Below are 57,071 nucleotides of genomic sequence, written 5' to 3'. Positions count from 1 at the left end.
AGCGGCTGGCCGAACATCGCCTCGACTTCCTGCTTGAGCGTCGGGTCGAGCGGCCCGCCGCCGGTGTACAGGTAGCGCAGCCTGGGTGACGGCGCCAGCGGCACGCCGCTGGCGCGCACATGCGCGAGGATGCGGCTGAACATGGTCGGCACGCCCTGCAGCAGCGTGATTGCCCCTTGCCGGATCGCCGCGGTGACGTCCGCCGCGTTGAAGCGCGCGCTCAGGTAAAGGCTGGCGCCGGCCTGGAAGGTCGAAACCAGCAGCGTGCCCAGCCCGAAGACATGCGACATCGGCATGACAGCGTAGGCGCAGTCATCCGGCTGCATGCGGCGCGATGCCACCGTGACGCGGGCAAAGTGCAGCAGGCCGCGGTGCGTCACCATCACGCCCTTGGGCTGCCCGGTGGTGCCGGAGGTATAGATCAGTGCAGCGACCTCGCGTGCCAGGGCTTCCGGCTCGCGTTCGCTGGCACTGTCGGCGGCGCTGGCCATCAGCGGGCCGAGGCCGGCCGGCGCGATTTCACGGGCACGGTAGCGCACGCCGTGCCGCAGCGCGTCGGGCGATGCGGCGTGGGTAAACAGCATCAGGCGCGGCTGGCAGTGCGAGCGGATCACCTCGAGCTCGCGCTCCGACAGGCGCGCGTTGACCACCACCGGCCATGCGCCCAGTTCAGACAAGGCGAACACCAGCGTGATCACGGCGAGGCAGTTCTCGGCCACGACCAGCACCCGGTCGCCGGTGCCGACCCCCTGCGCCTGCAGCCAGGTCTGGGCGTCCCCGATGCCCTGCCACAGCTGCCCGAAGTTCACGATGCGGCCATCTTCGAAGACGGCTGCGCGGTCAGGGGCCTCGGTGGCCCAGTGGCGGGGGATGTCGCTGATCCGTTGGAAAGTAGCTCGGTCCGGGGGCATCGCGCGGAAAGTCCTTGTGCGGGGTAGAAAGCCGTCCGGCAGGCCGGACGACGCCAGTGTATGTGCGCGGCTGGTGCGCTGCAATCGCGGATCGGCAAAGGCCGCTTTCGAGCTTGCCGAAAGCGCGCGTATCAGGCCAGCTGCTGTTCCAGCCACTGCGGCACGAACGCCGCGGCGCGCATGGCAGCTGGCGGCCGCCGGGCACCGGACCGCGCCAGCGCATGCAGCGACAGGCCGAACCAGTCGTAGAACGCGGCTTCGAGGTCGCTCCCCGGCGACCAGCCGATGCGGCGCTTCAGTGTCTCGGTGCCGGGGTTGTCATGCAACACCTCGAACAAGGCCCGCATCAGCCGCTGCGTGCGGCACAGCTCGGTCAGCGCTGCGCCTTCCGAGAACAGCGTGCGCCGGACCTGCGTGGGCGAGGCGCGCAGCAGGTCGGCGATAAAGGCCGCGCTCCATGTGTGCTGCGGCTGCATGAACACGCGCTGCGACAGGCGGTGGTGCAGCGACGCACCGGGCGCGCCGCCCGGCCGCAGCCGCATTTCGAGGCTGCAGCAGGCCGGCTGCATCGCGCCGCCGTCGAGGTACAGGTCGACCGTTTCGAACGGCGCCACCACCAGGGGCTGGCCGGGTACGACCACGCGCTCGAAGCCGCGGCGCCGCACCAGGGTCTTGCCTTGCGTCGCGGCGATCACCAGCGGGAACGCCGGCAGCAGCCGCGACACATGCGTATGCGAGAAAGGCTGGAGTTCGATGCGCATGGTCTTCCGGCAGGCTCCGCGGTATCGACTTACACCACGCCTTTGGAGCGCAGCGCGTCCACCTGCTCCGCGTCGAGCTTCAGGTAGTCGCGCAGCACTTCCTCGGTGTGCTGGCCCAGCGCCGGCGGGGCATAGCGCAGCGTGGGCGGGGTCTCCGACAGGCGCAGCGGGCTGGCGGCGGTCACTACCCGGTTGACGCTCTGGCCGGCGGGCGGCTGCGCGCCCGGATAGCGCGACTGTTCGATGCGCAGGCCGCGTGACTGCACATGCGGATCGCCATACGCCTGGGCGATATTGTTGATCGGGCCGCACGGCACCGAATTGGCTTCGAGCAGCGCGACCCATTCGGCGGTGGTGCGCGTGCGCGTCAGTTCCATCATCATCGCGATCAGCACCTTGCGATTGTTGACACGGCCGGTGTTGGTGGCATAGCGCTCGTCGCGTGCCCAGTCCACGCCCGCGGCCTCGCAGAAGCGCGCGAACTGGCCATCGTTGCCGATTGCCAGCAGCATGTTGCCGTCGGCGGTGGGGAAGTCCTGGTAGGGCACCACGCTAGGGTGGATATTGCCCTGGCGGCGGGGCACGTCCTCGGCATTGAGGAAGCCCGCGCCCTGGTTGGCCAGCACCGCCATCGCCACGTCCAGCAGCGCGATGTCGATATGCTGGCCGCGGCCGGTATAGTGGCGTGCTTCCAGCGCGCTCAGGATCGCGGTGGTCGCGTACATGCCGGTAAACAGATCGATCACCGCGACGCCCACCTTCATCGGGCCGCCGCCGGGTTCGCTGTCGGCATGGCCGGTGATGCTCATCAGGCCGCTCATGGCCTGGATCAGCAGGTCATAGCCGGGGCGGGCGGCATACGGGCCGGTATGGCCGAAGCCCGTCACCGAGCAATAGACCAGGCGCGGATTGATCGCGCTCAGGCTCGCGTAGTCCAGCCCATAGCGCTTGAGGCCGCCGGTCTTGAAGTTCTCCACCACGACATCGCTGTGGCGGGCCAGTTCGCGGATCAGCGCCTGGCCTTCGGGCTTCGACATGTCCACGGTAACGGAGCGCTTGTTGCGGTTGGCCGCGGTGAAATAGCTGGCCTGCCGCGTGGGCACGCCATCCTCGCCTGACAGGAACGGAGGGCCCCAGTGGCGGGTATCGTCGCCTTCGCCGGGCTTTTCGATCTTGATGACGTCGGCGCCCATGTCCGCCAGGTTCTGGGTGGACCACGGCCCGGCCAGCACGCGCGACAGGTCGAGCACGCGCAGGTGGCTCAGCGCGCCCGTGCGCGGCGAAGGGGGCGGCAGGTCGGGAAGGGAATTGGCGGCGGAATCGGTCATGGATTTCGTGGCGGTTGCTTCTTGGCTGCCCGTCCCGCGGGACAGGCAGCATGGGGGCATCTCGGCGGCTCGGCCCTCAGGCGCCGCGCGCCTCGCGGATCATGTTGCGGGCGATGATGACCTGCTGGATCTGCGTGGTGCCTTCATACAGGCGGAACAGGCGCACGTCGCGATAGAAGCGTTCGATGCCGAACTCGGAAATATAGCCGGAACCGCCGAGAATCTGAACCGCGCGGTCGGCCACGCGGCCCACCATCTCGGTGGCGAACATCTTGCAGCAAGAGGCTTCGGTGGAAACGTTCCTGCCCTCGTCGCGGCGGCGCGCGGCGTCGATCACCATGCATTCGGCGGCGTAGAGTTCGGCCTGGCTGTCGGCCAGCATGGCCTGGATCAGCTGGAACTCGCAGATCGGCTGGCCGAACTGCTGGCGCTCCAGCGCGTAGTTGAGCGCGTCGCGCAGCACGCGTTTGGCCACGCCAACGCTGACCGCCGAGATGTGGAGCCGGCCCTTGTCCAGCACCTTCATCGCGGTCTTGAAGCCCTGGCCTTCCTTCAGGCCGATCAGGTTGGCCGCCGGCACGCGCACGTTCTCGAAGATCACGTCGCAGGTATGCGCGCCTTTCTGGCCCATCTTGAGGTCGCGCTTGCCGAAGCTGATGCCCGGCGTCTTTGCGTCGACGATGAAGGCCGAGACCCCGGCCGATCCCTTGATGTCCGGATTGGTCCGGGCCATCAACGTAAACATTCCGGCCTGCGGCGCGTTGGTGATAAAGCGCTTGGTGCCGTTGACCACGTAGTGGTCGCCGTCCCTGATGGCGGTGGTGCGCAGCGAGCCCGCATCCGAGCCGGCATCCGGCTCGGTCAGCGCGAACGAGGCCAGGATCTCGCCGGTGGCAAGGCGCGGCAGCCACGCCTGCTGCTGCTCGGGCGTGCCGTCCATCAGGATGCCCTGTGAGCCGATGCCGACGGTGGTGCCCAGCAGCGAGCGGAACGCCGGCGAGGTCTGGCACAGCTCCATGACCACGCGGGCTTCTTCCTCCATGGTCAGTTCCAGGCCGCCGAAGCGCTCGGGGATGGTCATGCCGAACAGGCCCATCTCGCGCATGTCCTGCACGATGTCCTGCGGGATCTCATCGGTTTCGGCAACCAGTGCCTCGGCGGGCACCAGGCGCTCGCGCACGAAGCGCCGCACGCTGTCGAGCAGGGCTTCCAGGGTGTCGCTGTCGCGGATCATTTCGAGTTTTCCTCAGTATTTGCCACCGTCGGTCTGCCACCGTCGTTCCCGCGCAGGCGGGAACCCAGTGACGTTGCAAGACACTGGATCCCGGCCCGCGCAGGGATGGCGGTTCGACGACGGTGCAGGTGACGATCAGCAGCGCTCGAACACCGCGGCGATCCCCTGGCCGCCGCCGATGCACATGGTTTCCAGGCCATAGCGGCCGCCACGGCGCTGCAGTTCGTTCAGCAGTGTCGCCAGGATGCGCACGCCGGTGGCGCCGATCGGGTGGCCCAGCGAGATGCCCGAGCCGTTGACGTTGAGCTTCTGCTCGATCGCGTCCTGGTCCTTCCATTCCCAGCCCTTCAGCACGGCCAGCACCTGGCAGGCAAAGGCTTCGTTCAGCTCCACCAGGTCCATCTGGTCCAGCGTCAGGTTCAGGCGCTTGAGCAGCTTCTTCACCGCCGGCACCGGGCCGATGCCCATGTGCGAAGGCTCGCAGCCCGCCGCGGCCCAGCCCACCAGCGTTGCCATCGGGGTCAGGCCAAGCTCTGCCAGCTTGTCTTCGGCCACGATCAGGCAGGCGGCCGAGGCATCGTTCTGCTGGCTGGCGTTGCCGGCGGTGACGGTGCCGTTGGGCATCAGCGCGCGCAGCTTGCCCAGGCTCTCCATCGAGGTGCCGGGACGGAAGCCCTCGTCACGCGCGAAGGTGACCGGGTCGCCCTTGCGCTGCGGCACCTGCACCGGCACGATCTCGGCGTCGAAGCGGCCGGATTCCCACGCCGCCGCGGCGCGTTCGTGGCTGCGCACCGAGAAGGCATCGGCCTGCTCGCGCGTAATGCCGTAGTCGCGCGCCAGGTTCTCGGCGGTCTCGATCATCCCGGAGATCTTGCCGAAGCGCTCGACCGGCTGCGAACGCTCGCGGCCGCGGTCGAGGCGGTCGTAGAACTTCACGTTGCCCGAGCGCGAGCCCCAGCGCATGTCGGTGGTGTAGTACTCGATATTGCTCATGCTCTCGACGCCGCCGGCGATGACCACGTCGGCCGCACCGCTCTGCACCATCATCGAGGCCGTGACGATGGCCTGCAGGCCGCCGCCGCAGCGGCGGTCGAGCTGCATGCCCGGCACTTCGACCGGCAATCCGGCCTGCAGCGCGGCCCAGCGGCCCACGCAGGGCACTTCGCTGTTGGCGTAGGACTGCGCAAAGACCACGTCATCGATGCGGGCGGGATCGATACCGCTGCGTTCGACCACGGCGCGCACGGTGGTGGCGGCCAGTTCCTCGACGGACACGGGGCGCAGGCTGCCGCCGAAGGTGCCGACGGGAGTACGGAGGGGGGTGACGATTGCGGCTCGGCGCATGGAAGTCTCCTTGGAAATTCTGTCAGGTAGCGAAGCAGGCGCCCGGTCAGGCCGTGCCCGCGGTGGCAACAAAAACCGCGCCGCACTGGCGCAGCAGGGCGTGGGCCTGGCGCTCCAGGTCCTCGCGGTGTTCGGGGGCGGCGATGTCCAGCATGCGGCGCACGCGCTGCGACAGGGTCTGGCCGCGCAGGTCGGCGACGCCGTGTTCGGTGACGATCAGGCCGGCATCCGAGCGCGGCGTACTGACCGGGCCGGACAACTGCGCCACGATGCGGCTCGCGCCCTTGGCGGTCGCGGGCAGGGCGACGATGGGCAGGCCACCGCGGCTGCGCGCGGCGCCGCGCAGGAAATCCACCGCGCCGCCAACCGCGCCGACATAGACGCCCGCCGCCACTTCGGCATTCACCTGCCCGGTCAGGTCGACCTCGATCGCCGAATTGATCGCCGTGAGCTTGTCGATGCTGGCCAGCACCTCGGGGTGATGCGTGTAGCTGGTCTCGCGCAGCTGCAGCGTTGGATTGCGGTGGGCCCAGCGCCGCAGGCGCTCGCTGCCCATCAGGATGCCGCCGATGCCGATGCCGGTATCGATGCTCTTGCGCGCGTTGGTCAGCACGCCGGCCTCGGCCAGCGCGGCAATGCCGTCACCGACCGCGCCGCTGTGCAGGCCCAGGTCGCGGCGGTCGTGCAGCGCGGCCACCACGGCCTCCGGCAGGTTGCCGATGCCCATCTGCAGCGTGGCGCCATCCTCGACCCGGCCGGCGATATGGCGGGCGATCGCCTGTTCCGCCGGGCCGGGGGCGCCGCGGTCCAGGCTGATCGGCGCATGCACGGCATCGACCAGCAGGTCGATCTGGTCGGCGGTGAGGTGGCGGCTGCCATAGGTCCATGGCACCTCCGGGTTCACCTCGGCGATGATCACGCGGGCCCGGTCGAGCGCCGCGGGAATGTACTCATGCACCAGGCCCATGCTGTAGCGGCCTTCCTCGTCGGGCGGCGACACCTGCACCAGCACCACGTCGGCGCGCAGCGCTCCCTGGCGGATCAGGCCGGGCAGGTGCGAGTAGTGGCTGGGCACGATGTCCAGCACGCCAGCCTTGGCGAGCTGGCGGTGCGGGCCGCTGGCGGCATAGCCGAAGAAATCGATCACGTCGGCCTGCGCCGGCTGCAGCGTGTCGGACTGGCCGATGCCGACAAACACGCTCAGCCGCCCGCCGCGGGCGAGCGCATGGCGATGCTCGACCAGCGCGCGCGTCAGCGTCAGCGGTTCGGCGGTGGCCTGGCCCCACCAGATATGGTCGCCGGGTTGCAGCAGTGCCTGCAGCGCCGAGGCCAGTTCGTTGTTATCCACGGTTGCGGGATGCATGGGATGGCGCGGGATCAGGCGATCTCGGCCCAGCCGTGGCTGAGCACTACCTTGTCGCGTTCGGCGACGCGGGCGCGCACCTGGAAGTGGCTGGGATTGTCCGGCGTGCGCCAGATCTCGGTGACCAGCGTTTCACCGGGGAACACCGGCGCGGTGAAGCGGATATCCAGCGCGCGCAGGCGTGCCGGATCGCGGTCCGCGCACTGGCGCACCAGTGCATGCGCGACCAGCCCGTAGCTGGCGAGGCCGTGCAGGATCGGACGCTCGAAGCCCGCCGCCTTCGCGACGGCCGGGTCGGCATGCAGCGGGTTGAAGTCGCCCATCAGGCGATACAGCAGCGCGGCTTCGGGGCGGATTGCCTGTGTGTCGGTGAAGTCCGGCGCGCGGTCTTCGGGGGTCGGGCGCAGCGCGGGCAACGGATCGTCGCTGGGCTGGCCGCCGTCGCGCTGGCTGTAGCCGCCGTCGCCGCGCAGGAAACTGACCTGCTGCACCGTCGCCAGCAGCTCGCCGTCCGCCGTTTCGAGGCGGCGTTCGGTCACCATGATCGCGCCCTTGCCTTCACCCTTGTCGGTCAGGTGCGTGATGCGGTTATGGCCGACAATGTCGGCGCTGGCCGGCAGCGGACGGGTGCAGGCGCATGCGCTGCTCGCCGTGCAGGAGCCTGACCCAGTCGATGCCGGTATCGGCCTCGCGCGCCCAGAAGCCGGGATAGCCCAGCACCACCGCCTGCGAGGGCAACGTGCGCAGCCCGCCCGCGGCACCCTCGAACACGAAGGGCAGGGCGGCCGCGTCCAGCGGATCATTGCCCAGCCCCAGGCTGAGTGCGTACAGCATGGTGTCGCGCTCGGTATAGCGTTGGCGTACGGGGGCGAACGGTCGCTGCTTGAGGTGCTGGTAGCTCACTGCCATGTGCGGGTTCCTAGGTCTTCATCAGGAGATAGCCGTGAGGATGTGGCCAAAGTGGGTTTTGCGCTATTTGACAATGCCAATGGCCGGCTTTGGCGATTGCGAAAACGGCACCTCCAGGGCTCCGGATGCCGGCCTTAAGCGCCGTGGAAGGCGCGCTTTCGCAATGGCTGATTGCCCGGGGTGGCGATCGCAGCGACTATTGCGGCCAAGACAGCCTCGGTCGCCATGGGCCACCCCGTGGGACCGAAGCGCCGCAAACTCCGTCAGCCCAAGCCAACGACGCGCCATGATCGAACAGACCCAATCGAACAACTACCAAGAAATCCGCGATGCCGTGCGCGCGCTTTGCGCCGAATTCCCGGATGAGTACTTCCGCAAAGTCGACGAGCAGCGCGCCTACCCGGAGGCCTTCGTCAACGCACTGACCGCGGCAGGCTGGCTGGCCGCGCTGATCCCGCAGGAATACGGCGGTTCCGGCCTGGGCCTGACCGAAGCCTCGGTGATCATGGAGGAGATCAACCGCAGCGGCGGCAACTCCGGCGCCTGCCACGGCCAGATGTACAACATGGGCACGCTGCTGCGCCACGGCTCCCAGGCACAGAAGGAAAAGTACCTGCCGAAGATCGCCTCGGGCGAGTGGCGCCTGCAGTCGATGGGCGTGACCGAACCCACCACCGGCACCGACACCACCAAGATCAAGACCTCGGCGGTCAAGAAGGACGGCCGCTACGTGGTCAACGGCCAGAAGGTGTGGATCAGCCGCGTGCAGCACAGCGACTTCATGATCCTGCTGGCGCGCACCACCGCGCTGGCCGACGTGAAGAAGAAGAGCGAAGGCATGTCCATCTTCATGGTGGACCTGCACGAAGCGCAGAAGAAGGGCCTGACCGTGCGGCCGATCCCGAACATGGTCAACCACGAGACCAACGAGCTGTTCTTCGAAGACCTGGAAATCCCCGAGGAAAACCTGATCGGCGAAGAAGGCAAGGGCTTCAAGTACATCCTCGACGGCCTCAACGCCGAGCGCACGCTGATCGCCGCCGAATGCATCGGCGACGGCTACTGGTTCATGGACCGCGTCACCAAGTACGTCAGCGAGCGCGAGGTCTTCGGCCGCCCGATCGGCCAGAACCAGGGCGTGCAGTTCCCGATCGCCGAGTCCTTCATCGAGCTGGAAGCCGCCAACCTGATGCGCTGGAAGGCCTGCGAGCTGTTCGACAAGCACGAGCCGATGGGCGCGCAGGCCAACATGGCCAAGTACCTGGCGGCCAAGGCCAGCTGGGAAGCTGGCAACGCCTGCCTGCAGTTCCACGGCGGCTTCGGCTTTGCCTGCGAATACGACGTCGAGCGCAAGTTCCGCGAGACGCGCCTGTACCAGGTCGCGCCGATCTCGACCAACCTGATCTACTCGTACGTCGCGGAACACATCCTCGGCCTGCCGCGCTCGTTCTGAGCGGGCAGGGCGGCAATCGATGCCGCTTCGGGCCGGCGCGCTTGTGCGCCGGCTTTTTGCATTCCGGCGCGGAGTGCTCGACGGGCTGCACCCCGCGGGAAACTTCCTGGTTCACCCGCCCGCGAAAAAAAAAGACCACGCTCCGACATCGGGGCGTGGCCAGAATGCCGACCCTCCCTCTGGCCGGCGGGGGAATTTATTGTTCTGGCACCAGGACAGATTTCGCCCTCCAATGAAGGCGGCTTGGCCCGGCCGATGCCAGGGCGGCGGGCGCGTCTTGCGTATCTCTGTTCGCGTCACCATTGAACGCTGTCGAGGTGGTGCGTCTCTGTGCGGCCCCTGACAAAGGCGCGACAAGAAAAAGAAACGCGAGGTGCGCCGCCGTTCAGTCCGCCAGCAGGCCATGCATGGCCGGGGGCTTGCGCGACCGCCGCCGTCTTACCCCTGCTGCGCGAACATCGTCACGATGATCCCGCCCATCTCATGCCGGCGCGCGGCGGACATCCGCGACGCAGTCGAGACGATGCTGATGGCCGCATCCGCGCCCATCGCCAGTGGCAGGGCGTAGCCCACGCCGGCCACGCCCTCCGCACCCGCGAGCGCGTAGCCAAGCTTGCGGCTGCGCTCGACGCCGCGCAACAGCTTGAGCAGGCTCAGGCCGCCCGCCTCGTACTCGGCGCGGTGCCGTTCGTAGTGCGCGCGGACGGCGTCATTGTCCATTTTGGCCAGCAGCGCCATGCTGCCGGTGCCCTGGCCCAGCAGGCGCGAGGTGCCCGTCAGCATGTGGAAGGTCTTGATGCGATGGCTGCCTTCCTCGGTATGCAGGCAATGGCCGTGGTCGCCTATGCGCACGATCAGGAAAACCGCGTCGCCGGTCAGGCGCGCCAGTGCCTTCATCTTGGTGACGAGGGCGCTGTTGGGCGGCGGCCGGTTCATCGCACGCAGCCCGAGCGCCATCGCCGCGGTGCCGAGGTGATAGCGCTTGCCAGCCGATTCGCGCTCGATATACGCGCCGGCTTCCAGAAAGCGCGCCATGCGGTGCGCGGTGGTGCGGTCGATACCGGCCAACGTGGCCAGGTCTGGCAGCGCCAGCCCGGCGTCATGGTGTTCGGCCAGCAGTTGCAGCAGGGTGAAGGCGCGCGCCAGGCTCTGGACGCCGCCGGGGGCGGAGGATTTGGTGGGCATGGCCGGATGTGTCGGCGGAGCGCCGGAAGACACTCCCTGGGTGGGCAACTTGTGCACATTATGCACAATCTGAGTGATTGCGGTTGTCGCGAGGGGCGCCGTGGTTTGCAATCCATCCATCACGGAACCACACGCACGCGCCATGATCCCCATCGAATCCCGCATTGACCCGTCCTCCGACGCTTTCGCTAGCCAGCGCGCCGGCATGCAGGCACTGATCGACCGCCTGCACGGCCTGGAACAGCGCGCCGTGGCCGCTTCCGAGCGCTCCCGGCCGACCTTCGCCAGGCGCGGCGCGCTGCTGCCGCGCGAGCGCGTCGGCCGCCTGCTCGACCCGGGCGCGCCGTTCCTGCCGCTGTCCACCCTGGCGGGCTTCTGCATGGATGATCCCGACCCGGAGACTTCGGTGCCCGGCGGCTCGCTGGTGGCCGGCATCGGCTTCGTGTGCGGGGTGCGCTGCATGGTGCTCGCCACCGATTCCGGCATCGATGCCGGCGCCATGACCGAAGCCGGCAACATGAAGCTGGTGCGCTGCCAGGAAATCGCGCTGGAAAACCGGCTGCCCTTCATCCACCTGGTGGAGTCGGCCGGCGCCAACCTGCGCAAGTACCGCGTCGACAAGTTCGTGCGCGGCGGCGCGATCTTCTACAACCTGGCGCGGCTGTCGGCGGCCGGGCTGCCGGTGATCACGGTGGTACACGGCTCGTCCACGGCCGGCGGTGCCTACATGCCCGGCCTGTCCGACTATGTGGTGATGGTGCGCAACCGCGCCCGCGCCTTCCTGGCCGGTCCGCCGCTGCTGAAGGCCGCCACCGGCGAGATCGCCACCGACGAGGAACTGGGCGGCGCCGACCTGCACGCCACTACTACTGGCCTGGCTGAATACCTTGCAGAAGACGACGAGCACGCCATTGCCACTGCCCGCGACATCGTCGCCAGCCTGGACTGGCCCAGGGTGGAACACCAGCCGGCGCAGCCCGCGCGAGCGCCACGGCTCGAGGCGTCGGAACTCGACGGCGTCATGACGCTGGACATGAAGCGCCCGGTCGACATGCGCGAGGTCATCGCACGCATCGTCGACGATTCGGCGTGGCTGCCGTTCAAGCCCGACTACGGCCCCGGCACCGTGTGCGGCCATGCCCGCATCGAAGGCAACACCGTGGGCTTTATCACCAACAACGGCCCCATCGACCCGGCCGGCGCCACCAAGGCCGCGCAGTTCATCCAGCTGTGCAACCAGTCCGGCACGCCGATCGTCTTCCTGCAGAACACCACCGGCTTTATCGTCGGGCGCGCCTCGGAAGAGGCCGGCATGATCAAGCACGGCTCCAAGATGATCCAGGCGCTGTCCAACTCAAGGGTGCCGCAGGTTACGCTGTACTGTGGCGCCTCGTTCGGCGCGGGCAACTTCGGCATGTGCGGGCGGGGCTTCAAGCCGCGTTTCTGCTTCTCGTGGCCAAACGCGCGCACCGCGGTGATGGGCGGCGAGCAGGCCGCCATGACGCTGGAGATCGTGGCGCGCCAGCAGGCGGCGCGCAAGGGCAAGCCGGTTGACGAGGCGCAACTGGCCGGCCAGACCGCCGAGATCGTCGCCAACTTCGAGCGCCAGGCGAGCGCCTTCGTCACCAGCGGTTTGTTGCTGGACGACGGCGTGATCGATCCGCGCGACACCCGCGCCGTGCTGGCCTTTGTGCTGGCCACCGCGCGCGAGGCGGCGTTGCGCCAGCCGCATGCCATCCAGTTCGGCGTCGGGCGCTTCTGAGCGCCGCCGCTCCCAGACAGACAGAACGCAACGAAATCCAGGAGACCAGCATGCTTTACACCGAAGACCACCGCAACATCATGGACAGCATCCGCCGCTTCGTTTCGGCGGAAATCGATCCCTTCGTCGATGAATGGGAAGCCGCAGAGATCTTCCCGGCGCATGAGCTGTTCAAGAAGATGGGCAACCTCGGCTTCCTCGGCATCACCAAGCCGGTGGAGTATGGCGGCATGGGGCTCGATTTCTCCTACGCCGTCGCCGCCGCCGAGGCGCTAGGGTATGCGCGCGCACAAGGCGTCGGCATGGGCGTGGGCGTGCAGACCGACATGGCGACGCCGGCGCTGACCGCGTTCGGCTCCGACGAACTGAAGCGCAACTACCTGGCGCCTGCCATCGCCGGCGACATGGTGTGCTCGATCGGCGTGTCCGAGGCGGGCGCCGGCTCCGACGTGGCATCGCTCAAGACCCGTGCGGTGCGCGATGGCGACGACTATGTCATCTCCGGCTCCAAGATGTGGATTACCAACGGCACCCAGTCGGACTGGATCTGCCTGCTGTGCAACACCTCCGACGGGCCCGCGCACAAGAACAAATCGCTGATCGTGGTGCCGATCAAGGAAGACGGCAAGCGCGTGCGCGGCGTGGAAGTGCAGAAGATCAGGAAGTTCGGCATGTGGTGCTCGGACACCGCGCAGATCTTCTTCGACGAAGTGCGCGTGCCGGTACGCAACCGCATCGGCGAGGAGGGCATGGGCTTTATCTACCAGATGAAGCAGTTCCAGGAAGAGCGGCTGAACGGCGCGGCGCGCCGGCTCGCCTGCACCGCGCTGATCGAGGAAACCGCCGGGTACCTGCGCCAGCGCATCGCCTTCGGCAAGCCGCTGCTGGACAACCAGTTCATCCAGTTCAAGCTGGCCGAGCTGAAGACCGAGATGGAGGCGCTGCGCGCGCTGGTCTACCTGGCCACGCAGACCTATATCGCCGGCGGCGACGTGGTCGAGCTGGCGTCGATGGCCAAGCTCAAGGCCGGGCGCCTGTCGCGCGAGGTGGCCGACTGGTGCATGCAGTTCCAGGGCGGCATGGGCTACACCTGGGACAACCATGCCTCGCGCGCCTACCGCGACTTCCGGCTGGGCTCGATCGGTGGCGGCGCGGACGAAGTGATGCTGCAGGTCATCGCCAAGCAGATGGGCCTGATGTCACGCGGCTGACAGGCAGGAAGCGCCATGACCGAACCAACGCAAACCGAACCCGTGATCGTGCGCCGCGCCGGCGGCGTGCTGTTCGCCACTCTGAACATCCCGGCCACGCGCAATGCGCTGGCGCCCGAGGTCGTTGCCGCGCTGGCGGCGGCGGTCGAGCAGGCCGAGACCGACGCGGAGGTGCGCGCGCTGGTGCTGCGCGGCGCCGGCGGCATGTTCAGCGCCGGCGGCAACGTCGGCAACTTCCAGGCTCGGCTCGATGCCGATGCCAGCCGGGAAGACCCGGTCGCCACCCGCAACCGCCAGTTCGGCTATTTCATGCAGCGGCTGGGCGCGCTGCCGGTGCCGGTCATCGCCGCCGTCGACGGCGCCGCGATGGGCGGCGGCATGGGCCTGGCCTGCGCCGCCGACATCGTGCTGGCCACGCGGGACGCGCGCTTCGCGCTGTCGGAAACCACGCTCGGCATCATCGCCGCGCAGATCGCGCCGTTCGTGGTGCAGCGCATCGGCGCGGCTGCCACGCGCCGCCTGGGACTCACCGGCGAGCGCATCAGCGGCGAGGCCGCGGTGGCGATCGGGCTGGTCGACCAGCTCGCCGCCGACAGCGCCGAGCTGGACGCGCTGGTCGCCGAATGGCTGACGCGCATCGGCCGCTGCGGGCCCAATGCCAACCGCGTGTTCAAGACGCTGGTCAGCCGCTGCGGCCAGGAGCCGGCCGGGCCGCTGCTGGACGAAGCCTCGCGGCTGTTCGCCCAGTGCATGCGCGGCGAGGGCGCGGAGGGCGTGGCGGCCTTCCGCGAGAAGCGCGACGCGAGCTGGACGGCGCGCTTCGATGCCGATGCCGTGCGCGCCGCCCAGTCTTGTGAGTAGCGCCAGAACACAGCGATAACACCAAACCTGCCACCGTCACCCGCTCGGGCGGGAATCCAGCGTCTTCCAAAGCCACTGGGCCCCCGCCCACGTGCCCTTTGGGTATTCGCTGGGACGACGCGCAGAGGCCCACCAACAGGAATTCCCATGTCTGCAACCAGCCGACCCTTCCATACGCTGCTCGTCGCCAACCGTGGCGAGATCGCGGTGCGCATCATGCGCACCGCGCGCCGCCTCGGGCTGGCCACCGTGGCCGTCTATTCCGAAGCCGACCGCCACAGCCCGCACGTGGCATTCGCGGACCGGGCGGTCTGCATCGGCGCCGCGGCGCCGCGCGAGTCGTACCTGAACATTGCCGCCATCATCGAGGCCGCCCGTGCCAGCGGTGCCGATGCCATCCACCCCGGCTACGGCTTCCTGGCCGAGAACGCGGCCTTTGCCGAAGCCATCGCCGCGGCCGGGCTGATCTTTGTCGGCCCGCCCGCCGAGGCGATCCGCGCCATGGGCAACAAGGCCGAGGCCAAGCGACTGATGCTGGCCGCCGACATGCCCTGCGTGCCGGGCTACCAGGGCGCGGCGCAGGACGACGCCACGCTGCTGGCCGAAGCCGGCACGATCGGTTACCCGCTGATGGTCAAGGCCGCGGCCGGCGGCGGCGGGCGCGGCATGCGGCTGGTGCGCGAGGCGGCGGCACTGCCCATGGCACTGGCAAGCGCGCGCTCCGAGGCCGTGGCCGCGTTCGGCTCCGGCGAGCTGATCCTGGAGCGCGCCGTGATCGCGCCGCGCCACGTGGAGATCCAGGTCTTTGCCGATACGCAGGGCAACGTCATCCATCTGGGCGAGCGCGACTGCTCCGTGCAGCGCCGCCACCAGAAGGTCATCGAAGAGGCGCCGTCGCCAGCGGTCGGCCCGGCGCTGCGCGCGCGCATGGGCGAGGCCGCGGTCCGGGCGGCAAGGTCGATCGGCTACCTCGGCGCCGGCACCATGGAGTTCCTGCTCGATGCCGACGGCAACTTCTACTTCATGGAAATGAACACGCGCCTGCAGGTCGAGCACGCGGTGACCGAGGCCATCACCGGTTTCGACCTGGTCGAATGGCAATTGCGCGTGGCGGCGGGAGAGCCGCTGCCGGTGACGCAGGACCAGGTGAAACTCAACGGCCACGCCATCGAGGTCCGCCTGACCGCCGAAGACGTGCCCGCGGGCTTCCTGCCGCAGGGCGGGCCGCTGCTGCGCTGGCGTCCGCCCGCCGCCGGCCGCGACGTGCGCGTCGACCATGCGCTGGAAGAGGGCGGCGCCATCCCCACGCATTACGATTCGATGGTAGCCAAGCTGGTCGCCCATGGCGCCGACCGCGAGGAAGCGCGCCGCAAGCTGCTGCGCGCGGTGGAAGACTGCGCGCTGCTGGGCGTGCCTAGCAACCAGGGTTTCCTCGCCGACTGCCTCGCCAATCCGGCCTTCGCGGGCAATGACGTGCACACCGGCTTCGTTGATGCGCACATGCAGGGCGCGCTGCAGGCGCCGCTGCCGCCGCTGCACGTGATGGCCAGCGCCGCGCTGGCCGCGTCGGGGCTGCTCGGCGACAACGGCAAGCCGGCTACGCTTGCGCGTGCCGCCGCCAGCGTGGTGCTGTACGCGGCCGGCAAGGCGTGGGAAGCGACCTTGCGCGTCGCCGCCGAAGGCTGGCGCGTGATGCTGCGCCAGCGCGAAGGTGACCAGCAGCCCGGCCAGCAGCCGGTCGCCTGCGCGCTGCGCGTGCTGCGCGCCGACGGCGACAGCGGCACGGCCCTGGTCGAATGTGACGGCGTGGCCTATCCGCTGGTGTTCGCCGCCGACAAGCAGGTGCTGCACCTGTTCCAGTGCGGCCGCGCCTGGCAGTTCCCGCTGCACGACCCGCGCCGCCGCCGCGATGCCGGCGATGCCGACGGGGTGCTGCAGGCACCGCTGACAGCGCGCATCGTCGCGGTCCACGTGGCGGAGGGCGAGCGCGTGGAAGCCGGCCAGCCGCTGGTGGTGCTGGAGGCAATGAAGATGGAGCACACCATCGCTGCGCCGTTTGCCGGCGTGGTCGCTGAACTGCCCGCGCGCGCCGGCGGACAGGCCAGCGCCGGTTCGCTGCTGGCGCGCGTCGAAGCCGATGTGGCGGCAAAGGAGCCAGCATGAGCGAACTCACCAATGCCGTAGTGGCCGACGCACACGCCGGCAAGACCGTGCGCATCGGCGGCGCTTCCGGCTTCTGGGGCGACTCCGCCATCGCCACGCCGCAACTGCTGGCCGTGCCCGGCCTGCAGTACCTGGTCTACGACTATCTGGCCGAAACCACCATGTCGATCCTGGCGCGCGCCCGCGCGAAGGATCCGGCGCTGGGCTACGCCACCGATTTCGTGCAGGCGGCGATGGGGCCCAACCTGGCCGGGATCCTTCAGCGAGGCGTCCGCGTGGTCGCCAACGCCGGGGGCCTCAACCCCCAAGCCTGCCGCGACGCACTGCTCAAGGTCGCCGCGCAGCAGGGCCTGCAACCGCGCATCGCCGTGGTCACCGGCGACGACGTGCAGCCCGGTTTCGCGCAATGGTGCGCCGACGGGCTCACCGATCTTGCCGGCGCGCCCGTGCCCACCACCGAGCCGTGGTCGGCCAACGCCTACACCGGCGCGCAAGGCATTGCCCGCGCGCTGGCGCTTGGCGCCGATATCGTCATCGCCGGGCGCTGCGTCGACAGCGCCGTGGTGGTCGGGGTTCTGGCGCATGAGTTCGGCTGGGACTGGACCGACTGGGACCGCCTTGCGGCCGGCACGCTCGCGGGCCATGTGATCGAATGCGGTGCGCAGGCCACCGGCGGGTTGTTTACCGACTGGGAACGCGTGCCAGGCTGGGACCGGATCGGCTACCCGGTGATCGACTGCGCGCACGACGGCAGCTTCGTGCTGAGCAAGCCTGACGGCACCGGCGGGCTGGTCGATCCGGCCGCGGTCGCCGAGCAGGTGCTTTACGAGGTGGGCGACCCCGCCAACTACCTGATGCCTGACGTAACGTGCGACTTCCGCATGGTCCGCACCGAGCTGGTCGAGCCGGGCCGGGTGCGTGTGAATGGTGCGCGCGGCAGGGCACCCGGCACCCACTACAAGGGCAACGCCACCTGGCAGGACGGCTTCCAGATCAGCCTGATGATGGCGATCCGCGGTATCGACGCCCCGGCCAAGGCCCGCCGCACCGCCGACGCGCTGCTGGCGCGCACCCGCGCCATGCTGGCCGAACGCGGCATGCCCGACTACACCGAGACCGTGGTCGAGCTGCTGGGCTGCGAATCGCAATATGGCCCCCATGCGCGTGAGCTGCCAACGCGCGAGGTGGTGCTGCGCATCGGCGCACGCCATCCGCTGGCGCGGGGCCTGAGCTTCCTGCAGCGCGAATGCTCGTCGGCGGGAACGTCGATGGCGGCCGGCACGCGCTCGTCCTTCGCGGGGCGTGTCGATATCCAGCCGGTGGTGAAGGTGTTCTCCTTCCTCGTGCCAAAGGCGGACGTGCCGATGCGCGTGGAATTCGACGGCGGCGTGATCACGCTGCCGAACGCCGCAACCAGCGCCACGCCGGAGGCGCCCGCGGTGGTCGACGCCCCGGCACTGCCTCCGGTCCCCGACGAACCGCGCGTGCAACGGCCGCTGGTCGCGCTGGCCTGCGCGCGCAGCGGCGACAAGGGCGACGACGAGAATATCGGCGTGATCGCCCGCAAGCCGGAATACCTGGCATTGCTGCGCGAGCAACTGACAGCGCAGGCCGTGCGCGCGTACTTTGCCCACCTGGTCGAGGGCGAGGTCGAGCGCTTCGACGTGCCCGGCCTGCATGCGCTGAACTTCCTGATGCATGGCGCGCTGGGCGGCGGCGGCGTGGCCAGCCTGCGCTCCGACCCGCTAGGCAAGAGCTATGCGCAGATGCTGCTCGATTTCCCGCTTTCCGTACCGCACAGCTGGGCATAGACCCGGCCAACCCTGACAAGGAGGAGACACATGACCCGATCGAAGCGCAATCCGCGCATCCGCTGCCTGCTGACGCTGGGCCTGCTGGCCGGCAGCCTCACCGGCGCCATGCCGGCCATGGCGCAAGGCGATGCCTACCCGAACCGGCCGCTCCGCGTGGTGGTGCCCTATACGCCCGGCGGCGTGTCCGACGCGGTGACGCGGCTGGTCATGCAGAAGCTGTCCGAGCGCATCGGCCAGCCGGTGGTGGTGGAAAACCGCGCCGGCGCCAACGGCATGATCGGCTCGGAAAACGTCGCCAAAGCGACGCCGGATGGCTATTCGCTGCTGGTCGTGGTCGCGGCCCACGCGATCAACCCGAGCCTGTACGCGAAGATGAGCTATGACCCGGTCAAGGACCTGACCGGCGTCAGCATGATCGGCCGGATCCCGCTGCTGCTGGTCGGCAGCGCGCAACTGCCGCCGACCAGCGTCAAGGAGCTGGTGGGCTGGGGCAAGGCCAACCCAGACAAGATGACCTTTGCGTCGAGCGGCACCGGCTCCGGCGCGCACCTGGCGGGGGAACTGTTCGCGCAGGCGGTCGGCATGAAGATGACGCATGTGCCGTACAAGGGCATTTCGCCGGCATTGCCCGACCTGTTCTCCGGGCAGGTCGCGGTGATCTTCGATTCGGTGCAGACCATGATGCCGCAGGTGAAGGCGGGCAAGGTGCGCGCGCTGGCCATTACCAGCCCGGCGCGCTGGCCGGCCGCGCCGGACGTGCCGACCATGGCCGAGGCAGGCTTCCCGGCGGTGACGGCGGGCAGCTGGATCGGCCTGCTGGCGCCCGCGAAAACGCCGCCGGCGCTGCTGGCGAAGCTGTCGGCGGAGATGGATGCCGTGCTGCAGCAGCCGGACGTGCGCGCGCGGCTGATCGACTACGGCATCGATCCGGTCGGCGGCAAGCCCGAGCAGTTCCAGGCCTTTATCAGGACCGAAGCGGTGCGCTGGGGCGAGGTGGTGAAGAGGAGCGGGGTGAAGCTGGAATAAGCAGGGCTGTTTGCTTCCCTCTCCCGCTTGCGGGAGAGGGGCTGGGGAGAGGGCCGGTGCATGGCAAGCACCGTGGCGCTTCACTTCGTGGCAACTCCCGCCCTCTACCCCGCCCCTCTCCCATAAATGGGAGAAGGGAGACAACATTGGCAGCCTTTGACGTTGTCAGCGGCCGCCCGGCGCTCAGAGCCCCAGCTGCTTCGCCGCCAGGTCCTTCATGATTTCCTCGGCGCCGCCGCCGATCATCATCACCTTGACCTCGCGATACAGGCGCTCCACGCGGCTGCCGCGCATATAGCCCATCCCCCCGAGCAGTTGCACCGCGCGGTCGGCGCAGAACTGGAAGGTCCGCGTGGCCATGTTCTTCGCCATCGCGATCTGCGCCACCGGCGCGGCGCCATCGTCCAGGCGCGCGGCGAGGTCGTCGAGCAGGGCGCGCGTGGATTCGATGCGGGTGGCCATGTCGACCAGCTGGTGGCGCACCACCTGGTGGTCGGCCAGCCGCTTGCCGAAGGTATGGCGCTCTCGTGCCCACGCCAGCGCATCGTGGAAGCACACCTGCGCGTAGCCGCAGGCCGCCGCCGCGAGCGCCAGGCGCTCGTGGTTGAAGTTGCGGGTGATGGCGGCAAAGCCCTTGCCTTCCTCGCCGACCAGGTTTTCCACCGGCACGCGGCAATCCTCGAAGAACAGCTGCGCGGTGTCGGACGCCCACCAGCCCATCTTCTTCAGCGGCGTGCGGCTCAACCCCGGCGTATCGCCTTCGATCAGCAGCAGCGACACGCCGCCGGAGCCCGGACCGCCGGTGCGCACGGCCACGGTGAAGTAGTCGGCGCGCATGCCGGAGGTGATATAGAGCTTGGTGCCGTTGACGACGTAGTGATCGCCTTCGCGGCGCGCGCTGGTCGACAGCCGGGCCACGTCGGAGCCGGCGTCGGGCTCGGTGATCGCCAGCGCGGAGATCTTCTCGCCCGACAGGATCCGCGGCAGCACGCGCGCCTTCAGCGCCTCGCTGCCCACCGCGGCGATCGGCGGCGCGCCGATGGTGTGCGAGAACAGCCCCGAGGCGATCCCGCCCGAGCCGCCCCAGGCGCGCTCCTCGAACAGGATCATGCGGTAGAAGGCGTCGCACGGCGCGCCGCCGTATTCCTCGGGAAAGCCCGGCTGCAGCAGGCCGGCTTCCGCGGCCTTGCGGTACAGCTCGCGCGGGAAGCTGCCGGCTTCGTCCCAGGCTTCGGCATTGGGCGCGACTTCCTTCTCAAAGAAGCGCCGCACGCTGGCGCGGAAGGCTTCATGATCCGCGCTGTAATAGCGCGGATTGGGCGGTTGCAGGGTCATGGTGTTCGCTTACTCGTTGGATGGCGTCAGGCATTGCGGCAGCGTGTAGAGCGGGAAGCCGTTGTATGGCTGCGAGCGCCGATGCTCGGGCTGCGGCCAGGTGTGCTTGGCGTTGGGCACGCCGCCGTCTACGCGCAGGGTCGAGCCGGTGATGAAGGCCGCCGCCGGCGACAGCAGGAACACCACCGCCGCGGAAACCTCGGCCTCGGTGCCCAGGCGCTGCAGCGGCACCTTGCGCGCCAGCTGGCGGATCTTGGCCTGGAATTCGGGCGGATAGGTGTCAAAGCCGCTGGACGCAATCCATCCCGGCGCCACAGCGTTGACGCGCACACCGGCGGCGGCCCATTCGCACGCCGCGGTCTCGGTGAACGACAGCATGCCCGCGCGCGCAGCGCCCGAATGGCCCATGCCCGGCATGCCATTCCACATGTCGGCAATGATGTTGACGATGGCGCCGCCGTTGGCTTCCATCCATTGCGTGAAGCATTCGCGCGCCACCAGGAAGCCGCCGGTCAGGTTGTTGCGCACCACGGCTTCCCAGCCCTTCAGGCTGATATCGCGCAGCGGCGAAGGGAACTGCCCGCCGGCGTTGTTGAACAGGCCGTCGATGCTGCCGTGCGCCGCCAGCACCGCAGCCACGGTCTCGCGCACCTGTGCCTCGTCGCGGATATCGCAGCTGTGCAGCGTCAGTCGGCCGGCGGCGTCGGGTTCGGCGGCGATGATTTCCTCGCGGACCTGTTCCAGCTTTTCCAGCTTGCGTCCGGCGAGCGCCACGCGCGCGCCCAGGCTGGCCAGTTCATGCGCGGTGCAGCGGCCAATGCCGCTGCCGGCGCCGGTGACCAGCACGGTACGGCCGGCGAACAGGCCGGAGTGGAAGACGGATCGATATTGCATGCGGGCTCCGTGATCGGGCTGGGATTGGGCATCAAGGGTTGGCGGTCAGGCCCAGGCGCTTGACCAGCTTGCCCTGGCTTTCATAGCGCTGGCGCGCGAACGCGGCGTAGTCGGCGCTGTTCAGGTAGGCGTTCTCCTGGTCGAGCCGCTCCAGCAGCTTCTGCATCGCCGGCTCGTTGAGCGCCTTGCGGAAGGCGTCGTGCAGCACCTGCACGGACTGCGCGTCCATGTCGCGCGGGCCGGCGATGCCGAACGGCGAGTTGGATACGATGTCGAGGCCGACATCGCGCAGCGTCGGCACGCGCGGCCAGCGGCGCGAATGCTCGGCGGTCCAGAGCACCAGCCAGCGCGCCTTGGCGCTGTCGACATACGGACCGATGCCGCCGGCCGTGACGCCCAGGTCGATATGCCCGCCCATCAGCGCGGCGATGATCTCGGACTCGCCCTTGTAGGGCACATGGTTGAACTGGATGCCGAGCTTCTGCCCGATCTCTTCCATGGTCACGTGCATGGTGCCGTTGGTGCCGGTGCTGCCGTAGCTGATCTTGCCGGGGCGGCGCCGCGCATCGTCGATCATTTCCTGCCACGATTTCCACGGCGCGTCGGCGCGCGCCGCGACGCCCAGCGTGTAGCCGGTCAGGTGGATCACGTAGGTGAAGTCGCGCAGCGGGTCGAATTGCGTCTTTTGCAGGTGGGGCAGGCGGAACACCGGTTCCGGGATCACGGTGAGGGTGTAGCCGTCGGGTTTGGCGCGCGCGACCACGTTGGCGCCCAGCACGCCGGCGGCGCCGGGCTTGTTCTCCACGACGACGGGCTGGCCCAGCGTCTTGCTGGCGCTGTCGGCCAGCGTGCGCACCAGCGTATCGGTGGCGCCGCCGGCCGCGAACGGCACGATCAGCGTGACCGGCCGCGCGGGGAAATCGGCCGCCCGCGCGGCGCCCGGGGTCAGCATACCCAGCGTGCCCAGGGTGCCCAGGCCCAGCAGCGCCAGCGTGTCGCGCCGGCGGGTGTCGATGGTGTCGTCTCTCATTGCCGGTCTCCGTCGTGGTTCGGCTGTGTCAGCACCAGCGCGTCCAGCGCGACCGCACCGCGGCCGGCTTCGCGCACCAGCAGGGGATTCACTTCCATTTCCGCGAGCGAGCCGCCGAGCGCCATCGCGGCGTCGGACAGCGCGGCAATGGCGTCCGCGGCCGCGTCGATATCGGCCGGAGGCTTGCCGCGGAAGCCGGTCATCAGCCGGTAGCCGCGCAGGCTGGCGAGCATCTCGCGGGCCATGGCGCGGTCCACCGGCAGCAAGCGGTGCGCGACGTCGTGGAAGACTTCGGTAAAGATCCCGCCCAGGCCGACTGTCATGGCCGGGCCAAACACCGGGTCGCGCGTGAGGCCGACGATCAGCTCGCAGACGCCGCTGGCCATCTGCTGAACCAGCACGCCGCGCTGGCGCGCATCCGGCTTGGCTTGCGTCGCGGCGGCAACCACTTCTGCGGCGGCATCCTGCACCTGCTGCGCATCGCGCAGGCCGAGCCGCACGCCGCCGACCTCGGTCTTGTGGGCGATGTCGGGGCTGAGCACCTTTACCGCCACCGGGAAGCCGAGGCTCGCGGCGGCGCGTGCGGCATCGGCGGGAGTGGCCGCGACGGCTTCCACGCCGATCGGCACCCCGAAACCCGCGAGCCAGTGCTTGGCCTGATACTCGTCCAGCGCGGTAGCGGGCAGTTCTTCCGTCTGCGGACGGTCGGCAGCCTGCGCGCGCTGGGCCATCCAGTGCGCAGTCCGTGCCTGCGTGCCGAGCCAGCCCACATACGTGCCCAATGCCTTGGCCGCGCGCGCCACGTCCGGAAACACCGCCACGCCGGCCGCGGCCAGCCTGGCGCGGCTGGCCGGCTCGCCGGTGGTCGCGACGACGATCAGCCGGTTCGTCTTGCCCGCCACGTCGATCAGTTCATCCGCCACGCGGTCGAGCAGGTAGGCGGTGGCGTACAGGAAGATCACGTCCACGCCGTCGACCGCCGCGAGGTTGTCGAGCACGGCATACGCAAGGCCGCTGCGGTTGAACAGCTGGCCGGTCAGGTCGACCGGGTTGGCCACCGAGCCGATCTCCGGCACAGCGCTCTGAAGGCGCTGCTGCACCGGCTCGGGCAGGCACGGCACGTCCAGCCCGGCGGCGCTGAGCAGGTCGGCGGACAGCGCACCCATCGCACCCGACACCGACGCCACCACCACGCGGCGGCCCGCGCTGCGTTGGCGGAAGCCCGACAGGTAGGCCAGGTCGGTCAGGTGGCTCGGGTCGCTGGCCTGCATCGCGCCGACCTGGGCAAACGCGGCGCGGTAGATGGCCTGGTTGCCGGCCAGCACGGCGGTGTGTGACTGGGTGGCAGCCGAGCCGGCCTCGCTTTCGCCGGCCTTCAGCACGATCAGCGGCTTGTCCGCCGCGCGCAACCGCGCCGCGGCGTCGATAAAGCGCGGGCCGCTGCGCAGGCCCTCGATGTAGCCGACCACGGCACCGGTCCGGGCATCGTCGGCCAGGTAGTCGAGGTAGTCGGCGTAGTCCAGGCAGGCTTCGTTGCCGGTATTGATGAACTGGTGGAAGCCCACGTCCATCTGCCTGCCGGTGGCATAGACGATGGCGCAGACATTGCCGCTCTGCGTCAGCAGGCTGACTGCGCCGGGGCCGTCCTGCGGCGGGTAGGCGCGGAAGGTGGTGGCAAAGGCGGTGATGGCGCGCGTGGTCAGGTTGGCCAGCCCCATGCAGTTGGGGCCGGCGATGGCCATGCCGCTCTCGCGCGCGAAGGCGGTCAGCGCGGCCTGGCGCGCGACGCCGGCTTCGCCGGCCTCGGCGAAGCCTGACGCATAGAGGATGGCGGCCCGGATGCCGCGGGCATGGCAGCGCCGCAGCTGCGGCAGCACTTCGTCGGCGCCGAGCGCCAGCACCGCCACGTCCGGCACCGCCGGCAGGGATTCCACATCGGGATAGCAGGCCAGCCCGGCGATCTCGGCATAACGCGGATTGACCGGGTAAACCTGCCCCTGGTAGCCAAGGCGCTGCAGGTGGTCCAGCGCCACGCCGCCGATGCGGCTGGTATCGCGCGAGGCGCCGATGATGGCGATCGAGGCGGGCTCAAGCAGTTGCGCCAGTGCGGTGCGATCGGCGCGTTCCGGTGGCCGCGCCGTGTTGGGAATAGGCATCGTTGTCTCCATCCTTCCTCTGCCGGAAGGTGACCCGATTCAAGCGTATCGGGTGGGCGGGGACAAGCGAGCTGGCGTTCAGTGTGCACAATGTGCACAGATTCCGGATCGACCGGCAACGGTGGGCAACGGTGATACGGCAACGGCCTGTTGGACGATGTGGGTAGCCTCGAGATTGTCTCGAGAGCAGCGCCGCCACCAGGCGGCCATGACGGCGGCACGTTCTGCGGATTTTTGTCGTTGACCCCTTTCAAAACCCGCCAACGTTGTTGTAGAATCCGCGCTTCGCTGAAAACACGATGAATTCCCCGATAGCTCAGTCGGTAGAGCGACGGACTGTTAATCCGCAGGTCCCTGGTTCGAGCCCAGGTCGGGGAGCCAAAGTACGCGGGAGTAGCTCAGTTGGTAGAGCGCAACCTTGCCAAGGTTGAGGTCGCGAGTTCGAGACTCGTCTCCCGCTCCAAATCTTCCGGTCTTCGCCGGAGCGTGCGCGCCCATGTGGCTCAGTGGTAGAGCACTCCCTTGGTAAGGGAGAGGTCGGCAGTTCGATCCTGCCCATGGGCACCACCCCTTCCTGCTTGTTTCCCTTCTTTGTGTTTCGTCTTGCACGGCGCCGCGGCTAGCCGCCCAGGTCCTTGGGCCAGAACGTGATGTTGATGCTGGAGGGCGCGACGCCGTTCTCGTCGCGCGGCAGCGGGTCCGAGCGCGCGACCGCGCGCAGCACGGCATTGTCCCACCCGGCGTTGCCGCTCGACTTGGCCAGCCGCGTCGACAGCACCGAGCCGTCCGGCGCCATATGCACCGCCACCACCGCCGCCGGGTTGCCGGCGACGTCATCGCTGAAGATGATGTTCGGCTTGACCCGCTGCCGGACCCGCTCGGCATAGCCAGACGAAGGCCGCGCGGAGGTGCCTGAGCCGGTTCCCGCGTTGGCACGGCCCGCCTGTGCCTGCAGGCGGGCCAGTTCGCCCTGGCGCCGCGTGTTGTTAGCCTGGCGTTGCTCTGCCTCTGCCTTGCGTTGTGCCTCCTTGCGCGCCGCCTCGGCGCGGGCCTGGTTTTCACGCTGCCGTGCCTGCTGGGCTTCGTCGCGGGCGGCGCGCTCGGCCTTGCGCTGCTTTTCCTGAAGGGAAATATCGGCGTCTTCCTCTTCGACAGGCTTGAGTGTCGGCACGGGCGTGACCGCTGGGGGTGGCGTGACCACCTCGGGTACGGGCTCCCACAGTTCGGCTGTCACGCCTTCTGGCACTGCGTTGCGCCAGCGCACGCCGTAGTAGAGCAAGGCACCCAGCAACAGGTGCATCAGCAAGGCCAGCAGGAAGCACCGCATGGTGCCCCGTTCCGGCACCGGCTGGTAGGGATAGGCGACAGCGTGCATGGCGGTGGCTGCGGCGGAATACGGGCCGCTTGTCCAGGAGGCAACTTCATTCTATGAAGTGCGGCCTGCCGAACCAAGGTAGAGGGAACGGCATCTTCACCAGAAAAACTGCGTTATCAGTGGCTGATTCACCACTTTATTGGCGTTTGACTTTTTAAGACGACTGGTCATATTATCGAACCCATGGCCCGCACCGCAGACAAGACCGATATCCCGAACCGCCTGACGAAGGCAGGGCGCGAACTCTTTTCGCGCCACGGCTATAACGCCACCGGCATCCAGCAGATCACCGACCATGCCGGCGTGCCGAAAGGGTCGTTCTACAACCATTTCGACAGCAAGGAAGCGTTCGCCGCGGCGATCATCGCGCAGTACGCGGCGTACCTGCAGCGGTCGTGGGAAGCCATGATGGAAGCGGCGCCGCCGCAGCCGATGGCGGCGATCCGCTACGTGTTCGACCAGATGATTGCCCACCATGAAGCCGGGACGGAGCACGCCGGCTGCCTGGTCGGCAATTTCGCCGCGGAAATCGCCTCGTCCAGCGAGACCTGCCGTGCGGCACTGCAGGCGGCGCAACTGGCCTGGCGCGAGCGCCTGGCCGGGATGATCGCCGAAGCCCAGGCGGACCACGCCATCCGCACCGATATCGCAGCCGCCGAACTGTCCGGCCTGGCCTGGGATACCTGGGAAGGCGCCTTGCTGCGGATGAAACTCGAACGCTCGGCCGAGCCGCTGCGCCGCAGCGTCGACCTGATGTTCAACCACCTGTTCCAGCCCTCCGCCGCGGCGGTCGGCCAATCACCAACCTCGGAGTAAGCCATTCATGGGTGCACAGAACGAAGCCTTTCTCGCCAATGCGCTGTTCCAGCCGGTCAGGCTGGGCAAGCTTGAGCTCGCCAACCGCATGGCCATGGCGCCGCTCACGCGCAGCCGCGCCGACGATGACCTGGTGCCGACCGACATGGTGGTCGAGTACTACAGCCAGCGCGCCAGCGTGGGCCTGATCATCGCCGAGGCCACTCAGGTCTCGACCACGGCCCAGGGCTACACCAATACGCCGGGCATCTATACGCCCGAACAGATCGCCGCGTGGAAGGAGGTGACCGACGCGGTGCACGCGAAGGGCGGCAGGATCTTCCTGCAGATCTGGCACACCGGGCGCATGTCGCACACGCATTTCCAGCCGGACAACCAGGCGCCGGTGGCGCCGTCGGCCATCGCGGCCAATGCCAAGACTTTCATCAACGGCCAGGGATACGTCGAATGCTCGCTGCCGCGTGCGCTGGAGGTGGACGAGATTGCCGGCATCGTCGATGACTTCCGTACCGCCGCGGCGAACGCCATCCGCGCCGGCTTCGACGGTGTTGAAGTGCATGGTGCCCACGGCTACCTGCTCGATGCCTTCCTGCGCGACGGCACCAACAAGCGCACCGACACCTACGGCGGCAGCGTCGAGAACCGCGCGCGCTTCCTGCTCGAAGTCATGGCCGCGGTGATCGCGGAGATCGGCGCCGACCGTGTCGGCGTGCGCCTGGCGCCGGTGTCGCCGGTCAACGACGCGGTGGAAAGCAACCCGAAGCCGCTGTTCGAGCATGTCGTGCGCGAACTGGAAAAGCTGCACCCGGTGTACATCCATGTGGTGGAAGGCCACACCGGCGGACCGCGCGACAATGTGCCGTTCGACTATGAAGCGCTGCACCGGCTGTACAGCGGCGTCTGGATGGTCAACAACGGCTACTCGAAGGAGATGGCCGAGGAAGCCATCCGCGGCGGCCGCGCCGACATGGTGTCGTTCGGCCGCAAGATGATCACCAACCCCGACCTGCCGCGCCGCTTCCGCGAGAACCAGCCGCTCAACCAGCCGTTCGAGGATGCTTCGCTCTATGGCGGAAGCGGCCCGCACGGCTACGTCGACTATCCGGCGCTGGCCTGACCCCGGCCGGGCCGTGAAGGCCTCCGGGGCATCGCCAGCGCACGCTCGATGCACCGGAGCAGATCGGTATCGCCGAACGGCTTGCCGAGGAAGCAGGCCGCGCCCGCGTCCCGCGCGCGCTGCGCGAAGTCCCGCAGGTCGAACGCCGTCATGAAAATGACCGGCATGCGCAAGCCGCGCGCGTGCAGCGCTTCACACAGCGCGAAGCCGTTCATGCCGGGCATCTGCACATCCGTGATCACGCAGTCGATGCCGTCGATCGACGGCGACTGCAGCAGTGCCGGCCCACCCGCGTACAACTCCACCGCCATGCCGAAGGCGCGCACCAGCCCGCCCATGGCATGCCGCACGGCAGCGTCGTCGTCGACGATGGCAATGACCGGCGTGGCATTCACACGGATTCCCTGAGGCCCTTGAGCCAGGCGCGTGACCGGTGCCGGTCAGTGCGTTGCGTCGTCCGCGGGCGTCTTGCTGGCGGCGTTCAGCGTGGGGCCGGGGGCGCCGGTGATCTTGGGCACGCATTCCGAGTGGAACCACGCAATGGTGACGGGCTCCCCGGCGAGCAGGCGCTTGACCGGCGGCACCACCTGTTCGCCGATCAGCATGCCGAGCAGGCCGATCAACGCCACCACGGGCGGCGCCGGCGAACGGACCTGCATCAGCGCGTAGATGATGCCGACGAGGATGCCGGCGCCGAGGGAGACAAGGTAAAGCTTCATCGGAAAGACTCCAATAGAAGATGCACGAGGATCAGTGGCGAGCCGCAGGGGCCGGAGGCAATCCGACGCCGAGCAGGTGCCGCACGCGCGGCGGCTTGTCGCCGACATGGAAGCGGGTGACCTCGCGCTGCAGATCTGCGTCGGCATGGGGCACGCGCTCGTGCTGGCGCAAATGCTCGGCCCACGATTCGACCAGGAACCACTCTGTCAGCAGTTCTGGATCGGCCGGGTCTTCCATCACGCCCCAGTTGAAGGCGCCGTCGCGCAGCCGTTCCTCGGAAAGCTGGTGGACCGCGCGCAGGAACGCGTCGCGGTCTGGCGCGCGGACGCAGTACTCGATCAGGATCATGACCGGGCCGCGGTCATGCGCGATATCGGCGGCGCCTTCGGGCTCGGGCCAGTGCCGTGCCGGCCCCAGGTCCTCTTCGCCGCGGGGCAGGCGCAGCCGGTGCAGCAGCAGCGCTGCCGCCAGCATGCCGGCGGCCGCCACCAGCAGCCCGCCGGGCGTGCCCAGCGCCTGCGCGACAAAGCCCCACACCAGGCTGCCAGCGGCCATCGCGCCGTTGAAGACCATCTGGTAGACCGCCAGCGCGCGGCCGCGCACCCAGTTGGGCAAGATCGCCTGCGCCACGCCGCCCAGCGTCGTCAGCGCGATGATCCATGCCGCCCCCAGGAACAGCAGCAGCAACAGTGCGATCCAGACCGGCGGCGCCATGCATAGCCCGGCCATCACCACCGCGGTGGTGATGGCAGACAGCAGCATCAGCCCGTCGGCGTCCAGCCGCCGCTGCAGCCGCGGCATGACCAGTGCGCCGAGGATCGCGCCCACCCCGACCGCGCCCAGCATCACGCCATAGAGGCTGGCGCCCCCCTTCAGCAGTTGCCTGGCCACCAGCGGCAACAGTGCCCAGATGCTGCTGCCGAAGGCAAAGTACACCGCGGCCCGCGCGAGCACGACATGCAGCTTGCTGTGGGCGCGGGTAAAGCGCAGCCCGGCGCGGAACGCCCCCAGGAAATGCTCGCGCAGCGGGTCGGCGGTGCGCGCCGGGCGCTTCCACCACAGCAGCGCGGCGATCACGAAGACATAGCTGAGCAGGTCCATGCCATACTTGACCGCCGCGCCGAACGCCGCCAGCAGCAGGCCGCCGGCAGCCGGGCCGATGGCGCGGGCGATGTTGACACCCAGCGAGTTGAGCGCAACCGCGTGCTTGAGTTCTTGCTGCGGCACCAGCTCGGGCACGATCGACTGCCACGTCGGCCCCATCAAGGCCGCACCGACACCGCCCAGGAAAGCCATGCCGATCAGGATCTCGATCGTCAGCGCGTTGCGCCAGGCCAGCATCATCAGCGTGCCGCTGACCAGCGCCAGCCCGACCTGGATCGCGATCAGGAAGCGGCGCCGGTCGAGGATGTCGGACAGCACGCCGGCCGGGATCGCCAGCAGGAATACCGGCAAGGTCGCCGCGGCCTGGATCGTTGCGACCGCGGCCGGCGACGACGACAGGTCGGTGGCCAGCCAGGCGCTGGCCACGTCGCGCATGAAGCTGCCGACGTTGCCGAGAATGGTGGCCGCCCACAGCACGGCAAACGTGGCCTGCGCCAGCGGCGCGAAAGCGCCGCCGTCGGCGGGGCGGGAAGGGGAGTCCGTCACTTGCTCTGCCATCTTGGTCAGCCCTGCCTGAATGCGCGCTCGCGCAGGTCGTGCCAGGCCACCAGCAGGAAGCCGCCGGCCAGGCCCAGGTGCTCGAAGAACGCGTTGGTCATCATGAAGCGGGCTTCTGGCGGGACTTCCCAGAAGCGGTTGGCGATGAAGGTCGCGCCGACCGTGAATGCCGCCAGCGCCAGCGCCCCCAGCCAGCGCTGCCAGCCCAGCAGGATCATGGCGCAGGCGCCCAGCTCGAGGACGATGGTAGCGACTGCCATCGGCACCGGCGGATTCAGGCCGAAGTGCCGCATCTCGGCCACCGCGCCGGGAAAGTCGGCCAGCTTGAACAGGCCGCCCTGCAGGTAGGCCGCGCACAGCAGCAGCAGGGCCAGCCAATGCATCCAGCCCGGCAGCCCGGTGGCGCCGGTGGGCGCCTGGGGAACGGAAGTCATCGGTTCAGGCATGGCCGGTCTCCGTTGGCCGCGGTCAGAAGGCCCAGCATGAGCAGCCCAGCGCGCCCCAGAACGTGCTCTCGTCGGATGCCGGCACGCCAGCGGTCCAGGCCCTGGCATGCGCATGGCCATGGACGCCGCACGAACTCGCGCACCCGCACGCCGTGTTCAGCGCCAGCTTGCGCGCTTCCGGCCGCGGCTGGTAGCCGCCGACGTGGCGCACCGGCGACCAGTCGGGCATCGGGGGAGGCAGCGCCGGCGACAGCTTGCTGAAGTCGGCGTCGCCGTAGACTACCTTGCCGCCCAGGATGGTCAGCACCGAGGTGATGTCCTGGATCTCGTCGCCGGGCACGCTGAAGTAATCGGCCGACAGCACCGCCAGGTCGGCGAGCTGGCCCGCCTTGATCTGGCCCTTCTTGCCGACTTCCGAGGAGAACCACGTGTTGGCCTCGGTCCACAGCCGCAGCGCGGTTTCGCGGTCGAGCAGGTTGGCCTGCGGGTACATCGCCATGCCGCCCACGGTCTTGCCGGTGGTGAGCCAGTACAGCGACACCCACGGGTTGTACGAGGCCACGCGCGTGGCATCGGTGCCGGCGCCGACCTTCACGCCTTTTTCCAGCATCTTCTTTACCGGCGGCGTGGCCTCGGCGGCGCGCGCGCCGTAGCGCTCGACAAAATATTCGCCCTGGTAGGCCATGCGGTGCTGCACGGCGATGCCGCCGCCAAGCGCGGCGATGCGGTCGATATTGCGCTCGGAAATGGTCTCGGCGTGGTCGAAGAACCAGTTCAGGCCGTTGAACGGGATGTCCTTCGCGACCTTTTCATAGACATCGAGCGCACGGGAGATGGTCTGGTCGTAGGTGGCATGCAGCCGCCACGGCCAGCGCTTTTCCGCGAGCAGGCGGATCACCGGCTCCAGGTCGGCCTCCATCGACGGCACCATGTCGGGGCGCTCGACGCGGAAGTCCTCGAAGTCGGCCGCGGTGTAGACCAGCATTTCGCCGGCGCCATTGTGGCGGTAGAGGTCGTCGCCCTGGCCCGGCTTGACCTTGGCGGTCCAGGTCTTGAAGTCGTTCAGTTCTTCCTTGGGCTTTTGCGTGAACAGGTTGTACGCCAGCCGCACCGTCAGCTGCCCGTCCTTGTGCAGCTCTTCGATGATGCTGTAGTCCTCCGGGTAGTTCTGGTACCCGCCGCCGGCATCGATCACGCCGGTCACGCCCAGCCGGTTGACCTCGCGCATGAAATGGCGCGTCGAGTTCTTCTGGTATTCGGGCGGCAGCTTGGGGCCCTTGGCCAGCGTCGCGTACAGGATGGTAGCGTTGGGCTTGGCGAGCAGCAGGCCCGTGGGATTGCCGCGCGCATCGCGCACGATCTCGCCGCCGGGCGGGTTGGGCGTGTCCCTGGTATAGCCGACCGCGCGCAGCGCCGCGCCGTTGAGGATGGCGCGGTCGTACAGGTGCAGGATGAATACGGGGGTATCGGGCGCCACCGCGTTCAGTTCGTCGATGGTCGGTAGCCGCTTCTCGGCGAACTGGTGCTCGGTGAAGCCGCCGACCACGCGCACCCATTGCGGCGCCGGCGTGCGCGCGACCTGGTCCTTGAGCATGCGCATGGCATCGGCCAGCGAGCGCACGCCGTCCCAGCGCAGCTCCATGTTGTAGTTCAGGCCGCCGCGGATGATGTGCATGTGGCTGTCGATCAGCCCGGGGATGGCCCGCCGGCCGTTCAGGTCCACGATCTGCGTCTGCGCGCTGCCCAGCTTCATGACGTCCTGGCGCGTGCCGACGGCCACAAAGCGCCCGTCGCGGATAGCCACGGCGTCTGCCTGCGGGTTGGATTTGTCGAGCGTGGTGAACTTGCCGTTGACGAGGATGAGGCTGGGTGCGGTGCTGGGCTGCATGCCGAAGATCTCCGGGGAAACGGCCGCGCCGAGCGCGGCCGCGGTGCCAATGAACTGCCGGCGGGTAAAACGGCCTCGCGACATCGAACTCAGCCCTTCAGGAAGGCGAGCAGGTCGGCATTGACCTGGTCGGCGTTGACCACGCACATGCCGTGCGAGGCGCCGGGGTAGACCTTGAGCGTCGCGCCCTTGACCAGCTCGGCGGCGCGCCGGGCCGAGGCGTCGATCGGCACGATCTGGTCGTCGTCGCCATGCAGGATCAGCGTGGGCACGTCGATCTTCTTCAGGTCCTCGGTGTAGTCGACCTCGGAGAACTCGCGGATGCAGGCGTATTGCCCGACGATGCCGCCGGCCATGCCTTGCGCCCAGAAGGCATCGATCGTGCCCTGCGAGACCCTGGCGCCCGGACGGTTGAAGCCGAAGAACGGCACCGCCAGGTCCTGGTAGAACTGCGAGCGGTTCTCGGCCACGCCCTTGCGGATGCCGTCGAACACGTCCAGCGGGAGCCCACCGGGGTTGGCGTCGGTCTTCAGCATCAGCGGCGGCACCGCGCCGATCAGCACCGCCTTGGCCACGCGTTTGGTGCCGTGACGGCCGATGTAGTGCGCCACCTCGCCACCGCCGGTGGAGTGCCCGACCAGCACCGCGTCGCGCAGGTCCAGCGCTTCGATCAGCGCGGCGAGGTCGTCCGCATAGGTGTCCATGTCGTTGCCCTGCGCGGGCTGGTCCGAGCGGCCGTGGCCGCGGCGGTCATGGGCAATCACGCGGAAGCCCTGGCGCGCGAGAAACAGCATCTGCGTGTCCCATGCATCGGCATGCAGCGGCCAGCCATGCGAGAACACGACCGGCTGGCCCGCGCCCCAGTCCTTGTAGAAGATGCGGGTACCGTCTTGGGTGGTGATGGTTTTCATCGATCAGGCCCTCCAGGAAGTGGAAGAAGGCACCTTGCCGGTGCCTGGGAAGCAGGCTTGCGCGCCGGCCGTCGTGGGCGCGCGCAAGCGGGCATCGGGGGATGCCGGGATCAGCGCGCCGGCACCGGCGCCACCGACTCGTGCGGCGTGGCGGTGCGCTGCGGCGCCTTGTGCACCATGGTGTAAGCGTAGTCGACGCCCATGCCATAGGCGCCGGAATGTTCCTTGACCAGTTTCATCACGGCGTCATACGTGTCGCGGTGCGCCCAGTCGCGCTGCCATTCCAGCAGCACCTGTTGCCAGGTCACCGGCACCGCGCCGGCCTGGACCATGCGCTGCATGGCGTAGTCGTGGGCTTCCTTGCTGGTGCCGCCGGAGGCATCGGCCACCATGTAGATCTCGTAGTTGCCCTCCAGCATCGCGCACAGCGCGAAGGTGGTGTTGCAGACCTCGGTCCACAGGCCGGCGACGATCACCTTGTTGCGGCCGTTGGCCTTGAGCGCGTCGCGGACCTTCTGGTCGTCCCACGAGTTCATCGAGGTGCGCTCCAGCGTCTTCTGCCCGGGGAACACGTCGAGCAGCTCGGGATAGGTGTAGCCGGAGAACGATTCGCTTTCGACCGTGGTGATGGTGGTCGGGATATTGAAGATCTTTGCGGCCTTGGCCAGGCCGACGACGTTGTTCTTCATGGCCTGTCGGTCCATCGACTGCACCCCGAAGGCCATCTGCGGCTGGTGGTCGATGATGATCAGCTGGCTGTTTTGCGGGGTCAGGACTTCGAGCTTCGGGTTGGACATGGTGTCGATCCTCGGGGGCAAGGGGTTTGAGCAGGCGTAGGCGGGAGGTGGCCGCCGGCAGACGGCACGGCAGCGCGGCCCGGATAACAAGACTAGACTGTGGGCGCAGCCATCGCCATTGCATGAAGGTATTAGTCGGCCCGGCGGCGCTTGCACCGGCGCTTGCACCGGCGCTTGCACCGGAAGCGGGCGAGCGGTCCGGCGCCGGTGCGCGCGGGACTAACACCATGGTATGAGTGACCCGTGCATCTCACCTGGGCTCAAGGCGGTCCATTGCCGATGACGGCCCGCGGTTATAATCCGCTGCTCGTGCGGCCTCGCACGCGTGGACTGGAGATCAGACCGTGACATCCCAAAGCCTGGAGCCTGCCGAAGACAGTGCCTGCGATGACGCGACCGTACTGGTCGTCGACGACGATGCCGGCGTGCGCCATGCGCTCGGCAACCTGTTCCGCTCGGTCGGCCTGAGCGCGGTGCTGTTCGAGTCCGCCGCGGAGCTGCTTGCCTTTCCATTGCCGAATACGCCGTGCTGCCTGGTGCTCGACGTCAGGCTGCGCGGCCCCAGCGGCCTGGACCTGCAGGGCCGGCTGGCCCGCATGGGCGTGCCGCTGCCCATCATCTTCATGACTGGCTACGGCGACATTGCGATGAGCGTGGCCGCGATGAAAGCGGGCGCAGTGGACTTCATTCCCAAGCCGTACCGCGAACAGGACCTGCTCGACGCGGTGGGCGCTGCGCTGGCCAAGGACCGCCTGCGTCGCGAAGGCGCGCGCAAGTCAGACGGATTGCGCGCCAGCTACGAAACCCTTTCGCCGCGCGAGGCCGAGGTCATGGGGCTGGCGGTGTCCGGCCTGCTGAACAAGCAGATCGCGGCCGAGATCGGCATCAGCGAGGTTACGGTCAAGATCCATCGCGGGCAGGCCATGCGCAAGATGAAGGCGCGCACCTTTGCCGAACTGGTGCTGATGGCACAGCAGCTCGGCCTCTGCCAGGCCGGCCAGTGACGGACAAGCCGGCGCTGCGGGCACCGGCGCGCCTGGTCGGGCGCGCCCGCGAGATGGCGCTGCTGACCGACGCGCTGGGGCGCGTGTGCCAGGGCGGCAAATCCGAGCTGGTGCTGATTGCCGGCGCCGCCGGCACCGGCAAGTCCGCGCTGGCCAACGCCTTCTCGCGCCAGGCCGCCGCGCAGACCGGCGCCCGCATTGCCGCCGGCAAGAGCGACCAGCTCCAGCTCGAGATTCCGTATGCGCCTGTGGCGCAGGCCATCCACGCGCTTGCGCACGGCTTGCTGGACGCGCCGCCGGCCACGATTGCGCCAATGCGCGAACGCTGGCTCGGCGCGTTGGCGGGGCAGGGCAAGGCGGTGGCCGAACTCGTGCCCGAGGTCGAGCAGGTGCTGGGCCGCACGGCGCCGCTGGCCAACGTGCCCGCGCAGCAGGCACAGGCCCGCGCGCAGGCCGCGCTGCTGGCAACCTTTGCCGCCTTTGCCGCGCCGGGCATGCCACTGGTCCTGTTCCTCGATGACCTGCAGTGGGCCGATGCATTTACCATTGCGCTGCTGGAGACCTTCACCCTGCAGCCTCCCGGCGGCATCCTGCTGATCGCCGCGTACCGGGACCACGGCCAGGATGTCGAGCAACGCTTCTCGTGGCTGCTGCATGCGAACCGCGCGCTGGCGGTCACGCGCATCGCCGTCAGGCCTCTGGTACCCGATGACCTGGCCGAGCTGGTCGGCGCCGCGCTCGACGAGTCGCCCGCGCGTATCGCGGCGCTGGCGCACGCAGTGCACGACAGGACTGCGGGCAACCCGTTCTTTTCCTACCAGTTGCTGCGCACGCTGGTCGACGACGGCGTACTGACCAGGCAGGCCGGCGGCACTGGCTGGAACTGGCATGCCGCCGAGGTCGACGACCAGCATTACACCAGCAACGTCGTCGACCTGATGATCCGGCGCTTTGCGAGGCTGCCGCGCGCCGGAACCGAACTGCTGCAACAGCTCGCCTGCGTCGGACTGCGCGGCGATGCCGGCCTGCTGGCCCGCGTGGCCGACGTCAGCGCCGCACAGCTGGCCAGCCGGCTGCAACCGTTTGTCGAGGCCGGCTTGCTGGTGCAGGCGCCGTGCGGCTACGCGTTCCAGCATGACCGCGTGCTTGAATCCGCGTACTCGATGATCGAGCCGCACGCGCGTCCCGCCGAGCACGCGCGCATCGCGCAGATCATGATCGGACACTGGCGCGGCGCGCTGGCGGACCATGCGTTCGAGATCTGCAACCAGATCGAGCGCGTGGCCGTCCGTGCGAGCCAGGCGTTGCCGATGCCGCAGCGCGTCGCCTTCGTCGAGGTGCTGCTGGTGGGGGGGCGGCGCGCCTGGCGCTCCGGCGCGATCGGCCAGGCGCTGCACTACATGGACACGGCACAGGCGCTGATGCGGCCGGACTGGTGGGATGCGCACTACGCGCAGGCTTACGCCGTCGACCTGCTGCGTTGCGAATGCCTGCTGGCACAGGCCCGGCTCGATGCCGCCTCGGACGGGATCGACGCGCTGCTGGCGCGCGCACAAAACGCGCTCGACCAGGCCGCCGTGTACCGTCTCCGCGCCAGCCTGCAGACCGTGCGCTCGGACTACGAAGGCGCGATCAACGCTGCCTTGTCCGGGTTGGCGCTGCTCGATGTACACCTGGAGCGCGCGCCGTCCGCGCAGCGCATGCGCGACGCCTGTGACGCCGTGCGCGCCGCGCTGGGCACGCGCCCGATCGCCAGCCTGGCGTCATTGCCCGCGACCGGAGACGCGCGCATCCATGCCGTGATGGGGCTGCTCTCCACGCTGATTTCTTCGCTGTTCGTGCGCGATGGCATCAGCTTCCTGCACGTGGCCAAGATGGTCGAGCTGACCCTCGACCATGGCGCCACGCCGGAGTCTCCGTACGGCCTGTCATGGTTTGGCGTGTTTATCGCCAGCCTGTACGAGAAGTACGAGGACGGGCTGGCGTACGGGCAGGCCGCGATGGCGCTGATCGACCACCATGGCTATGAAGCGGGACGCATCGCCACCCTGGTCGCGGTGGACCAGGTCAGCGCGTGGACGCGTCCGCTGTCGTATGCGCTGAGCCACGCGCAGCAAGCCGTGACCCTGGGGCGCGCCTCCGGCGACATCGGCATGGCCTGCTATGCCTGTAACCATATCGCGTCCGACCTGCTGGTCATGGGCGAGCAGCTGTGCCTGGTGGCGGAAGAGATCGCGCGCGGCCTGGCGCTGACGCGCCAGGTTCAGTACCGGGACATCGAACTGATCCTGCATTCGCAGCTGCATCTCGTGCAGCGGCTGCGCGTGGGCGACGAAGGCGACGAAGGCGGCAAGGGTGGCAAGGGCGGCGAGGACGGCGAAAGCAGCGGGTGGCATGAGGAAGCCGCACACTGCGGGACCGCCGCGCAACGGCTGGCACGCAGCAACTCGCTGCCGACCCGCTTCTGGATCTACCTGTACGACGGCATGGCCGCGGCGTTCCTGGGGCAGTGGGCGCAAGCGGTGCACAGCCTGCGCCACGCCGAGACGCTAATCTGGTCCGCGCCGGCGCATATCAACGTGGCCGACTGCCGCCTGTTCCTCAGCATTGCGCTGGCGCACGCGCAGGCACCGCAGGCCGCCGCCGACATCGCTGCCCACCGCGCCTGCTTCGCGCGCTGGGCAGCGCTCAACCCGCTGACGTTCCGCAACAAGCTGTTGCTGGCCGATGCCGCGCTGGCGCAGGCGGATGGCGATCCGCTGCGCGCGCTAGCCTGTTACGAGCAGTCGGCCGAGGCGGCAGCGGCGGCCGGCTTCGTGCATGAGCAGGCGCTGGCCCACGAACTGGCCGGCATGCTGTGCGCCCGGCAAGGCCTGCATACGGCTGCCCGGCAGCACCTGGCGGTGGCGCGCGCGTGCTACCAGCGCTGGGGCGCCGAACACAAGGCGACGCTGCTGGCCGTCCAATATCCGCAACTCGATGCGCCTGCTGCCGGCGACACGCCGGCGCCGCCCACGCCCCCCACGTCGCCGGTAGCCGGCTGGGAACTCGGCAAGCAGGCGGCGCGTGCCTTGTCCAGCGAGATCGTGATGGATCGGCTGGTCGAGAGCCTGCTGAGCACTGTGATCCTGCATGCTGGTGCCCGCTACGGCCTGCTGGTGCTGATGCGGGACGGCGCGCCCATGATCGAAGCGTCGGGCCGCGTGCTCGACGGCAAGGTGACGGTGGCACTTGGCTCGGCGCCGCCCACCGAGCACGCGCTGCCGCTGGCGGTGCTCAACAGCGTGCTGCGCACGCGCCAGACGCTGGTGCTCGCCGACGCCATGGTAGACGCGCCGTCGATCCGCACCAGGGCCGCCATTGACAGCGGGGTGCGCTCGGTGCTGTGCCTGCCGCTGGTGCGCGGACACAGCCTGATCGGCGCGGTTTACCTGGAGAACAACAACGCCCCGGGCGTGTTCGGCGCGAACCACGTTGCCGAATTGGAAATGCTAGCGCCGCAGGTCGCGATCTCGCTGGAAACGGCGCGCCTGTATGAGCAGCTGATCGGCGAGAACAACCGTCGGGTGGCCGCCGAGATCAGCCTGCGCGATGCGCGCGCCGAGCTGGCCCGCACCTCGCACCTGACCGTGATGGGCACGCTGGCGGCGTCGATCGGCCATGAAGTCAACCAGCCGCTGACTGCCATTGTCGCGACCGTCGATGCCAGCGCGCGCTGGCTGCAGCGGCCGCAGCCGGAACTCGGCGAGGCGCTGGAGGGCCTTGCCTTTATCCGCCAGCATGCGCTGCGCGCCGCCGACATCGTGCGTGCGCTACGCTCGCTGGCGCGGCAGGCCCCCGCGGCGCTCGCGCCGCTTTCGCCGGACGAGGTGCTGCGCGAGGTGCTGGTGATGGTGCGGCCCGAACTGGACGCGCACAACGTCAGGATCGTGACCCGGCTGGCTGCCGGCGCCACGCAGGTCGAGGCGGACCGCGTGCAGCTTCAGCAAGTAGTGCTCAACCTGGTCACCAATGCGCTCGACGCCATGGCCGGCACGCCGGTCGAGCAGCGTGAACTGCTGGTGGCTTCATACCGCGAGCAGCAGGAGCAGGAGATGGTGGTGGTCAGCGTGCAGGATCGCGGGACCGGCATTGGCGAAGACGTGCTGCCGCGGATCTTCGACGCCTTTTTCACCACCAAGGGCGACGGCATGGGGATGGGGCTTGCGATCTGCCGCTCGATCGTCGAGGCACACGGCGGCACGCTGGTAGCCAGGCGCCGCCGCGGCGGCGGCAGCGAGTTCATGTTCCGGCTGCCGGTGCTCCACCCGTCGGCACCGGCAGGGCCGGCGGCAGCGCACGAGCCCTGAACCCCTGAGGGCCCGTGCACCGCGGGCTCAGCGCTCCTGCCCCTGGCGCAGCCGAGGCGCCACCGCGCACGCCACCAGCAGCAGTACGGCCATGATCACCAGCCCGTTGCGCGTGCTGCCGGTCGCCTGCTCGATCAGCCCCATCGTCGACGGCCCGATAAAGCCGCCGACCAGGCCGCAGGTATTGATCAGCGCCAGCCCGCCCGCCAGCGCCACGCCCGTCAGCCGCGACGACGGGAACAGGAACACAATCGACTGCACCACAAAGAACATCAGCGCCGTCATCGAGAAGCCGACCAGTGCCAGCACCGGGCCCGCGAACGCGGCAACCAGCAGGCCGGCCGCCATCACGGCCAGGCCCAGGCACAGCAGGCGGCGTCCGCGCTGCGGGGTGTTGGCATGCCGCGGCAGCCACGCGGCGCCGATGGCGGCGGCAATCCACGGCAGCGAGTTGAGCAGCCCGATTTCCAGCGGCGTGAGCTTGCCGTACGTGCCGATAATGCCCGGCAGGAAGAAGATCACCGTATAGATCGCGATCTGGTGGCAGAAGTAGATGAAGATCGCCAGCCATACCTGCGGATCGCGGATGGCGCCCAGGAACGAGTGGCCGCCCGTGCCGGCGCTGCCGTCGGCGGCTTCCGCGGCCAGTTGTCGGCGGACCTGCTGCGCCTGCGCCGTCGTCAGCCACGGCGCGCTTTCCGGGCCGTCGGGAAGCTTCTTCCACACCACCGCGGCCAGGAACACGGCCGGCAGGCCTTCCAGCACGAACATCCATTGCCAGCCCTTGAAGCCCCAGATGCCTTCCATGCCCAGCAGTGCGCCGCCGAGCGGACCACTGACGATGTTGGCGATGCAGACGCCCAGCAGGAAATAGCCGACCGCCCGCGCACGGTCCTCGCGGCCGAACCAGTAGGTCAGGTACAGCATCACGCCGGGAAAGAGGCCCGCTTCGGCCGCGCCGAGCAGCACGCGCATGATGTAGAAGGACGTTTCGCCCTGGACAAAGGCCATCGCCGCGGACAGCAGGCCCCACGTCACCATGATGCGGGTGATCCAGAAGCGCGCCCCGACCCGATGCATGATCAGGTTGCTCGGGACTTCGAGCAGTGCATAGCTGAGGAAGAACAGGCCCGCGCCGAGGCCGTAGGCGGCCGCCGAGATGTTCAGGTCGACGGCGATATGGGTCTTGGCCAGCGCAATGTTGGTGCGATCGAGAAAGCTGATCACATACGACAGCACCAGCAGGGGCATCAGCTTGCGGAACAGCAGCCCGGTCAGCGGGCGGTCTGTCGGCGCGGCCAGCGATGGCGCGCCGGGGGCGGGTACGGTCTGCATGAACGTGGTCTCCGTTGGGCGGATACGGCGCTGCGCCTCGCGGGCCGCGCGGCTGCCGTTCTGCCTGGTTGATGTCTTCGGTGCCCGCCAGTGGATGGCGGGTGTCGATGGTGGCGGTAGCCGGCCCGCTGCGGCACCGCCGGCGTTCAGAACGCGGTGCCTGCCGCGCCCTTGAGGTCAAGGATGTCGCGGGCTTCGTCCGGCGTGGCCACGTCGATGTTCAGCGCTTCCAGCACGGTGCGGATGCGCGTGACCTGCTCGGCGCTCGATGTCGCCAGCTGGCCCGGGCCGATCCACAGGGAGTCTTCCAGGCCGACGCGCACGTTGGCCCCCATCGCCGCGCCGATCGTCGCCAGCGGGATCTGGCCGCGGCCGGCGCCGAGGATCGACCAGCGGAACTGGTCGCCAAACAGGCGCTGTGCGGTGCGGTGCATGTGCATCAGGTCTTCGGGATCGGGCCCGATGCCGCCCAGGATGCCGAACACGGACTGGATGAAGACGGGGCCCTTGACCAGGCCGCGGTCGAAGAAGTGCCGCAGATTGTACAGGTGGCTGATGTCATAGCACTCGAACTCGAAGCGCGTGCCGTTGGCATTGCCGATGCGCAGGATGTTCTCGATATCCTGGTAGGTGTTCTTGAAGATCAGGTTGCGGCTGTTCTCCAGGTGTTCGCGTTCCCAGTCGTGGCGGAAGTCCCTGAAGCGCTCCAGCATCGGGAACAGGCCGAAATTCATCGAGCCCATGTTGAGCGAGGCCAGCTCCGGCTTGAAGGTCGTGGCCGGCAGCATGCGTTCTTCCACCGTCATGTGCGGGCTGCCGCCGGTGGTGATGTTGATCACCGCATTGGTCTCGGTGCTGATCTTTGCCAGGAAGGGGCGGAACAGCTCGGGATCCTGCGACGGGCGCCCGTCCTTGGGATCGCGCGCATGCAGATGCAGGATGGCGGCGCCGGCGCGCGCGGCGTCGATGGCCGCCTGCGCGATTTCGTCGGCGGTCACCGGCAGGTGCGGCGACATGCTCGGGGTGTGGATGGCGCCGGTCGGCGCGCAGGTGATGATGGCTTTGGCTCGTTTGGCCATGGAGGTTCCCTGGTCTGGCGTTGTTCGGAAATGCAGGCAGCCCGTGCAGGGCAGGGCGCCTTAGCTGAGGGCCTGGGTCAGTCCGTCGACGACCAGTTCCTGGCCGTGTACGTTGGCCGCCTGGTCGCTGCACGCGAAGCGCACCATGTTGGCGATATCGCGCATCGTCACCATGCGGCCCAGCGCCGCCTGCGACGTGTAGTTGCGCGTGACTTCGTCGAGCGGCTTGCCGTGCGATTCCGCCTTGGCTGAAATCACCGCGCGGATGCGCGGGCCGTCGACCGCACCGGGCAGCACCGTGTTGACCCGGATGCCATCCGCGCCCAGCTCCAGCGCCAGCGACTTGGTAAAGCCCACCACGGCCCATTTCGACGCGGAGTAGGCGCTGCGGCCCGGCATGCCGAGATGGCCGGCCGCCGAGGACAGGTTGACGATCGCCGGCGCGTGCCCCTTGCGCAGGCGTGGCACCGCGGCGCGGGTGCACAGGAACTGGCCGGTGATGTTGACGGCGAGGCAGCGCTCCCAGTCGACCAGCGACAGCGTTTCGACGCCGCCGGTCGGGCCGGCCACGCCGGCGTTGTTGACCAGCACATCGAGGCCGCCCAGCCCCGCATCGATCGCCCGGAACAGCGCTTCGACATCGTCCTCGCGGGACACATCGGCCCTGACCGCCAGCACGCCGGGCAGTTCCGCCGCAATCCGCTCCAGGCTCGCGCCCGACACATCACATACCGCGGCGCGGGCACCGGCTTCGATGAAGGCCCGCGTGATCTCCAGGCCAATTCCATCCGCCCCGGCGGTCACCAGTACGCGCTTGCCCGCCAGCGATTCATCCTTCCACATGTATCCGCTCTCCTTGCTTCCAGTGCTTACAAGTCCATGCGACAGGCCAGTGCCTGCCTTCGGAAGCAAGATTAAAACTGTGATCACAGATCTCATATAGCGGATTACCCTATGTGGTATGCTTCGCCGCATGCCCCTGAACGAACTCGTAACGCCGCTGACCCGCCAGACGCTGAGCCGCGATGTCTACACACAGCTGCGGGAGCTGCTGATTACTGGCCAGATGATGCCGGGGGAGCAGATTTCGCTGCGCAATATCGCGGCAGCGCTGGGCGTGAGCGTGATGCCGGTGCGCGAGGCGGTCCACCGCCTGGTCGCCGAGCAGGCGCTGGAACTGACGCCCAACCGGGCGCTGCGCGTGCCGCGGATGAGCGTCAGCCAGTTCGAGGAAATCACCAAGATCCGGATCCAGCTGGAGGGGCTGGCGACGGCCACCGCCGCCGAGCGCATCACCGATGCCGAACTGGCGCGGGTCGAGTCGCTGCGCAGCCGGTTTGCGGCGGAGATGTCGAAGGACCGGCCCGACGGCGCCGGGGTCATCGCCGCCAACCAGGCGTTCCACTTTGCCGTCTATGCGGCGGCAAGGATGCCGATCCTGCTGCAGATGATCGAGTCGCAGTGGCTGCGCATCGGGCCGATCCTCAACCACGACCTGCGTTCCGGATCGCGCCGCGTGGATGAGCGCGTCGCCGTCAAGCATCACGACAAGCTGGTCGAGGCCCTGCGCGGGCACGACAGCGAAGCGGCCTGCGCGGCGCTGCGCGGCGATATCGAGAGCGCGGCGGCCTACATCGTGTCGGCGGGCGTGCTGGTCAATGCGGACGGTATCGAGCCTGCCGCGGCCATGCTGGCGCCGGTGCAGCGGGCGGCCAGGGCGCGGCCGAAGGCGGCTTCGTAGTCGTCCTGATCGCTTCAACAATACGGTACGTGCGGCAAAGCGGGAACATCCCAATATCTCTCGCGCTATACCCGCACCTATAATCCCTGGCACCGTATCTTCGAAAAACCGGTTCGCCCATCCGCGTAGCCGGACCGCTCATGCTCACGGACCAGTCGGAAGCCAGGCAGACCCGCCGTTATGTCGAAAAGCGCGAAGGCATCCTCGATGCCGCCGCGGCGCTGTTCAACCGCAAGGGCGTGCGCGGCACGACGCTGTCGGACGTCGGCCAGCTGGTGGGGCTGAACACCAACAGCATCACGTACTACTTCCGCAAGAAAGAAGACCTAGTGCTGGCCTGCCTGATGCGCACCATCGAGGAAATGCGCGGCCTGGCCGGCGCGGCTTCGCGGCACGGCAGCGCCGGCGAGCGCGTTGCCGCCTTCATCGCGCTGTTTGTCGCGCGGCTGGCGCGCACCGCGGCAGGCGAGCGGCCCGAGCTGATGAGTTTCCGCGAGATCCGCGCGCTGCCGGCCAGCCATGCCGACGTGGCGTTCTCCGCCTACAACGACATGTTCCGGCAGATCCGCGGGCTGCTGCGCCATGCCACGCACGCCGATCCGGCACAGAACCCGGCACAGCGCAGCGCGCTGAGCGCGCGGGCCCACCTGCTGCTGTCGCTGACCAGCGGCGCGATGAGCTGGATCGAACGCTACGAACCCGCGGACTATCCCAAGGTCGCGCAGACGCTGGCGGACATCGTGCTCAACGGCATTGCCGCGCCCGGCACCGCATGGCAGCCGGATCCGGATGTCGAAGCGCTGCTGCCGACGCTGGGCCAGCCGGAAACGACGCAGCAGGCGTTCCTGCGCGCCGCCACCGAGCTGCTGAACGAGCAGGGCTACCGTGGCGCCTCGGCGGACCGGATCTCGGCACGGCTGAACCTGACCAAGGGCGCGTTCTACCACCACAACGAGAACAAGGACGACCTCATCTCCGCCTGCTTCGACCGCATGTCGGCGGTGATCCGCGATACCCAGACGCTGGCCGACGAGATGCCAGGCACCGGCTGGGACAAGCTGTGCGCGGTGTCGCGCGCGCTGGTGCATTACCAGTTCTCCAGCCAGGGGCCACTGCTGCGGCTGACCATCTACGGGGCGCTGCCGGAAGAGATGCGCGTCGCCAAGATGCAGGACATGGCGCGGCTGTCGACGCGCTTTGTCCGCTTCCTGGTGCAAGGCATGCAGGACGGTTCGATCCGGCCGCTGGACCAGTCGATCGCCGCGCTGCAGGTGCACGGCATGATCAACGCCGCGGTCGAGCTGCGCCGCTGGGTCCGCGACGCCACCTCGGACAACGCCGCCGAGCTGTTCGTGCGGCCCATGATGATGGGCCTGCTGCGCTGAGCCGTGTTTGTCGCCTGCCTGCTGTCAGCCGTACAGATGGCAGGCCACCATCTGCCCGTCGCCGTGGTCGCGCAGCACCGGGTCGGCGCTGCGACACTGCGGCATTGCCGAAGGGCAGCGCGTGTGGAAGCGGCAGCCCGAAGGCGGATGCATCGGGCTGGGGACTTCGCCCTGCAGCACGATGCGCTGGCGCTGGCGTTCGGCGCGCACGTCGGCCACCGGCACCGCGGACAGCAGCGCGCGTGTGTACGGATGGCGCGGCTCTGCGTAGAGCTGGTGCCGGGTCGCGATCTCGACGATGCGCCCCAGGTACATCACCGCGATGCGGTCGCTGATATGGCGCACCACCGCCAGGTCATGGGCGATGAACAGGTAGGACAGGCCCAGGCTGCGCTGCAGCGCCATGAACACATTGACTACCTGCGCCTGGATCGACACGTCCAGCGCCGACACCGGTTCGTCGCAGACGATCAGGCTCGGTTTCAACGCCAGCGCACGCGCGATGCCGATGCGCTGCCGCTGGCCGCCCGAGAATTCGTGCGGATAGCGGTCGGCCATGTAGGGCAGCAGGCCGACCATGTCGAGCAGCTCGGCCACGCGCGCCTGCAGCGCGGCACGGTCGCCGGCCAGCCCATGCACCTGCAGCGGCTCGGCAATGATGTCGCGCACCTTCATGCGCGGGTTCAGCGACGCGAACGGATCCTGGTAGACCATCTGCACGCTGCGGCGGAAGCGTTTTTCGCGCGCGCCGCTGAAGCCGGCCAGGTCCTCGCCGTCGAAGGCGATCCGTCCCGCGCTGGCGGGCAGCATCTTCATGATGGCCAGCCCGGTGGTGGACTTGCCGCAGCCGCTTTCGCCCACCAGCCCCAGCGTCTCGCCGCGGCGCAGCGTGAACGAGACGCCGTCGACCGCCTTGACCGAGCCGACCTGGCGCTTGAGCAGCACGCCGCGCGTCACGGGGAAATGGACCTTCAGGTCTTCGACCTTCAGGATCACGTCGTCGGACTGGAGCGGTTGGCGCGATTGAAAACTGGCCGGGGCCTCGGCGCTTGCGCTGCCATGCGTGCAATCCGTGCGTTCGGCGCGCTCAGGCGGCGCGACGCTGCGCGCCAGGGGCGTGTCAATGTGCGTCATGAAGGAAGCAAGCCTTGAGATGTTGGTCGGAAACCGCGCGCAGCTCGGGCGGCGCCTGCCGGCACTGGTCCTGCGCCAGCCGGCAGCGCGGCAGGAAAGCGCAGCCCGGGCCCAGCGCGGTAAGGTCTGGCGGCTGGCCGTCGATCGGCACCAGCGGCTGGCTGGTGTCGCCGTCCAGGCGCGGCACGCACGCCATCAGGCCGCGCGTGTAGGGATGCGCGGGATGGCGGTACAGTTCGTCCGCGGTCGCCGTCTCCACCAGCCGCCCGCCATACATCACCGCGACGCGGTCGGCATAGCGCGCCACCACGCCAAGGTCGTGCGTGATCAGGATCAGCGCCGTGCCGGCCTGCTGCGCCAGCCCCTTCAGCAGATCCAGGATCTGCGCCTGCACGGTGACATCGAGCGCGGTGGTCGGTTCGTCCGCGATGATCAGCTTCGGCTTGCAGGCCAGCGCCATCGCGATCATCGCGCGCTGCCGCATGCCGCCCGAGAACTGGTGCGGATAGGCATGGGCGCGGCTGCGCGGCTCCGGGATCTGCACCTGCGCCAGCAGTTCCGCGGCCTCTTCGTAGGCGTCGCGCCAGGCGCGGCCCTGGTGCACGCGGATCGGCTCGGCGATCTGCTTGCCCACGGTCAGCGCCGGGTTCATCGACGACATCGGCTCCTGGAACACCATCGCAATGCGGTTGCCGCGGATGGCGCGCATGGCCGCCGGCCTGAGCCTGAGCAGGTCCTGTCCTTCGAAGCGGATCTCGCCGGACTCGATGACGCCGGGTGGCTGCGGGATCAGGCCGAGGATCGACAGCGCGGTCACGCTCTTGCCCGAACCCGACTCGCCGACGATCGCCAGCGTCTCGCCGGCGGCCACGTCGAACGAGACCCGGTCCACCGCGGTGACCACGCCGCGGTCGGTGCGGAAGCGCGTGGTCAGGTTCTTCACCTGCAGGATTGGCTCTGTCATGGTTGCTTTCCTGTCGACAGTGCGGGTTGACAGTGCGGGTTGACGGTGCGGATTGACGTTGCGGAGGTCAGAACCCGAGTTTCTTCTTCATCTCCTGGTCGATCCATGCCCTGGCATAGATGGGCCCGTTGCGCACGGCGCCAGCGCGCAGCTCGCCGTCGTAGTTCTTGACCCACGGCCACCACGCCGTGAACAGGTAGGGCGTGGGCAGCCAGATATACGGGGCTTCGGCCAGGATGTCGCGGGTCATGGCACGCAACGCTTCCTGGCGCTTGCCCAGGTCGCGCATCTGGAAGGCCTGGTTGACGCGGGCATCGAACCTCGGGTCGTTCCATTGCGAGGCGTTCCACACCTGTCCCGCGACGAAGCTCTTGCGGATCGTCGTGGTCGGGTTGGTATGGCCATTGCTCATCATGTAGCCCGGCGCATTGGTCCTGGTGGTCATCGCCGACAGGAAGGCGCCGTACTCCATCGGCTGGATCTCGATGCGCACGCCGACCTGCTCCAGGTAGGCCCCGATCAGCGGCAGCATTTCCATATGGTCCTGGCTGCAGGCGCAGACCTGCACCTTGAACTTGAAGCCCTTCGGGTAGCCGGCCTCGGCCAGCAGCTTCTTCGCCTTCTCCGGGTTGTAGGTGAAGAGCTCCTTGACCGATTCCGGCATCGCGCTCAGTGGCTCGAAATAGCCGGTGTAGTCCGGGTGCTGCGGATAGGCAAACAGCTCGGCATTGCCGCCGTAGTACTGCTTGACGATTTCCTGCTTGTTCACCGCCATATTCAGGGCGCGGCGCACGCGGATATCGTTGAACGGCCTGGTGTCGACGCGCAGGGCCAGGTACTGCCCGGTGTAGGAGAGCCAGCGCGACCACTTGAGCTGCGGCGCGCTCTTCTTCAGTTCATCGACTGCGGTCCAGCGCACCATTTCCAGCACGTCGAGCTTGCCGGTGCGCAGCATGGTGTTGCGGGTGGCCTCGTCCTTGACGGTGCGCAGTATGACCTTGTCGGCAAAGGGCAGCTTGTAGTCCTTGCCGCCGATCTTCTCGGTGTCCCAGTACTGCGCGTTCTTTGCATATGTGCTGGAGTTGCCCTGCACGAACTGGCTCAGCGTGAACGGGCCGGAGCCGGTGACGTTCTTCCAGTTCGCCGCGCCCGCGGTGGCGACCTCCCTGGGCATGATGCCGGAGTAGTAGCCCCAGCCGAAGCGGTAGTCCCATTCCGCGTTGAACTCCTTGAAGCGGAACACGACCGTGTGCTTGTCCACGGCCTCGACCTTGCTCAGGTGGTCGAAGTAGGTGGGGATCTTCTTGGCGCTGGCGTTCTGCCGGCTGTAGCTGAACACTACGTCCTCCGCGGTCAGCTCTCGCTCTTCCATCACGCCCGGCTTGGCCGGGAAGCGCACGTTCTTGCGCAGCTTGACTTCGAGCGTGAGCGGGTCGGTCCATTTCCAGCTCTCGGCCAGCTCGCCGCGGATGGCATCCTCGGGCAGCCAGGCGTCGGCCTGGAAGGCGTACTTGCCGCCGTTGCGGCGGGCCTTGGACAGATCGGCGGCGAAGAGCTGCTCATAGACCTGGCCGGTGTCGTAGTTCTGCTTCCAGTTCCAGTCGCCCAGGTCCCACGACAAGGCGGAGATGGTAGGGTAGACCGAGCCGACTTCGATGGTGCCGCCATACTTCGGCGCTTCCGCCTGGGCGGCTGCCGTGCCACAGGCGAAGGCCGCGGCCATTGCCGTCGCCGCCATCGCCAGGCAAGCCCGCCTCGTCATCCTGCCGTCCGTCTTCACGCTGCGCACCATCGTCTGCTCCTTTGGGGATCATGATGTGCCGGCTCGATACCCGATACGCCGGCCGCTCGTCAATCTGCTGTTCTCAGCGGCTGCCCCGCATGCGCGGGTCGAGCAAATCGCGCAGGGCGTCGCCATACACGTTGATCGCATAGACCACGATCGTCAGGCAGGCGCCCGGCGCCAGCGCCAGCCACGGGCCCTGGAACATGAACGTGCGTCCGTCACCGGACAGCATGCCGCCCCAGGTCGGCGCCGGCGGCGGCACGCCGAGGCCGAGGAAGGACAGGCCGGACTCCGCCAGGATTGCGGTCCCCACGCGCGTGGTGAACAGCACGATCACCGGCGGCAGCACATTGGGCAGGATATGGCGCCACAGGATGCGGCCGGTCGACGCCCCCATCGACTGCGCCGCATGCACGTACATGTTCTCGCGCACCGACACCACCGCGCTGCGCACGATGCGCGAGCCGCCGATGCCCAGCAGCAGGCCGAGCGTGCAGACGATCTGCCAGCTGCCCGGGCCCAGCACCGACACCACCACGATCAGGATCACCAGGTCGGGAAAGCTCATCCACGCGTCCACCATGCGCTGCACCACCAGGTCGAACTTGCCGCCCAGGTAGCCGGTCAGGATGCCCAGCACCAGCGAGATTGCCGTGGCCAGCGTCGCCGCCGACAGCCCGATCACCACCGACAGCCGGGCGCCGTACAGGCAGCGCGAGAACATGTCGCGGCCGAGGTTGTCGGTGCCGAACGGATGCGCCCACGAGGGCGGCTGCAGCCGCGCCATCATGTTGATCTGGTTCATGCCATATGGCGCCAGCAGGTCGGCGAACACGCCGCAGAACAGGAACACCGCGCAGATCACCGCGCCGGCGGCGCCCAGCGGCTTGTCGCGGAACAGCCGCCGCAGCAGCGCAAAGCGGGGCTGTCGTTGCCGGGCGGAGCGGGGCGGGGCGCCAGGCAGCGTGCCAGGCAGGGTGGCGGAAGCGGCTTGCGGATCGACGGTCGGGGGTGCCATCAGCGGTGCCTCACTTTGGGGTCGAACAGGCCGTAGCTCAGGTCGACGAGCAGGTTGATCAGCATCACCGCGACGCCGACCACGAGGAAGACGCCGGTGATCAGCGGATAGTCGCGCTGGTGCACGGCATCAAGCAGCAGCAAGCCCATGCCCGGCACCACGAAGATCTGCTCGATCACCACGGCGCCGCCGATCAGCAGGGGCGCCTGCAGGCCGATCAGCGTTACCACCGGGATCAGCGCATTGCGCAGCGCATGCCGCAGGATCACCAGCGGCTCGTTCAGGCCCTTGGCCCAGGCGGTGCGGATATAGTCCTGGCGCAGCACCTCCAGCATCATGGTCCGCGTCATGCGCATGGTGATCGCCGACAGCGCCATGCCCAGCACGATGGCCGGCACCAGCATCTGCCTGACATGCTGCACCGGGTCTTCCAGGAAGGGGACGTAGCGCACTTCCGGCGACCAGCCCCACCACACCGACGGGAACACCATCACCATCGTGCCCAGCCAGAAGCTGGGCACCGCCAGCATCAGGATCGAAAAGGAACGCGCCACATAGTCTGCCGCGGTGTCCTGGCGGATCGCCGACAGCACGCCGATCGGCAGCGCCACCGTCAGCGCCACGGCCAACGCCAGCACGCCCAGCGAGAAGGTCGCGGGGATGCGCGCCATCACCATCCTCAGCACCGGCTCGCCTTGCCACAGCGACTGGCCCAGGTCGCCATGCAGCACGATATTGCCGACCCAGTGCAGGTACTGCTCCCACATCGGGCGGTCGAGGCCGAGCGCGCGGACCAGGTCTTCGCGGGTGCGGGTATCGGCGCTGATGTCGTTCTGGCTCAGCATCAGGTCGACCACGTCGCCCGGCACCAGCCGCACGATGGCGAACACGATGATGCTGGCGAAGACCAGCGTCGGCAGCAGCGCCAGCAGGCGGCGCAAGACATAGGCGCTCATTGCAGGCCTCCGTGCGGATGCCGGCAATGCTGCCTGACGCCAGCCGTTGCGGTCGCTATCGGGAATACGGGTGCCCAGGGACTTGCCGACATGCTGCCTCCTTGCTGGCGGTCGGGCCGGTGCGGGCGCATGGCGCCGCAACCGGGGCATCCGTTGTCGCCTCGGTGTTGCGTGATGTCCTGCAGGCCCCTGCGGATGGGGCCGCCTTTCTCAATCGCTCAGTCGCTCAGTCGCTCAGTCGCTCAGTAGCCGCGCAGCGTGGCCCAGCGGTCGAGCTGCCAGTTGGCGTCGCCCAGCCATTCCTGCGCGGTGCGGGCGCGCTTCATGAAGAAGCCGATATCGAATTCATCGGTCATGCCGATGCCGCCGTGCATCTGCACGCCTTCCTGCACCGCCAGCGTGGCGGTATCGCCGGCCTTGGCCTTGGCCACGCAGACCAGCGGCTCGGGGCGGAGATGCCGAAGCTCTGCAGCGGCACGCGGCAGTTCAGCCGCTGGCATCTCGGCGCGCAGCACCCGTGCCTCGGCCGCGCTCAATCCGGCGCCGCCATACTCGCGCGGCCATTCCGGTACGGTCCAGCCCTGTTCGGCCATCCGCTGCATGGCCTTCGTCGAGCCGCTGCCTTCAGGTAGGCCAGCGTGCGCGCGAAGCTGGCATCGGCGATGCCGAGCAGCTCGGACGACAGCACGGCGCGGCCGATGTCGAGCACCCGCTCCAGCATCTGCGCGCCGCTGCCCACGCTGCCCAGCAGCGCATCGGCCGGTACCCTGGCGGCGTGGAAGACGATGCGCGCGGCGTTGGTGGCATCGGCCAGCACGCAGCGCTCCACCTGCACGCCGGCATGGTCGCGCGGGACCAGGAACAACGAGATGCCGTCGCCCGCGCCAGCGCCCATCCGCGCCGCGACCACCAGCGTATCGGCCACGTGGCCGTCGACCACGAAGACCTTGCTGCCATCGAGCACATAGCCGTCGGCATCGCGCCGCGCCTGCGTGGCGATGCGCTCGGGGCGGTGCCGGGCGGTTTCATCCAGCGCCAGCGCCATCAGGTGCCGGCCCGCGGCGATCTCTGGCAGCAGCGCCCTGCGCTGGCCTTCGTTGCCGTACAAGCCGACCAGCGCGGCGCCGAGCACGGCGGTGGACAGGAAGGGCAGCGGCGCCAGCGTGGTGCCGATCGCTTCCGCGATCACGCCGGCCTCGCTTCGAGGTCGACGAGGCGGCCTTCGTCGCGGCCGGCGAGCGCGCCCGCGACCTGGCGCGGCAAGGCGAAGGCATGGCCGCGTTCTCGTCCGTACTGAAGTACTACGGCGCGGAACTGAACAAGCGGCGCTACGAGCTGCTGATGTCGGCAGGCGGCACCGATGCCCTCGAATGGGAAGGCGCGCGCAGCCAGGAAGGTGCGCTGGCGCGGGCATGGCTGCGCACCAAGGCGAATTCGATCGAGGGCGGCACCAGCGAGGTCCAGCTCAATATCGTCGCCAAGCGCCTGCTCGGCCTGCCCGGCGCCTGAGCCGCCGCGCAACCCTTCACGACCCCACATCTGCCAGACGCCGCCATGCCTATCGTACTGACCGACACGCAGGAGATGCTGCGCGACAGCGCCATGACGTTCCTGCAAGAGAACGCCCCGATCTCCGCGCTGCGCACGCTGCGCGACACCCGCGACCCCGTCGGCTTCTCGCGGGAGCTGTGGCAGCGCTGCGCCGCGCTGGGCTTTGCCGGGGTGATGATCGACGAGTCGTACGGTGGCAGTGGCCTTGGCGCGGTACCATGCTCGGGCCCGCCCTGCTGAAATATGGCACCGAGGCGCAGAAGCAGGAACACCTTCCAAAGATTGCCCGCGGCGAGATCCGCTGGTGCCAGGGCTATTCCGAACCCAACGCCGGCTCTGACCTGGCCGCGCTGCAGACGCGCGCCGAGGATCGCGGCGACCATTTCTTGGTCAACGGCCAGAAAATCTGGACGTCGTATGCCGACAAGGCCGACTGGATCTTCTGCCTTGTGCGCACTGATTTCGCGGCGCAAAAGCACACCGGCATCAGCTGCGCGCGCAGATCGCGTGCTGGCAACGCAGCACGGCGGCGCGGGCGAGCTCGATCTCGGCGAAGAGGTGCGCGGCGCGGTGCTGCAGTGCCTGGAACTCGCCGATGGCCTTGCCGAACTGCCTGCGCTCCGCCGCTGCGCTTCTGACTGATAGCGGAACTTGCGGCCGCCCCAGCAGATGTCTTCCTCGTCCTGCATCGGCAGGCGCATCTCAGGGGGGCAATTGGCCTCCAGCCAGGCGTGTGCCTGCTGCCGGAACGTTTCCAGTGCGTCCAAGCTCGTCTCCTTGTTGTGCGCCTGTGGGCCCGTGTCCTGCGCTGTTGCCTGGCGGCCGGCAGGATCATGGGCACTGCTCCAGCAGTCTCGTTTTTCGAAAAACGGCGACAGCGACGCAGCGGCAGAAACTCTTATACAAGCCGCATCTGGCATCGTCAATACTCCAAAACCTAAACGGGGCAACAGAGCGACTGTCATCCCGAACCGGAGCGGGCGGCGGAGAGCGGCCCGTGGCCGCGACCACCAAGGCGTGGCGGCGACTAATGCATTGCAGCAATGCTGCTGGGAAATATGCGGGATCTTCATGGTATGTATGGCCGAAAGCGTAGGGCTTCTGCCGCATTGCCGCGTTTCCGGCCGGGATCGCTTCATCGATCCTGTTGCCGGCTTGCCCCCTCGATGCCGCAATTTCGAAACCTCGCCATGTCGTCACGCTCGAAAAACGAACGCTTGTGCTAGCATTTATCGAAGCCATACCAAAAACACGAAAATGCATCCGGCATCGCACTGGGGCCGGACCCATAGCGGGAGACGACGTGACAACGCAGGCCGGCATGAGCGGCGCGCTGCTGGGCGAAGCCGCGGAGGTGGAGCAGCAACGGGCCGAGCAAGATTTCCGCGACCATGTCGACCGCCACCTGCCGCGCAATGCCAGGGCGTTCCTGATCCACGGCATGCTCGGCATGACCGGCTTCCGGCTGGTGACCGCGCCCACCTTCGTGCCCGCCTACCTGTACCTGTTGTCCGGCTCGAAACTCACAGTCGGACTCGTGCTCGCTGCGCAATATGCCGGCATGGCCGCCTCGTCGATCTGGGGCGCGACGCTGATCGAGCATCGCCAGCGCGTGATGCCGCTGATCTACCTGGTGGGCTGGCTGGTGCGCGGCCAGATCCTGGGGCTGGCGCTGTCGGCGCTGCTGCTGAGCGGGCGCGGCGCGCTGATGGCCGCGGCAGCGTTCCTGCTGCTGTTCGGGCTGCTCAACGGCGTGCAGAACGTCAGCTTCAACTACCTGACCTCCAAGATCATCCCGCTGGCGCGGCGCGGGCGCCTGACGGCGCTGCGCAACTTCTTCGGCGGCCTCACCGCGGCGGCGGTGGCGTGGATGGGCGGACGCTACCTGGTCGGCAATGACGTGTTCGGCAATGGCTATGCCGCCACCTTCCTGGCTGCCTTCGTGCTGACCAGCCTGGGGATCTCGGCGCTGGCGGGCATGCGCGAGCCGGCGCTGCACGACGTGCGCATGCGCGCCGGCTTTGGCCGGCGCGTGCGTGAGTTGCCGGCGCTGCTGGCAGCCGACCGGGATTTCGTGCGCTTTTTCGCGGCGCGGGCACTGGTGGCGCTGGGCATGATGGCGATGCCGTTCTATGCGATCTACGCCGGCCGGCTGCTGGGGCTGGATGGCGCCACGCTCGGGTACCTGAGCCTGGCCTACCTGCTGGCGCAGACGGGCAGCAACCTCGCCTGGGGCCGCGTCGCGGACAGGCATGGCTACCGGCTGGTGTTCCTGGCCAGCATCGCCACGTGGATCGCCGCCACGGCATGGCTGCTGGCGTGCGCCACGCTGCCGGGCTTCCTGCTGGCGTTCTGCGGTTTGGGTGCGGGCTTCGGCGGCTTCTTTATCTCGGCGGACAACCTGGTGATGGAGTTCGGCGCACGCAAGGACCGGCCGATGCTGCTGGCGGTTTCCGACACGGCCACGTTCGGCATGATGGCCGTCGGGCCGGTGATCGGCGGGCTGCTGGCGCAGTCGGTGCACTTCCCGCTGGTCTTTGTCGTTGCCATCGCGGTCAAGCTGGCCGCCTTCGTGCTGGCACTTCGCATTGCCGACCCGCGCTCGCGCCGGACCGGCACGGACCGCGCTGTCACGCCCGTCGAGGATGTGGCCGGCGTGCATGACTGAGACATGCGCGGTCGGCCGATTCCCCTTTTCCCTTTCTCCCCGAAAGTACAAGGAACTTGCATGACCGCCATCAACGCAGTCACCAGCCTGGCCGTGGACGGCAATATCGCCGTGCTGACCGTCGATTCGCCCCCTGTCAACGCGCTGTCCGCCGCCGTGCGCGCGGGCATCCTGCAGGGGATCGAGCGCTGCATCGCCGATCCGGCGGTGCAGGGCATCGTGCTGGCCTGTGCCGGCAAGACCTTCATTGCCGGCGCCGATATTACCGAGTTCGGCAAGCCGTTCGTGCCGCCCGGGCTGCCTGAGGTGCAGGCGGCCATCGAAAACAGCCCCAAGCCGGTAGTCGCCGCCATCCATGGCACCGCGCTCGGCGGCGGGCTGGAGGTCGCGCTGGTGTGCCATTACCGCATTGCCGCGCGCAGTGCGAGATGCGGCCTGCCCGAAGTCCACCTCGGTCTTTTGCCGGGCGCCGGCGGCACGCAGCGGCTGCCCCGGCTGGTCGGTGTGGAAAGGGCGCTGGAGATGGTCGCCTACGGCACCCATGTGCCGGCGCCCGAGGCGGCCGAGATGGGCCTGCTCGATGCGCTCGCCGACGATGCCACGCTGCGCGCGGACGCCATCGCCTTCGCGCGCCGGATCGTCGAAGAGAAGCGGCCGCTGCGCAAGGTGCGCGACCTTGAGGACAGGATTACGCCCGCGCGCGGCCATGGCGAACTGTTCGCCGCCTTCCGCAAGGCCAACGCGCGCCGTTTCCGCGGCTTCGAGGCGCCCGAGGCCAATATCCGCTGCATCGAGGCGGCGGTCGAGCTGCCCTTTGACGAGGGCCTGCGGCGCGAGCGCGAGCTGTTCCAGGCGTTGATGGCGGGCACGCAGTCCGCTGCGCAGCGCTACGTCTTCTTTGCCTCGCGACAGGTCTGGAACGTGCCCGACATCGGCGCCGATGTGCAGCCGATCCCCGTGGCCAAAGTCGGCATCGTGGGCGCAGGCACCATGGGCGGCGGCATCGCGATGAACTTCCTCAACGCCGGCATGCCGGTCACCATCGTCGAGACCACGCAGCAGGCGCTTGACCGCGGGCTGCGCACCATCCGCGCGAACTACGACAACACCATGAAGAAGGGGCGCCTGAGCGCCGCCGATGTCGAGGCGCGCATGGCGCTGCTGACGCCCACGCTGGACCTGCAGCACCTGGCCGAAGCCGACCTGGTGATCGAAGCCGTGTTCGAGAACATGGAAGTCAAGAAGGAACTGTTCGGCCGGCTCGACCGGATCGTCAGGGCGGGCGCCATCCTGGCGACCAACACCTCGGCGCTGGATGTCGACGAGATCGCCGCGGCCACGTCGCGTCCAGAGGCCGTGATCGGGCTGCATTTCTTCTCGCCGGCCAATGTGATGAAGCTGCTGGAAGTGGTGCGCGGCGAGAAAACCGCAAAGCCGGTGGTGCGGACCTCGATGGAGCTGGCACGCAAGATCGGCAAGGTCGCGGCGCTGGTCGGCGTCTGTCCCGGCTTCGTCGGCAACCGGATGCTGGCGCAGCGGCAGCGCGAAGCGCAGAAGCTGGCGCTGGAGGGGGCGCTGCCCCAATCCATCCAAGTTAAGCCGCCAATAAAATCGCAATTCCCCCCGCGA

47 protein-coding genes, 3 tRNA genes and 2 pseudogenes (1 of these 52 running past the window's edge) are annotated in these 57,071 nt (G+C 68.5%); 21 read left to right on the top strand and 31 right to left on the bottom strand.

All coding sequences use genetic code 11. The features are described from left to right. From K309_RS0121235 to K309_RS37010, 7 genes and pseudogenes are all read right to left on the bottom strand, one after another. Positions 1-911, bottom strand: partial view of a class I adenylate-forming enzyme family protein gene (locus tag K309_RS0121235; protein WP_029048290.1) — the 5' portion only. The gene continues 622 nt to the left of window position 1, outside the view; the window shows 911 of its 1,533 coding nt (coding positions 1-911); the start codon lies at positions 909-911; its stop codon lies off the left edge, out of view. 131 nt (positions 912-1,042) lie between these two features. Continuing rightward, on the bottom strand, positions 1,043-1,672 hold the full coding sequence (locus K309_RS37015) for a hypothetical protein (RefSeq protein WP_064737459.1): 630 nt from the start codon (positions 1,670-1,672) through the stop codon (positions 1,043-1,045). A 29-nt stretch (positions 1,673-1,701) separates the two neighbouring features. Next, the gene (locus tag K309_RS0121225; protein WP_029048289.1) at positions 1,702-3,000 is read right to left on the bottom strand and encodes a CaiB/BaiF CoA transferase family protein; all 1,299 of its coding nucleotides are present in this window, start codon (positions 2,998-3,000) and stop codon (positions 1,702-1,704) included. Between the two features lie 76 nt (positions 3,001-3,076). Next, a complete protein-coding gene (locus tag K309_RS0121220) occupies positions 3,077-4,234 on the bottom strand; it encodes an acyl-CoA dehydrogenase family protein (RefSeq protein WP_029048288.1) in 1,158 nt (385 codons plus the stop codon). A 135-nt stretch (positions 4,235-4,369) separates the two neighbouring features. Further along, positions 4,370-5,578 carry an acetyl-CoA C-acetyltransferase gene (locus K309_RS0121215; RefSeq protein ID WP_029048287.1) on the bottom strand — a complete coding sequence of 403 codons (1,209 nt, stop codon included), beginning with the start codon at positions 5,576-5,578 and terminating at the stop codon, positions 4,370-4,372. 46 nt (positions 5,579-5,624) lie between these two features. After that, positions 5,625-6,941 carry an acetyl-CoA hydrolase/transferase family protein gene (locus K309_RS0121210; protein ID WP_051320539.1) on the bottom strand — a complete coding sequence of 439 codons (1,317 nt, stop codon included), beginning with the start codon at positions 6,939-6,941 and terminating at the stop codon, positions 5,625-5,627. 14 nt (positions 6,942-6,955) lie between these two features. Further along, positions 6,956-7,850, bottom strand: a pseudogene (locus tag K309_RS37010) (MaoC/PaaZ C-terminal domain-containing protein). Positions 7,851-8,136: 286 nt separating this feature from the next. Here K309_RS37010 and K309_RS0121200 point away from each other — a divergent pair. After that, a complete protein-coding gene (locus tag K309_RS0121200) occupies positions 8,137-9,303 on the top strand; it encodes an acyl-CoA dehydrogenase family protein (protein WP_029048285.1) in 1,167 nt (388 codons plus the stop codon). Positions 9,304-9,741: 438 nt separating this feature from the next. On the opposite strand, the gene K309_RS0121195 is transcribed toward K309_RS0121200, so the two are convergent. Further along, positions 9,742-10,488 (bottom strand): IclR family transcriptional regulator, encoded by a 747-nt coding sequence (locus tag K309_RS0121195; protein ID WP_029048284.1) that lies wholly within the window; start codon positions 10,486-10,488, stop codon positions 9,742-9,744. Between the two features lie 142 nt (positions 10,489-10,630). Here K309_RS0121195 and K309_RS0121190 point away from each other — a divergent pair, with 142 nt between their 5' ends. The 6 genes from K309_RS0121190 (at position 10,631) to K309_RS0121165 (ending at position 19,325) form a co-directional block, all read left to right on the top strand. Continuing rightward, positions 10,631-12,250 carry an acyl-CoA carboxylase subunit beta gene (locus K309_RS0121190; protein WP_029048283.1) on the top strand — a complete coding sequence of 540 codons (1,620 nt, stop codon included), beginning with the start codon at positions 10,631-10,633 and terminating at the stop codon, positions 12,248-12,250. A gap of 50 nt (positions 12,251-12,300) precedes the next feature. Next, entirely contained in the window at positions 12,301-13,461 is a 1,161-nt protein-coding gene (locus K309_RS0121185; RefSeq protein ID WP_029048282.1) for an acyl-CoA dehydrogenase family protein, read from the top strand. A 15-nt stretch (positions 13,462-13,476) separates the two neighbouring features. Continuing rightward, positions 13,477-14,322 (top strand): enoyl-CoA hydratase/isomerase family protein, encoded by an 846-nt coding sequence (locus tag K309_RS0121180; protein WP_029048281.1) that lies wholly within the window; start codon positions 13,477-13,479, stop codon positions 14,320-14,322. Between the two features lie 147 nt (positions 14,323-14,469). Further along, positions 14,470-16,485 (top strand): acetyl-CoA carboxylase biotin carboxylase subunit, encoded by a 2,016-nt coding sequence (locus K309_RS0121175; protein WP_029048280.1) that lies wholly within the window; start codon positions 14,470-14,472, stop codon positions 16,483-16,485. Continuing rightward, positions 16,482-18,296: an acyclic terpene utilization AtuA family protein gene (locus K309_RS0121170; protein ID WP_051320538.1), complete on the top strand. Its 1,815-nt coding sequence runs from the start codon at positions 16,482-16,484 to the stop codon at positions 18,294-18,296. Before K309_RS0121175 ends, K309_RS0121170 begins: the two co-directional genes overlap by 4 nt. Before the next feature lie 30 nt (positions 18,297-18,326). Next, on the top strand, positions 18,327-19,325 hold the full coding sequence (locus K309_RS0121165) for a tripartite tricarboxylate transporter substrate binding protein (protein WP_029048278.1): 999 nt from the start codon (positions 18,327-18,329) through the stop codon (positions 19,323-19,325). Between the two features lie 183 nt (positions 19,326-19,508). Here the strand turns inward: K309_RS0121165 and K309_RS0121160 are convergent, their stop codons facing one another. The 4 genes from K309_RS0121160 to K309_RS0121145 are packed head-to-tail and all read right to left on the bottom strand — an operon-like array spanning position 19,509 to position 24,740. Further along, on the bottom strand, positions 19,509-20,660 hold the full coding sequence (locus K309_RS0121160; protein WP_029048277.1) for an acyl-CoA dehydrogenase family protein: 1,152 nt from the start codon (positions 20,658-20,660) through the stop codon (positions 19,509-19,511). Positions 20,661-20,669: 9 nt separating this feature from the next. Further along, the gene (locus tag K309_RS0121155) at positions 20,670-21,554 is read right to left on the bottom strand and encodes an SDR family oxidoreductase (RefSeq protein WP_029048276.1); all 885 of its coding nucleotides are present in this window, start codon (positions 21,552-21,554) and stop codon (positions 20,670-20,672) included. Positions 21,555-21,585: 31 nt separating this feature from the next. Then, positions 21,586-22,584, bottom strand: a complete 999-nt coding sequence (locus K309_RS0121150) for a tripartite tricarboxylate transporter substrate binding protein (protein WP_029048275.1) — start codon at positions 22,582-22,584, stop codon at positions 21,586-21,588. Continuing rightward, positions 22,581-24,740, bottom strand: coding sequence for an acetate--CoA ligase family protein (locus K309_RS0121145; RefSeq protein ID WP_051320537.1), 2,160 nt, complete (start codon positions 24,738-24,740; stop codon positions 22,581-22,583). Before K309_RS0121145 ends, K309_RS0121150 begins: the two co-directional genes overlap by 4 nt. Positions 24,741-25,045: 305 nt before the next feature. Here K309_RS0121145 and K309_RS0121140 point away from each other — a divergent pair. The 3 genes from K309_RS0121140 (at position 25,046) to K309_RS0121130 (ending at position 25,307) form a co-directional block, all read left to right on the top strand. Next, positions 25,046-25,121, top strand: a tRNA-Asn gene (locus K309_RS0121140). Positions 25,122-25,127: 6 nt separating this feature from the next. Further along, positions 25,128-25,203: transfer RNA gene (locus tag K309_RS0121135), tRNA-Gly, on the top strand. Positions 25,204-25,232: 29 nt separating this feature from the next. Beyond that, a tRNA-Thr gene (locus tag K309_RS0121130) sits at positions 25,233-25,307 on the top strand. 52 nt (positions 25,308-25,359) lie between these two features. Here the strand turns inward: K309_RS0121130 and tolA are convergent. Further along, the gene (gene tolA / locus K309_RS0121125) at positions 25,360-26,115 is read right to left on the bottom strand and encodes a cell envelope integrity protein TolA (protein ID WP_029048273.1); all 756 of its coding nucleotides are present in this window, start codon (positions 26,113-26,115) and stop codon (positions 25,360-25,362) included. Positions 26,116-26,298: 183 nt separating this feature from the next. Here tolA and K309_RS0121120 point away from each other — a divergent pair, with 183 nt between their 5' ends. After that, positions 26,299-26,931, top strand: a complete 633-nt coding sequence (locus K309_RS0121120) for a TetR/AcrR family transcriptional regulator (RefSeq protein ID WP_029048272.1) — start codon at positions 26,299-26,301, stop codon at positions 26,929-26,931. Between the two features lie 7 nt (positions 26,932-26,938). Continuing rightward, positions 26,939-28,048 (top strand): alkene reductase, encoded by a 1,110-nt coding sequence (locus K309_RS0121115; RefSeq protein WP_029048271.1) that lies wholly within the window; start codon positions 26,939-26,941, stop codon positions 28,046-28,048. Here K309_RS0121115 and K309_RS37005 read toward each other — a convergent pair. The 7 genes from K309_RS37005 to K309_RS0121080 form a co-directional block, all read right to left on the bottom strand. Continuing rightward, on the bottom strand, positions 28,030-28,443 hold the full coding sequence (locus K309_RS37005; protein WP_035878042.1) for a response regulator transcription factor: 414 nt from the start codon (positions 28,441-28,443) through the stop codon (positions 28,030-28,032). The two genes, K309_RS0121115 and K309_RS37005, sit on opposite strands and share 19 nt — an antisense overlap. A gap of 45 nt (positions 28,444-28,488) precedes the next feature. Continuing rightward, positions 28,489-28,767 (bottom strand): XapX domain-containing protein, encoded by a 279-nt coding sequence (locus K309_RS0121105; protein ID WP_029048270.1) that lies wholly within the window; start codon positions 28,765-28,767, stop codon positions 28,489-28,491. Positions 28,768-28,798: 31 nt separating this feature from the next. After that, positions 28,799-30,430, bottom strand: coding sequence for an MFS transporter (locus K309_RS0121100; RefSeq protein WP_029048269.1), 1,632 nt, complete (start codon positions 30,428-30,430; stop codon positions 28,799-28,801). A 5-nt stretch (positions 30,431-30,435) separates the two neighbouring features. After that, positions 30,436-30,876, bottom strand: a complete 441-nt coding sequence (locus tag K309_RS0121095) for a DoxX family protein (protein WP_029048268.1) — start codon at positions 30,874-30,876, stop codon at positions 30,436-30,438. A 22-nt stretch (positions 30,877-30,898) separates the two neighbouring features. Next, positions 30,899-32,764: an amidohydrolase gene (locus K309_RS0121090; RefSeq protein WP_029048267.1), complete on the bottom strand. Its 1,866-nt coding sequence runs from the start codon at positions 32,762-32,764 to the stop codon at positions 30,899-30,901. An 89-nt stretch (positions 32,765-32,853) separates the two neighbouring features. Then, the gene (locus K309_RS0121085; protein WP_029048266.1) at positions 32,854-33,675 is read right to left on the bottom strand and encodes an alpha/beta fold hydrolase; all 822 of its coding nucleotides are present in this window, start codon (positions 33,673-33,675) and stop codon (positions 32,854-32,856) included. A 110-nt stretch (positions 33,676-33,785) separates the two neighbouring features. After that, entirely contained in the window at positions 33,786-34,472 is a 687-nt protein-coding gene (locus K309_RS0121080) for a hydrolase (protein ID WP_029048265.1), read from the bottom strand. A 344-nt stretch (positions 34,473-34,816) separates the two neighbouring features. Here K309_RS0121080 and K309_RS0121075 point away from each other — a divergent pair, with 344 nt between their 5' ends. Beyond that, positions 34,817-35,476, top strand: a complete 660-nt coding sequence (locus tag K309_RS0121075; protein WP_029048264.1) for a response regulator transcription factor — start codon at positions 34,817-34,819, stop codon at positions 35,474-35,476. Next, the gene (locus tag K309_RS37000) at positions 35,473-39,825 is read left to right on the top strand and encodes a trifunctional serine/threonine-protein kinase/ATP-binding protein/sensor histidine kinase (protein ID WP_232232443.1); all 4,353 of its coding nucleotides are present in this window, start codon (positions 35,473-35,475) and stop codon (positions 39,823-39,825) included. The genes K309_RS0121075 and K309_RS37000 overlap by 4 nt, the downstream gene beginning before the upstream one ends. Positions 39,826-39,852: 27 nt before the next feature. Here the strand turns inward: K309_RS37000 and K309_RS0121065 are convergent, their stop codons facing one another. The 3 genes from K309_RS0121065 to K309_RS0121055 form a co-directional block, all read right to left on the bottom strand. Beyond that, a complete protein-coding gene (locus K309_RS0121065) occupies positions 39,853-41,160 on the bottom strand; it encodes an MFS transporter (protein WP_029048263.1) in 1,308 nt (435 codons plus the stop codon). Positions 41,161-41,306: 146 nt separating this feature from the next. Continuing rightward, on the bottom strand, positions 41,307-42,239 hold the full coding sequence (gene kce / locus K309_RS0121060; protein ID WP_029048262.1) for a 3,5-dioxohexanoate:acetyl-CoA acetone transferase: 933 nt from the start codon (positions 42,237-42,239) through the stop codon (positions 41,307-41,309). 60 nt (positions 42,240-42,299) lie between these two features. Continuing rightward, positions 42,300-43,082 carry an SDR family oxidoreductase gene (locus tag K309_RS0121055; protein WP_029048261.1) on the bottom strand — a complete coding sequence of 261 codons (783 nt, stop codon included), beginning with the start codon at positions 43,080-43,082 and terminating at the stop codon, positions 42,300-42,302. Between the two features lie 118 nt (positions 43,083-43,200). On the opposite strand from K309_RS0121055, the gene K309_RS0121050 reads away from it, so the two are divergent. Next, the gene (locus tag K309_RS0121050; RefSeq protein WP_029048260.1) at positions 43,201-43,980 is read left to right on the top strand and encodes a GntR family transcriptional regulator; all 780 of its coding nucleotides are present in this window, start codon (positions 43,201-43,203) and stop codon (positions 43,978-43,980) included. Positions 43,981-44,120: 140 nt separating this feature from the next. After that, a complete protein-coding gene (locus K309_RS0121045) occupies positions 44,121-45,365 on the top strand; it encodes a TetR/AcrR family transcriptional regulator (RefSeq protein ID WP_029048259.1) in 1,245 nt (414 codons plus the stop codon). Positions 45,366-45,389: 24 nt separating this feature from the next. Here the strand turns inward: K309_RS0121045 and K309_RS0121040 are convergent, their stop codons facing one another. From K309_RS0121040 to K309_RS44310, 7 genes are all read right to left on the bottom strand, one after another. Continuing rightward, entirely contained in the window at positions 45,390-46,499 is a 1,110-nt protein-coding gene (locus tag K309_RS0121040; RefSeq protein WP_084402485.1) for an ABC transporter ATP-binding protein, read from the bottom strand. Continuing rightward, positions 46,486-47,463, bottom strand: a complete 978-nt coding sequence (locus tag K309_RS0121035; RefSeq protein WP_029048257.1) for an ABC transporter ATP-binding protein — start codon at positions 47,461-47,463, stop codon at positions 46,486-46,488. Before K309_RS0121035 ends, K309_RS0121040 begins: the two co-directional genes overlap by 14 nt. A 67-nt stretch (positions 47,464-47,530) precedes the next feature. Further along, complete coding sequence (locus K309_RS0121030) at positions 47,531-49,255, bottom strand: ABC transporter substrate-binding protein (RefSeq protein WP_029048256.1); 1,725 nt, start codon at positions 49,253-49,255, stop codon at positions 47,531-47,533. 73 nt (positions 49,256-49,328) lie between these two features. Then, entirely contained in the window at positions 49,329-50,267 is a 939-nt protein-coding gene (locus K309_RS0121025; protein WP_029048255.1) for an ABC transporter permease, read from the bottom strand. Continuing rightward, positions 50,267-51,223, bottom strand: coding sequence for an ABC transporter permease (locus K309_RS0121020; protein WP_029048254.1), 957 nt, complete (start codon positions 51,221-51,223; stop codon positions 50,267-50,269). The genes K309_RS0121025 and K309_RS0121020 overlap by 1 nt, the downstream gene beginning before the upstream one ends. Before the next feature lie 242 nt (positions 51,224-51,465). Then, on the bottom strand, positions 51,466-51,825 hold the full coding sequence (locus K309_RS43025) for an acyl-CoA dehydrogenase family protein (RefSeq protein WP_084402484.1): 360 nt from the start codon (positions 51,823-51,825) through the stop codon (positions 51,466-51,468). Further along, positions 51,756-52,409, bottom strand: a complete 654-nt coding sequence (locus K309_RS44310) for an acyl-CoA dehydrogenase family protein (RefSeq protein WP_500784377.1) — start codon at positions 52,407-52,409, stop codon at positions 51,756-51,758. The genes K309_RS43025 and K309_RS44310 overlap by 70 nt, the downstream gene beginning before the upstream one ends. On the opposite strand from K309_RS44310, the gene K309_RS44020 reads away from it, so the two are divergent. From K309_RS44020 to K309_RS44010, 3 genes and pseudogenes are all read left to right on the top strand, one after another. Next, positions 52,292-52,732 carry an acyl-CoA dehydrogenase family protein gene (locus K309_RS44020; RefSeq protein ID WP_369796471.1) on the top strand — a complete coding sequence of 147 codons (441 nt, stop codon included), beginning with the start codon at positions 52,292-52,294 and terminating at the stop codon, positions 52,730-52,732. The genes K309_RS44310 and K309_RS44020 overlap by 118 nt on opposite strands. Before the next feature lie 45 nt (positions 52,733-52,777). After that, entirely contained in the window at positions 52,778-53,014 is a 237-nt protein-coding gene (locus K309_RS44015) for an acyl-CoA dehydrogenase family protein (protein WP_029048253.1), read from the top strand. After that, positions 52,978-53,265 (top strand): annotated as a pseudogene (locus K309_RS44010) (acyl-CoA dehydrogenase family protein); the annotation flags it as partial. The gene K309_RS44015 and the pseudogene K309_RS44010, both read left to right, overlap by 37 nt. Here the strand turns inward: K309_RS44010 and K309_RS44005 are convergent. After that, the gene (locus K309_RS44005) at positions 53,261-53,353 is read right to left on the bottom strand and encodes a hypothetical protein (protein WP_369796470.1); all 93 of its coding nucleotides are present in this window, start codon (positions 53,351-53,353) and stop codon (positions 53,261-53,263) included. The pseudogene K309_RS44010 and the gene K309_RS44005 overlap by 5 nt on opposite strands. A gap of 724 nt (positions 53,354-54,077) precedes the next feature. On the opposite strand from K309_RS44005, the gene K309_RS36980 reads away from it, so the two are divergent. Further along, positions 54,078-55,442: an MFS transporter gene (locus K309_RS36980; protein ID WP_232232442.1), complete on the top strand. Its 1,365-nt coding sequence runs from the start codon at positions 54,078-54,080 to the stop codon at positions 55,440-55,442. Positions 55,443-55,502: 60 nt separating this feature from the next. Continuing rightward, a partial coding sequence (locus tag K309_RS36975; RefSeq protein WP_051320535.1) for a 3-hydroxyacyl-CoA dehydrogenase NAD-binding domain-containing protein occupies positions 55,503-57,071 on the top strand: 1,569 nt, incomplete at its 3' end.

It is taken from the genome of Cupriavidus phytohabitans (genome assembly GCF_000426345.1).
Lineage (GTDB): Bacteria > Pseudomonadota > Gammaproteobacteria > Burkholderiales > Burkholderiaceae > Cupriavidus.
This window is presented reverse-complemented; position numbering and strand designations above follow the sequence as displayed.

Bases quoted from the DNA above. Each gene is read 5' to 3' on its own strand.
- K309_RS37015 (WP_064737459.1), bottom strand. From the start codon at position 1,672: ATGCGCATCGAACTCCAGCCTTTCTCGCATACGCATGTGTCGCGGCTG.
- K309_RS0121225 (WP_029048289.1), bottom strand. From the start codon at position 3,000: ATGACCGATTCCGCCGCCAATTCCCTTCCCGACCTGCCGCCCCCTTCG.
- K309_RS0121220 (WP_029048288.1), bottom strand. From the start codon at position 4,234: ATGATCCGCGACAGCGACACCCTGGAAGCCCTGCTCGACAGCGTGCGG.
- K309_RS0121215 (WP_029048287.1), bottom strand. From the start codon at position 5,578: ATGCGCCGAGCCGCAATCGTCACCCCCCTCCGTACTCCCGTCGGCACC.
- K309_RS0121210 (WP_051320539.1), bottom strand. From the start codon at position 6,941: ATGCATCCCGCAACCGTGGATAACAACGAACTGGCCTCGGCGCTGCAG.
- K309_RS0121200 (WP_029048285.1), top strand. From the start codon at position 8,137: ATGATCGAACAGACCCAATCGAACAACTACCAAGAAATCCGCGATGCC.
- K309_RS0121195 (WP_029048284.1), bottom strand. From the start codon at position 10,488: ATGCCCACCAAATCCTCCGCCCCCGGCGGCGTCCAGAGCCTGGCGCGC.
- K309_RS0121190 (WP_029048283.1), top strand. From the start codon at position 10,631: ATGATCCCCATCGAATCCCGCATTGACCCGTCCTCCGACGCTTTCGCT.
- K309_RS0121185 (WP_029048282.1), top strand. From the start codon at position 12,301: ATGCTTTACACCGAAGACCACCGCAACATCATGGACAGCATCCGCCGC.
- K309_RS0121180 (WP_029048281.1), top strand. From the start codon at position 13,477: ATGACCGAACCAACGCAAACCGAACCCGTGATCGTGCGCCGCGCCGGC.
- K309_RS0121175 (WP_029048280.1), top strand. From the start codon at position 14,470: ATGTCTGCAACCAGCCGACCCTTCCATACGCTGCTCGTCGCCAACCGT.
- K309_RS0121170 (WP_051320538.1), top strand. From the start codon at position 16,482: ATGAGCGAACTCACCAATGCCGTAGTGGCCGACGCACACGCCGGCAAG.
- K309_RS0121165 (WP_029048278.1), top strand. From the start codon at position 18,327: ATGACCCGATCGAAGCGCAATCCGCGCATCCGCTGCCTGCTGACGCTG.
- K309_RS0121160 (WP_029048277.1), bottom strand. From the start codon at position 20,660: ATGACCCTGCAACCGCCCAATCCGCGCTATTACAGCGCGGATCATGAA.
- K309_RS0121155 (WP_029048276.1), bottom strand. From the start codon at position 21,554: ATGCAATATCGATCCGTCTTCCACTCCGGCCTGTTCGCCGGCCGTACC.
- K309_RS0121150 (WP_029048275.1), bottom strand. From the start codon at position 22,584: ATGAGAGACGACACCATCGACACCCGCCGGCGCGACACGCTGGCGCTG.
- K309_RS0121145 (WP_051320537.1), bottom strand. From the start codon at position 24,740: ATGCCTATTCCCAACACGGCGCGGCCACCGGAACGCGCCGATCGCACC.
- tolA (WP_029048273.1), bottom strand. From the start codon at position 26,115: ATGCACGCTGTCGCCTATCCCTACCAGCCGGTGCCGGAACGGGGCACC.
- K309_RS0121120 (WP_029048272.1), top strand. From the start codon at position 26,299: ATGGCCCGCACCGCAGACAAGACCGATATCCCGAACCGCCTGACGAAG.
- K309_RS0121115 (WP_029048271.1), top strand. From the start codon at position 26,939: ATGGGTGCACAGAACGAAGCCTTTCTCGCCAATGCGCTGTTCCAGCCG.
- K309_RS0121105 (WP_029048270.1), bottom strand. From the start codon at position 28,767: ATGAAGCTTTACCTTGTCTCCCTCGGCGCCGGCATCCTCGTCGGCATC.
- K309_RS0121100 (WP_029048269.1), bottom strand. From the start codon at position 30,430: ATGGCAGAGCAAGTGACGGACTCCCCTTCCCGCCCCGCCGACGGCGGC.
- K309_RS0121095 (WP_029048268.1), bottom strand. From the start codon at position 30,876: ATGCCTGAACCGATGACTTCCGTTCCCCAGGCGCCCACCGGCGCCACC.
- K309_RS0121090 (WP_029048267.1), bottom strand. From the start codon at position 32,764: ATGCAGCCCAGCACCGCACCCAGCCTCATCCTCGTCAACGGCAAGTTC.
- K309_RS0121085 (WP_029048266.1), bottom strand. From the start codon at position 33,675: ATGAAAACCATCACCACCCAAGACGGTACCCGCATCTTCTACAAGGAC.
- K309_RS0121080 (WP_029048265.1), bottom strand. From the start codon at position 34,472: ATGTCCAACCCGAAGCTCGAAGTCCTGACCCCGCAAAACAGCCAGCTG.
- K309_RS0121065 (WP_029048263.1), bottom strand. From the start codon at position 41,160: ATGCAGACCGTACCCGCCCCCGGCGCGCCATCGCTGGCCGCGCCGACA.
- kce (WP_029048262.1), bottom strand. From the start codon at position 42,239: ATGGCCAAACGAGCCAAAGCCATCATCACCTGCGCGCCGACCGGCGCC.
- K309_RS0121055 (WP_029048261.1), bottom strand. From the start codon at position 43,082: ATGTGGAAGGATGAATCGCTGGCGGGCAAGCGCGTACTGGTGACCGCC.
- K309_RS0121050 (WP_029048260.1), top strand. From the start codon at position 43,201: ATGCTTCGCCGCATGCCCCTGAACGAACTCGTAACGCCGCTGACCCGC.
- K309_RS0121045 (WP_029048259.1), top strand. From the start codon at position 44,121: ATGCTCACGGACCAGTCGGAAGCCAGGCAGACCCGCCGTTATGTCGAA.
- K309_RS0121040 (WP_084402485.1), bottom strand. From the start codon at position 46,499: ATGACGCACATTGACACGCCCCTGGCGCGCAGCGTCGCGCCGCCTGAG.
- K309_RS0121035 (WP_029048257.1), bottom strand. From the start codon at position 47,463: ATGACAGAGCCAATCCTGCAGGTGAAGAACCTGACCACGCGCTTCCGC.
- K309_RS0121030 (WP_029048256.1), bottom strand. From the start codon at position 49,255: ATGGTGCGCAGCGTGAAGACGGACGGCAGGATGACGAGGCGGGCTTGC.
- K309_RS0121025 (WP_029048255.1), bottom strand. From the start codon at position 50,267: ATGGCACCCCCGACCGTCGATCCGCAAGCCGCTTCCGCCACCCTGCCT.
- K309_RS0121020 (WP_029048254.1), bottom strand. From the start codon at position 51,223: ATGAGCGCCTATGTCTTGCGCCGCCTGCTGGCGCTGCTGCCGACGCTG.
- K309_RS43025 (WP_084402484.1), bottom strand. From the start codon at position 51,825: ATGCAGCGGATGGCCGAACAGGGCTGGACCGTACCGGAATGGCCGCGC.
- K309_RS44015 (WP_029048253.1), top strand. From the start codon at position 52,778: ATGCCTATCGTACTGACCGACACGCAGGAGATGCTGCGCGACAGCGCC.